At 46.1% G+C, this 57,169-nt stretch carries 57 protein-coding genes (1 of these 57 cut by a window edge); 30 read left to right on the forward strand and 27 right to left on the reverse strand.

Annotated features, from left to right (window positions below):
- Positions 1-172: 172 nt before the first annotated feature.
- From QUB77_RS25315 to QUB77_RS25325, 3 genes are all read right to left on the reverse strand, one after another.
- On the reverse strand, positions 173-367 hold the full coding sequence (locus QUB77_RS25315; RefSeq protein ID WP_333178469.1) for a hypothetical protein: 195 nt from the start codon (positions 365-367) through the stop codon (positions 173-175).
- 151 nt (positions 368-518) lie between these two features.
- Positions 519-713: a hypothetical protein gene (locus QUB77_RS25320; protein WP_236506337.1), complete on the reverse strand. Its 195-nt coding sequence runs from the start codon at positions 711-713 to the stop codon at positions 519-521.
- A 154-nt stretch (positions 714-867) separates the two neighbouring features.
- Positions 868-1,080 (reverse strand): helix-turn-helix domain-containing protein, encoded by a 213-nt coding sequence (locus QUB77_RS25325; RefSeq protein WP_006631307.1) that lies wholly within the window; start codon positions 1,078-1,080, stop codon positions 868-870.
- Between the two features lie 181 nt (positions 1,081-1,261).
- Here QUB77_RS25325 and QUB77_RS25330 point away from each other — a divergent pair, with 181 nt between their 5' ends.
- From QUB77_RS25330 to QUB77_RS25340, 3 genes are read left to right on the forward strand one after another with little or no spacing between them, the layout of a single operon-like run.
- Positions 1,262-1,783 (forward strand): hypothetical protein, encoded by a 522-nt coding sequence (locus QUB77_RS25330; protein WP_333178466.1) that lies wholly within the window; start codon positions 1,262-1,264, stop codon positions 1,781-1,783.
- Positions 1,784-1,830: 47 nt separating this feature from the next.
- Positions 1,831-2,052 (forward strand): type II toxin-antitoxin system HicA family toxin, encoded by a 222-nt coding sequence (locus tag QUB77_RS25335; RefSeq protein WP_333078501.1) that lies wholly within the window; start codon positions 1,831-1,833, stop codon positions 2,050-2,052.
- Complete coding sequence (locus QUB77_RS25340) at positions 2,049-2,267, forward strand: type II toxin-antitoxin system HicB family antitoxin (RefSeq protein WP_333078499.1); 219 nt, start codon at positions 2,049-2,051, stop codon at positions 2,265-2,267. Before QUB77_RS25335 ends, QUB77_RS25340 begins: the two co-directional genes overlap by 4 nt.
- Here QUB77_RS25340 and QUB77_RS25345 read toward each other — a convergent pair.
- The 6 genes from QUB77_RS25345 to QUB77_RS25370 all read right to left on the reverse strand — a co-directional run bounded on the left by QUB77_RS25345 (position 2,264) and on the right by QUB77_RS25370 (position 9,174).
- Complete coding sequence (locus QUB77_RS25345; protein WP_172190588.1) at positions 2,264-2,470, reverse strand: hypothetical protein; 207 nt, start codon at positions 2,468-2,470, stop codon at positions 2,264-2,266. The two genes, QUB77_RS25340 and QUB77_RS25345, sit on opposite strands and share 4 nt — an antisense overlap.
- A gap of 284 nt (positions 2,471-2,754) precedes the next feature.
- Complete coding sequence (locus QUB77_RS25350; RefSeq protein ID WP_333178462.1) at positions 2,755-4,077, reverse strand: CO2 hydration protein; 1,323 nt, start codon at positions 4,075-4,077, stop codon at positions 2,755-2,757.
- A gap of 123 nt (positions 4,078-4,200) precedes the next feature.
- Positions 4,201-4,575: a NirD/YgiW/YdeI family stress tolerance protein gene (locus QUB77_RS25355; RefSeq protein WP_333178459.1), complete on the reverse strand. Its 375-nt coding sequence runs from the start codon at positions 4,573-4,575 to the stop codon at positions 4,201-4,203.
- Positions 4,576-4,844: 269 nt separating this feature from the next.
- Positions 4,845-6,377, reverse strand: coding sequence for an NADH-quinone oxidoreductase subunit M (locus tag QUB77_RS25360; protein WP_333178456.1), 1,533 nt, complete (start codon positions 6,375-6,377; stop codon positions 4,845-4,847).
- Between the two features lie 107 nt (positions 6,378-6,484).
- Positions 6,485-7,204, reverse strand: a complete 720-nt coding sequence (locus QUB77_RS25365) for a carbonic anhydrase (protein ID WP_333178453.1) — start codon at positions 7,202-7,204, stop codon at positions 6,485-6,487.
- A 110-nt stretch (positions 7,205-7,314) separates the two neighbouring features.
- Positions 7,315-9,174: an NAD(P)H-quinone oxidoreductase subunit F gene (locus tag QUB77_RS25370; protein WP_333178450.1), complete on the reverse strand. Its 1,860-nt coding sequence runs from the start codon at positions 9,172-9,174 to the stop codon at positions 7,315-7,317.
- 36 nt (positions 9,175-9,210) lie between these two features.
- Between QUB77_RS25370 and QUB77_RS25375 the strand changes: the two genes are divergently transcribed.
- A complete protein-coding gene (locus tag QUB77_RS25375) occupies positions 9,211-9,339 on the forward strand; it encodes a hypothetical protein (RefSeq protein ID WP_333178447.1) in 129 nt (42 codons plus the stop codon).
- A gap of 244 nt (positions 9,340-9,583) precedes the next feature.
- On the opposite strand, the gene QUB77_RS25380 is transcribed toward QUB77_RS25375, so the two are convergent.
- From QUB77_RS25380 to QUB77_RS25395, 4 genes are all read right to left on the reverse strand, one after another.
- Positions 9,584-10,582: a glycosyltransferase gene (locus tag QUB77_RS25380; RefSeq protein ID WP_333178444.1), complete on the reverse strand. Its 999-nt coding sequence runs from the start codon at positions 10,580-10,582 to the stop codon at positions 9,584-9,586.
- A 94-nt stretch (positions 10,583-10,676) separates the two neighbouring features.
- Positions 10,677-11,384: a L,D-transpeptidase gene (locus tag QUB77_RS25385; RefSeq protein ID WP_333178441.1), complete on the reverse strand. Its 708-nt coding sequence runs from the start codon at positions 11,382-11,384 to the stop codon at positions 10,677-10,679.
- Positions 11,385-11,557: 173 nt separating this feature from the next.
- Entirely contained in the window at positions 11,558-12,673 is a 1,116-nt protein-coding gene (gene mraY, locus QUB77_RS25390; protein ID WP_333178438.1) for a phospho-N-acetylmuramoyl-pentapeptide-transferase, read from the reverse strand.
- A 130-nt stretch (positions 12,674-12,803) separates the two neighbouring features.
- Positions 12,804-13,043 carry a DUF3134 domain-containing protein gene (locus QUB77_RS25395; protein WP_006631296.1) on the reverse strand — a complete coding sequence of 80 codons (240 nt, stop codon included), beginning with the start codon at positions 13,041-13,043 and terminating at the stop codon, positions 12,804-12,806.
- 413 nt (positions 13,044-13,456) lie between these two features.
- On the opposite strand from QUB77_RS25395, the gene QUB77_RS25400 reads away from it, so the two are divergent.
- Positions 13,457-15,133 (forward strand): glycosyltransferase family 4 protein, encoded by a 1,677-nt coding sequence (locus QUB77_RS25400; RefSeq protein ID WP_333178435.1) that lies wholly within the window; start codon positions 13,457-13,459, stop codon positions 15,131-15,133.
- Between the two features lie 158 nt (positions 15,134-15,291).
- Entirely contained in the window at positions 15,292-15,876 is a 585-nt protein-coding gene (locus tag QUB77_RS25405) for a PAP/fibrillin family protein (protein WP_333178432.1), read from the forward strand.
- Between the two features lie 118 nt (positions 15,877-15,994).
- Here QUB77_RS25405 and QUB77_RS25410 read toward each other — a convergent pair whose 3' ends face one another.
- Positions 15,995-16,234 (reverse strand): helix-turn-helix transcriptional regulator, encoded by a 240-nt coding sequence (locus tag QUB77_RS25410; protein WP_332959530.1) that lies wholly within the window; start codon positions 16,232-16,234, stop codon positions 15,995-15,997.
- Between the two features lie 163 nt (positions 16,235-16,397).
- Here QUB77_RS25410 and QUB77_RS25415 point away from each other — a divergent pair, with 163 nt between their 5' ends.
- The 7 genes from QUB77_RS25415 to QUB77_RS25445 all read left to right on the forward strand — a co-directional run bounded on the left by QUB77_RS25415 (position 16,398) and on the right by QUB77_RS25445 (position 25,942).
- Positions 16,398-16,622 (forward strand): hypothetical protein, encoded by a 225-nt coding sequence (locus QUB77_RS25415; RefSeq protein ID WP_333178429.1) that lies wholly within the window; start codon positions 16,398-16,400, stop codon positions 16,620-16,622.
- Positions 16,623-16,934: 312 nt separating this feature from the next.
- Positions 16,935-17,195 carry a type II toxin-antitoxin system ParD family antitoxin gene (locus QUB77_RS25420; protein ID WP_333178426.1) on the forward strand — a complete coding sequence of 87 codons (261 nt, stop codon included), beginning with the start codon at positions 16,935-16,937 and terminating at the stop codon, positions 17,193-17,195.
- A 23-nt stretch (positions 17,196-17,218) separates the two neighbouring features.
- Positions 17,219-17,527: a type II toxin-antitoxin system RelE/ParE family toxin gene (locus tag QUB77_RS25425; RefSeq protein ID WP_333178423.1), complete on the forward strand. Its 309-nt coding sequence runs from the start codon at positions 17,219-17,221 to the stop codon at positions 17,525-17,527.
- 109 nt (positions 17,528-17,636) lie between these two features.
- Positions 17,637-18,452: a PD-(D/E)XK nuclease family protein gene (locus tag QUB77_RS25430; protein ID WP_333178420.1), complete on the forward strand. Its 816-nt coding sequence runs from the start codon at positions 17,637-17,639 to the stop codon at positions 18,450-18,452.
- A 222-nt stretch (positions 18,453-18,674) separates the two neighbouring features.
- On the forward strand, positions 18,675-21,230 hold the full coding sequence (locus tag QUB77_RS25435; RefSeq protein WP_333178417.1) for a DHH family phosphoesterase: 2,556 nt from the start codon (positions 18,675-18,677) through the stop codon (positions 21,228-21,230).
- Between the two features lie 352 nt (positions 21,231-21,582).
- Complete coding sequence (locus QUB77_RS25440) at positions 21,583-23,889, forward strand: serine/threonine phosphatase (protein WP_333178414.1); 2,307 nt, start codon at positions 21,583-21,585, stop codon at positions 23,887-23,889.
- 811 nt (positions 23,890-24,700) lie between these two features.
- Positions 24,701-25,942 (forward strand): protein kinase domain-containing protein, encoded by a 1,242-nt coding sequence (locus QUB77_RS25445; RefSeq protein ID WP_333178410.1) that lies wholly within the window; start codon positions 24,701-24,703, stop codon positions 25,940-25,942.
- A gap of 164 nt (positions 25,943-26,106) precedes the next feature.
- Here the strand turns inward: QUB77_RS25445 and QUB77_RS25450 are convergent, their stop codons facing one another.
- Positions 26,107-26,325: a DUF4327 family protein gene (locus tag QUB77_RS25450; protein WP_193973492.1), complete on the reverse strand. Its 219-nt coding sequence runs from the start codon at positions 26,323-26,325 to the stop codon at positions 26,107-26,109.
- 646 nt (positions 26,326-26,971) lie between these two features.
- Between QUB77_RS25450 and QUB77_RS25455 the strand changes: the two genes are divergently transcribed.
- Positions 26,972-27,952: an aspartate carbamoyltransferase catalytic subunit gene (locus tag QUB77_RS25455; protein WP_333178408.1), complete on the forward strand. Its 981-nt coding sequence runs from the start codon at positions 26,972-26,974 to the stop codon at positions 27,950-27,952.
- Positions 27,953-28,089: 137 nt separating this feature from the next.
- On the opposite strand, the gene QUB77_RS25460 is transcribed toward QUB77_RS25455, so the two are convergent.
- Entirely contained in the window at positions 28,090-28,494 is a 405-nt protein-coding gene (locus QUB77_RS25460; protein WP_333178405.1) for an SH3 domain-containing protein, read from the reverse strand.
- A gap of 637 nt (positions 28,495-29,131) precedes the next feature.
- Here QUB77_RS25460 and QUB77_RS25465 point away from each other — a divergent pair.
- The 3 genes from QUB77_RS25465 to QUB77_RS25475 all read left to right on the forward strand — a co-directional run bounded on the left by QUB77_RS25465 (position 29,132) and on the right by QUB77_RS25475 (position 31,150).
- The gene (locus QUB77_RS25465) at positions 29,132-29,623 is read left to right on the forward strand and encodes a molybdenum cofactor biosynthesis protein MoaE (RefSeq protein ID WP_333178479.1); all 492 of its coding nucleotides are present in this window, start codon (positions 29,132-29,134) and stop codon (positions 29,621-29,623) included.
- A 122-nt stretch (positions 29,624-29,745) separates the two neighbouring features.
- Complete coding sequence (locus tag QUB77_RS25470; protein WP_333127308.1) at positions 29,746-30,405, forward strand: sigma-70 family RNA polymerase sigma factor; 660 nt, start codon at positions 29,746-29,748, stop codon at positions 30,403-30,405.
- Positions 30,406-30,544: 139 nt separating this feature from the next.
- On the forward strand, positions 30,545-31,150 hold the full coding sequence (locus QUB77_RS25475; RefSeq protein ID WP_333178402.1) for a zf-HC2 domain-containing protein: 606 nt from the start codon (positions 30,545-30,547) through the stop codon (positions 31,148-31,150).
- 168 nt (positions 31,151-31,318) lie between these two features.
- Here QUB77_RS25475 and QUB77_RS25480 read toward each other — a convergent pair whose 3' ends face one another.
- Entirely contained in the window at positions 31,319-33,820 is a 2,502-nt protein-coding gene (locus tag QUB77_RS25480) for an NACHT domain-containing NTPase (RefSeq protein ID WP_333178399.1), read from the reverse strand.
- A 421-nt stretch (positions 33,821-34,241) separates the two neighbouring features.
- On the opposite strand from QUB77_RS25480, the gene QUB77_RS25485 reads away from it, so the two are divergent.
- Together QUB77_RS25485 and QUB77_RS25490 are read left to right on the forward strand one after the other, a co-directional pair.
- The gene (locus QUB77_RS25485) at positions 34,242-34,637 is read left to right on the forward strand and encodes an ATP-binding protein (RefSeq protein WP_333178396.1); all 396 of its coding nucleotides are present in this window, start codon (positions 34,242-34,244) and stop codon (positions 34,635-34,637) included.
- Positions 34,638-34,690: 53 nt separating this feature from the next.
- Positions 34,691-35,407, forward strand: a complete 717-nt coding sequence (locus tag QUB77_RS25490; protein WP_333178393.1) for a response regulator transcription factor — start codon at positions 34,691-34,693, stop codon at positions 35,405-35,407.
- A gap of 23 nt (positions 35,408-35,430) precedes the next feature.
- Here the strand turns inward: QUB77_RS25490 and QUB77_RS25495 are convergent, their stop codons facing one another.
- Positions 35,431-35,835 carry a gamma-glutamylcyclotransferase gene (locus tag QUB77_RS25495; RefSeq protein ID WP_333178391.1) on the reverse strand — a complete coding sequence of 135 codons (405 nt, stop codon included), beginning with the start codon at positions 35,833-35,835 and terminating at the stop codon, positions 35,431-35,433.
- 119 nt (positions 35,836-35,954) lie between these two features.
- Between QUB77_RS25495 and QUB77_RS25500 the strand changes: the two genes are divergently transcribed.
- Positions 35,955-36,545 carry a glyoxalase-like domain protein gene (locus QUB77_RS25500; RefSeq protein WP_333178388.1) on the forward strand — a complete coding sequence of 197 codons (591 nt, stop codon included), beginning with the start codon at positions 35,955-35,957 and terminating at the stop codon, positions 36,543-36,545.
- Between the two features lie 129 nt (positions 36,546-36,674).
- Here the strand turns inward: QUB77_RS25500 and QUB77_RS25505 are convergent, their stop codons facing one another.
- The 7 genes from QUB77_RS25505 to QUB77_RS25535 form a co-directional block, all read right to left on the reverse strand.
- Positions 36,675-37,952: a bifunctional sterol desaturase/short chain dehydrogenase gene (locus tag QUB77_RS25505; RefSeq protein ID WP_333178385.1), complete on the reverse strand. Its 1,278-nt coding sequence runs from the start codon at positions 37,950-37,952 to the stop codon at positions 36,675-36,677.
- A 73-nt stretch (positions 37,953-38,025) separates the two neighbouring features.
- Positions 38,026-38,577, reverse strand: a complete 552-nt coding sequence (locus tag QUB77_RS25510) for a restriction endonuclease subunit R (protein WP_445251772.1) — start codon at positions 38,575-38,577, stop codon at positions 38,026-38,028.
- A 180-nt stretch (positions 38,578-38,757) separates the two neighbouring features.
- Positions 38,758-39,654, reverse strand: a complete 897-nt coding sequence (locus tag QUB77_RS25515) for a polysaccharide deacetylase family protein (RefSeq protein WP_333178382.1) — start codon at positions 39,652-39,654, stop codon at positions 38,758-38,760.
- Positions 39,655-39,913: 259 nt separating this feature from the next.
- A complete protein-coding gene (locus QUB77_RS25520; RefSeq protein WP_333178379.1) occupies positions 39,914-41,557 on the reverse strand; it encodes a family 10 glycosylhydrolase in 1,644 nt (547 codons plus the stop codon).
- Positions 41,558-41,915: 358 nt separating this feature from the next.
- The gene (psb27, locus tag QUB77_RS25525; protein WP_333178376.1) at positions 41,916-42,314 is read right to left on the reverse strand and encodes a photosystem II protein Psb27; all 399 of its coding nucleotides are present in this window, start codon (positions 42,312-42,314) and stop codon (positions 41,916-41,918) included.
- Between the two features lie 148 nt (positions 42,315-42,462).
- Entirely contained in the window at positions 42,463-43,737 is a 1,275-nt protein-coding gene (locus QUB77_RS25530; protein ID WP_333178473.1) for a DNA replication/repair protein RecF, read from the reverse strand.
- A gap of 235 nt (positions 43,738-43,972) precedes the next feature.
- Complete coding sequence (locus QUB77_RS25535; RefSeq protein WP_333178373.1) at positions 43,973-46,795, reverse strand: cation-transporting P-type ATPase; 2,823 nt, start codon at positions 46,793-46,795, stop codon at positions 43,973-43,975.
- Positions 46,796-47,208: 413 nt separating this feature from the next.
- On the opposite strand from QUB77_RS25535, the gene QUB77_RS25540 reads away from it, so the two are divergent.
- The 9 genes from QUB77_RS25540 to QUB77_RS25580 all read left to right on the forward strand — a co-directional run bounded on the left by QUB77_RS25540 (position 47,209) and on the right by QUB77_RS25580 (position 55,807).
- Positions 47,209-47,331, forward strand: coding sequence for a hypothetical protein (locus QUB77_RS25540; protein WP_333323583.1), 123 nt, complete (start codon positions 47,209-47,211; stop codon positions 47,329-47,331).
- Positions 47,332-48,164: 833 nt separating this feature from the next.
- Entirely contained in the window at positions 48,165-48,683 is a 519-nt protein-coding gene (locus tag QUB77_RS25545) for a phycocyanin subunit beta (RefSeq protein WP_332948147.1), read from the forward strand.
- 102 nt (positions 48,684-48,785) lie between these two features.
- Positions 48,786-49,274 (forward strand): phycocyanin subunit alpha, encoded by a 489-nt coding sequence (cpcA, locus tag QUB77_RS25550; RefSeq protein ID WP_006631256.1) that lies wholly within the window; start codon positions 48,786-48,788, stop codon positions 49,272-49,274.
- A gap of 148 nt (positions 49,275-49,422) precedes the next feature.
- Positions 49,423-50,238, forward strand: a complete 816-nt coding sequence (locus tag QUB77_RS25555; protein WP_333178371.1) for a phycobilisome linker polypeptide — start codon at positions 49,423-49,425, stop codon at positions 50,236-50,238.
- A gap of 193 nt (positions 50,239-50,431) precedes the next feature.
- Positions 50,432-51,301, forward strand: a complete 870-nt coding sequence (locus tag QUB77_RS25560; RefSeq protein WP_333178368.1) for a phycobilisome linker polypeptide — start codon at positions 50,432-50,434, stop codon at positions 51,299-51,301.
- A gap of 4 nt (positions 51,302-51,305) precedes the next feature.
- The gene (locus QUB77_RS25565; protein ID WP_333178365.1) at positions 51,306-51,668 is read left to right on the forward strand and encodes a phycobilisome linker polypeptide; all 363 of its coding nucleotides are present in this window, start codon (positions 51,306-51,308) and stop codon (positions 51,666-51,668) included.
- 175 nt (positions 51,669-51,843) lie between these two features.
- Positions 51,844-52,683 (forward strand): HEAT repeat domain-containing protein, encoded by an 840-nt coding sequence (locus QUB77_RS25570; protein WP_333178361.1) that lies wholly within the window; start codon positions 51,844-51,846, stop codon positions 52,681-52,683.
- Positions 52,684-53,131: 448 nt separating this feature from the next.
- Positions 53,132-54,982 (forward strand): hypothetical protein, encoded by a 1,851-nt coding sequence (locus QUB77_RS25575; protein ID WP_333178359.1) that lies wholly within the window; start codon positions 53,132-53,134, stop codon positions 54,980-54,982.
- A 198-nt stretch (positions 54,983-55,180) separates the two neighbouring features.
- Positions 55,181-55,807 (forward strand): HEAT repeat domain-containing protein, encoded by a 627-nt coding sequence (locus QUB77_RS25580; protein WP_333178356.1) that lies wholly within the window; start codon positions 55,181-55,183, stop codon positions 55,805-55,807.
- Here the strand turns inward: QUB77_RS25580 and QUB77_RS25585 are convergent.
- Both QUB77_RS25585 and QUB77_RS25590 read right to left on the reverse strand, forming a co-directional pair.
- Positions 55,796-56,089 (reverse strand): DUF2103 domain-containing protein, encoded by a 294-nt coding sequence (locus QUB77_RS25585; RefSeq protein ID WP_333178354.1) that lies wholly within the window; start codon positions 56,087-56,089, stop codon positions 55,796-55,798. The genes QUB77_RS25580 and QUB77_RS25585 overlap by 12 nt on opposite strands.
- A gap of 100 nt (positions 56,090-56,189) precedes the next feature.
- Positions 56,190-56,657 carry a response regulator gene (locus QUB77_RS25590; RefSeq protein WP_333178352.1) on the reverse strand — a complete coding sequence of 156 codons (468 nt, stop codon included), beginning with the start codon at positions 56,655-56,657 and terminating at the stop codon, positions 56,190-56,192.
- A 427-nt stretch (positions 56,658-57,084) separates the two neighbouring features.
- Between QUB77_RS25590 and QUB77_RS25595 the strand changes: the two genes are divergently transcribed.
- Positions 57,085-57,169, forward strand: partial view of an antibiotic biosynthesis monooxygenase gene (locus QUB77_RS25595; RefSeq protein WP_006631248.1) — the 5' portion only. The gene runs 242 nt beyond the window's last position; 85 of the gene's 327 nt are visible here — the first part of the coding sequence; its start codon is at positions 57,085-57,087; the stop codon falls past the right edge of the window.

The following is a 57,169-nucleotide window of genomic DNA, read 5'->3' on the forward strand; positions in this document are numbered from 1 at the left end:
TGTTTTTATTGTAACAGAAAATAATCTCTAGGGGGAATATTAAATAGAATCTTTTTGAGGGATTAGTAATTATTAATTAAACTTGTAGAGGTAGGTTCACTAGAATCCCTTATTTTTTAGCAACGATCGCCCCGAACCTCACTTCACCAAAATGGCGATCGCCCTCAACCCTTCAAATCTCCCCCTTCACCTGCATCTGATGCACCTTGTCAGCCAACTCTTGCAAGCGCTTTTCGTCCAACTCGTCGATCGCCAGCATCCCGACATAGATGATTTCCTTCAGCGTTAGTCGGGTTGCTAGCGCCTTTTTCTGCACAATTTCCTTGATGATGGGGCTCACCCCGATGGCGGTACTGGCTCTAGTCACAAAGGTAAGGGGAGATTAACAACTTTGACTAAATCTTAGCACCTTTAAGCTGAGCTTTTATCTGCGATGCAAAATGCTTAAGCGCGTCTTGACAAGACGAAACAAAACGGCTTATAGTGGAAATGTGGAAAGGCCGATCGACCTTTTCCCCTCAAATCTCGCCGTTGACCTGCATCTGATGCACCTTGTCAGCCAATTCTTGGCGGCTTTCCTTATCGAGTGCATCAATTGCCAGCATTCCCAAGTACACGACTTCCTTCTGAGTTAGTCTTGTCGCTTGGGCTTGTTTTTGAATGACTTCCTTTATCACGGAACTGACCGCGATCGCAGTATTAGTTTTAGCCACGAAGAATAATCAACTATTAATAACTTTCCTTGATGTTATCATCCTCAATCCGATTAACTACAATAATGTTTGACTAACTACAGTTAATCATGCTATAGTGTAAAAAATACAAAAAAGCGATCGCCTCACGTCTGGACAACTAAGGGCGATCGACCTACTCCTCCAAAACCTCAACCAAATCCTCAATCATCACATCAAAAGTCCGAGCTAACTTCCGCAGGCAAGTAAAGTCAACCATTGCCATTTCAGGACGACGAGCATAGCTTCTGACAGTGCTATAAATTACCCCGGAACGATCGGATACTTCCTTAAGCGTCCAGCCCTTCTCCGCCGCTAGTTCCCGAATTTTTAGCCTGACTAAACCCATGCTTGACAGTTGATGCAATTGCGTCGTAAAATTTTATATGTAAAGAGCGATCGCCCCCCGGCCTGGAAAACTAAAGGGCGATCGTCTGTAAAACCTAATCTGGACAGATTATTTCTTTCTCTCAAAAAGTGCATTTGCCATATCCAGAAGTCTACTAACCATATCCAGAGGTCTACTAGCCATGATATCAGAAACTCCGGCAAAATCGCGGGCGATCGCAGAATCGAAAATAATTCACAAATCTCCCATCCTGCATCCGCTGGCGAGATTTGTCACAGAAGAAACAGTCGCACTCCTGTTCAATATCGCAGCAGACGAGATTTACCGCATCGAATGCTGTCGCTACATGGTTTACGTTTACGCCAAAGGCATTAGTCGGTTTGTCAGCTACGCCGATTTTCCCCCTATTTTAGAAGTAAAGCCGCTCGCACCTCAAGATTTTGGCAGATGGTACAAACGCTGGAAAAGCAAGCAAGCACCAGCATTTTGGACGAAATTCTACACTCACAAGTTCAAAAAAGCTGTTTCAGTTGACAGCTTGCTGGAGTGGGGCAAACTGGTAGCTACAGTTAAATCGGCAATTTCTGGGGCGGCGCTGCAACAGCTACGAGATGTCTATGCCCAAGAAAAAGATTTGATGGAGAAATTTTCAAGTGCGATCGCCCCGAGGAGCAACTGCGACAATGGGCAAAGGAAAAATTAAAATAAATGGCTAAGTGAGAAAATGGAGGTAGAAAATGGACAATCACCATGCCTAGAAAAATTCGCGAGTTAAAAGCTCAGATTACCCGTGAGGGCTTTATTTATTTGCCAAAACGCGGAAAAGGCAGCCATGAAAGATGGCAGCACCCTTTGATTGGGAAGACATTAACAATTCCAGGCAAAGACGGAGATGATGTGCCACGCTATTTAGAGAAGCAGTTGGCAATATTGTTAGCCGAACTCGACGAGTTAAAGGAGGAAGATTCATGAACCGATACAGTATGATCGTCCAATGGTCTGACGAGGATCAACTTTTCCTCGTGACAATTCCAGAGTTTGCCGAGCGCGTTGTCATGCCCTGTACCCACGGCCAAACCCGCGAAGAAGCCATCCGACATGGAGAAGAAGTGCTCGAAATGTATCTAGAAGCTTGGCAGGAAGAAGGTGAACCCATCCCCGCACCTAGCATTCTTCAAATCGCCTAGAAAACCTCATCCTCGATTCCCAGCCACCATTCCCCCAGATTCATTAAATCTTTGTGAAGGTCAGTAAGTTCTGTCATATACTCTTCAGCAGAAATCTCCGATCGCCTTTCTTGCAATTTTTTGAGTCGCAGTTGCACCAAAAGCCAAGGTTTGGAAATCCCGTCCTTTGCTTCGATATATTTGGCTAGATCTTTGCTATCCATAGTTATGGGTTATTTGTTATTGGTTAGATCATTTCCGGTTGTATGGGAATGATCTAACCGCAGAGAACGCAGAGAACGCAGAGAAATCAGAGGGGAAAAAGAGAGAGAGGAATAATTATGATGCCAAGTAGCTTAATATTATAGGACTTTTGAAACGGTTTAAAAAAGCTCTAATTTTTCCCAGTCGGTTTCAACCGAATTGAGCTTTGAGCCAGGGGTTGAAACCCCTGGCGGACTAACGGACTGGCGGACTTAGAAGCTAAGATGCCTCCGGCAAACATTTTTTACCTATAATCCGAAGTCTGAATATTCTTCAACTTCGCAGCATATTTCATGCCGTACTCCGGGCGACAGAAGCGATCGATCTGAGACTCAAAGAAAGCCCGATTTGCCTTCAAATGCTTGGGATTCGGGTCATCTAAAGGATACAAAAGAGCAGTCCGCAAAGCTTGAATCACCGCCGAAGTAACGCAGTACATCGATCGCTGGAATGTCACCCCAATTTGATTGAGGATATCATCTTCGCCGCGACAGCGCTGTTTGTAGAAATCCATCAAATAAGGTGGCAGGAAATGCAGCATATCCTGTGCTAGCAAAGTCGGCGGAATCCCCGCCGTACCTACCGGGAATTTGTCTGCATACAAAACTCCGTAGTGGAAGTCTTTTTGGTCGTCAGGAACTTCCTTAGCTTGAGCGTTGTAAGATTTGGTGCCTCGGAACGGCGAAGTGCGATAAAATACAGCTTCCACGTAAGGTAACGCTGCTTCGTAAAGCCAAGTGAAACCTTTAGATTTGGGGATAATTTCGTACTTCTCGCCGTCGATGTAAACGTGGTGGTAAATGGGTCTTCCGGCGATCGCAAATATGCCATTTACTAGGAAATCCATCGCCTGCGGGACTGTGGTAATTTTCCCTTCGTCGTACAAGTCGGAAACTTCAAAAAACACCGGTGCCATTACTTCCCAGAATAAACCGAGATTGCTGTAATAAGACATTTGGCGACACTGTTCTAAAAACATTTCGGGAAATGCTTTGTGAAGTGCCAGCATGAACGGGTCTTTTTTGAAGTAAGCTTTAATTGCTCGATCGGCATTAGCCTTATATTCGTCACTGTCCAAATAAGGATCGAATTGATTGGTTGGGACGTACAAGCCCCGGTGCCACAGCATCGCCCTCATGCACTCTTCGGCAAATTCCATGTTAATGCGATCGTGCCACAAATGGTGGAACAGTCGCGGGAGTTTACCAGTTTCACCCTTCTCCATGAACTCCAAGAGTTCCGGGTGAACGCTGCCAGTCCCGCGCCAAATCCGCAAATCTGCACCGTCACCTGCATAGTGATTTTGTAAATCTAAATACTCTTGGGGTAAAAAGTATTTAAAGAAAGGAAGCGGGTGTAAAAATACTCGTTCGGCGATGTAAAGCAAGTCCCGCCAGTAAAAGTCCATCGGCACCGCGTAAGCTTTCCAAATAGCGATGATTTGCATCAGATTTTCCGGCGTATCTGGAATCATCGCGCCGCCAGCTTCTAGTCTGTGAATTACCTCGGCAAATTCGTGCTTGGAAGGAGGTAGTTTAGTTGCTGGTTTTGTAGGAGTTTGTACCATTTTGATTCACTCTAAAATTACTTCCCAATTTCCTGTAGTATCAGCTAACATTAGCGGTTATATGGCTTTGGTAGTGTCACTTCCCAGGAGATAGCTTAGCTATCTCCTGAGAGATCCTACTACTTATCTGTCGCGCTTTCCAGCCCAAGGAGGAGGGCCTTCTGGAGAGCGGATCTCGATCGTCGTTCCATCGGCCCGCTTAATAGAAAAGGCATCAAATTCACCTTCATCCATCTCGCCGACAACTGTTACCCGTTCGTTTTTGGTTAGATTAACTTGACGCCACCAGCGAGGGCCGGCATCGACAATTACTTGTCCGGTGCCATCATCCAGAATGAAATCATTTCCTACGACACTAAATACTGTGCCTGATATGGTCGTTCCCTTGTTGGAGGAGCGCAACTCTCCGATCCGGTTTTGAGCTTGTACTAAAACGGGATTTATCAGTACGGCAAGAGCCGTAATTGTGGCTAAACTGAAAAATACTTTCTGTTTCACAATGAACTACCTCCTGATGGTTGGTGCGACTTTAGTTGCTAAGGTATGGCAACTGCTAGAGCCGTGCCGGACATTGATGATGGCTGAAACCTTTGATCGGTAAGCATTTTACTTCTGACTCCCCACTCCTGACGAATGTTATAAGTAACCAATGATTAACCAAACGCCGATCGTCCTATCAATAGTATCACACAGAAGGAATGGCGGGATCGCGGCGCGTAGGGCAACAGGAATACCGATAATAAATTTTACCATCGGTGGGTTTTTGATTAATTACTAATGTCGATCGTCTCCGATCTTTCCCGCAGCATAGCCACAATCGGTATTTGGGCATTTCTGTCCGCCGGCAGGGTAGCAACGATCGCATTTGTAGTAGATTCGCTCCACTTGAGCAGCCAAGCAGGTTGAATTCCCAACACAAAAATGATGCCCGCCAAAACCAGCGCCGGCATATTTTCAGCAAACGTAACTGGAGGGTAGTAAGCCGTGGCATTATCCAACTTCCCAAAACAGGTGCGGTTGAGCAGAATCACAAAGTAAACTGCTGTTAAACCCGAAGCTAAAATGCAGATTAAAGTGGGAATTGGAAAGATAGAGAAACTGCCTTGAAATACTAAAAATTCGGCAATAAAACCCACTAAACCGGGAATTCCGGCGCTTGCCATACCGCCCAAAACTAACAGGGAACTAGCCGTGGGTAAACCCCGCATCGGATTCATCAAACCGTTGAGCACATCCAAATCTCGCGTGCCGACTTTGCTTTCGATGATGCCTACTAAATAAAATAGCAAAGCTAAAATTAAGCCGTGGCTTACCATTTGCCCGACAGCGCCGATTAATGCCAGCTTCGTACCCGCGGCGCAGGCAACGAGGATGTAGCCCATATGCCCGATCGAACTATAGGCTACCATGCGTTTGATATCTTTTTGGGCGATCGCGCTCAAAGCACCGTACATCACGCTCACAGTCCCGATAATCGCTAAACCGGGAGCTATAATCGACCAAGTTTCGGGAAACATCTGCAAGCCAAACCGCACTAAACCGTATGTTCCCAACTTCGCCAGAATCCCTCCCAGCAAAATTGCTGTTGCTGGCGAAGCTTCGACGTAAGCATCCGGTAGCCAAGTGTGCAGCGGCACCAAGGGAATTTTAATTCCCAACCCAATTAGCAAAATTGTTAGCAGGATTAACTGCAAATTTCTCGGCAATTCTTGAGTGGTAATCGCACTGTAATCGAAATTTAAAGAACCGCTCAGCCAAGCCACACCCAAAAATGCTGCCAGCACTAAAAGTCCCGAAACTGCCGTGTAGATCAAAAACTTCATGGCAGCGTATTCCCGCTGCTTTCCGCCCCAAATCGCAATCAACAGGTAAAAAGGAATTAATTCTAGTTCGTAAAACAGTACAAACAGCAGCAAATTTTGAGACATCAAAGCTCCCGCCACACCCGCATTGATTAGCAAAATCAAAGCGTAGTAAAGCTGGGGGCGCTCCATCTTTTCGCCCGTACCATAAATGACTAATAGCGTCAGCAAAGCACTTAAAACCAGCAGTGGCAAGGACAAGCCGTCAATGCCCAAGTTGTAGCTCAAACCTAATTGCGGAATCCAAGGCCAATATTCTTGAAATTGCAGTCCCGAATTGGCTGTCTCGAATTGAGTCAAAAGCCAGATATTCAAAAGGAAAACAGCAGCAGCAAAAGCCGAAGCTATTGAACGCATACGCATCCCATTGATATTTCCGGGCAGGAACCCGACTACCGCAGCGCCCAACGCGGGCAACCAGAGCAAGGCACTAAGCATAATGTGTGAAGAGTGAAGAGTAAAGAATCTATTTGGTCGCCTATTGTCTTTGATAAGTTGAGAGTTTATATGTTAAATTTTCCCCCAATTATCAATTCCAAATTCCCTCAAGACTCAGGAATAATAGTGACTGTCCCCGTATCTAAATCGTAGTATCCACCAACAACTTTCAGTTTATTCTCTTGAATTAACTTAGAGATAACTGGAGAGGCTTTCAACCTGTTAGCTTGCAGCATAACATTGGCTTTGACGGCATTTTCTAGACTATCGCCCGGTTGGTTTTTCGAGCTTTCTATAGCCGGCTTAATGGCGTCGATCAAACTGCCAATTTGACCGGGAACTTGAGCTCCTTTAATGGTTGCGTCTACCGCACCGCACCTTTCATGCCCGACTACCATAAGCACTTTTGCTCCCAGTACCAGCGCGCCAAATTCCAGGCTGCCAATTTCTTCTGGGGTAGCAACATTTCCGGCCACGCGACAGACAAATAAATCTCCAAATCCTTGATCGAAGACAAATTCCGAAGGAAAGCGGGAATCTGCACAGCCGAGAATAGCAGCAAAGGGTTTTTGAGATTTGGCAACTTCGGTGATGCGCCCAAAGTCTTGGTGGGGATTTTGGCGTTTTCTGTCAACAAACCGCTTGTTGCCGTCCATTAACTTTTGCAGAGCTGCATCGGGAGTCGAGTCATTTTGAGCAATTGCCGGTTCGGGTGCAGCCAAATCAGCGCCTGCTCCTGCTGCGAGTATTCCTGTACCAATAGCACCTGCGACAAATTTGAGGGAATTGCGCCGGGAAAGATTGAATTGCCTGTGGTTTGAGGTCATGTATGCTGCCTTATTTGAACGAGTTTGAAATCTTTGTTCAAGAATTCATATTTAAAAGATTTTAGATTAAAAATGTCATCTCAATCTAAAATCTTAAATTTTAACTCTATTTACCCACCCACAATCAGCGACAGGCGAGCTAGCAAAGGCCAGCTTACCAGCAGTCCCAAAACCGCAACTCCGAACAGAATTGTCAGGGCATAAAACTGAGTTTGACCGTTAACGTTGTATTTGAGGCTTTGCCCGCCAAAAACCGTTGCAAAACCGATTAAATTAACGAATCCGTCAACAATATTGCGATCGACCCAGGAGATAACTCGAGCAACTAGACCGACTGCAAATATCACTGTCACCCGGTAAAGTTTGGCAGTGTAAAAGTCGTAGGCAAAAAAGTCTTGGAGGGCTTCAGAACCAATTCGCACCGGTTTTTCCCATTTCTCGTTCAGGTAAACAAATGCTCCTGCACCGATGCCGATCGCGGTTGACAAAACTAGCAGTCCAGTGGCGGTATAATTCAAACTTGCCCCAGGCAAGACCTGCCACGTCGCCAGCAAGTGCGGAACGTGCAAAGTAAAGCCCATTAAAACAGTCATCGGCAAGATAAAAGGCCAGTGAACTTCCGGTGAACGTTCGGTCATTTGCTTTGGTTTGCCGCCGAAAACTAAACCGAAGACGCGCACCAAGCCAAAAGCAGTGATGCCATTTACAAACAGCACTATTCCTAACAAGAAAGGGTGAGTTTGCCAAAGCCCGGATGTGAAGTCTTCTAAAGCCCAGAAACAGCCGAAGGGCGGCAGTCCCACCAATCCAGCGCTACCGACAATAAACGATATCGCTGATATTGGCCGCTTTCTCCACAAACCGCCGAGAGATCGGACATCCTGAGTGATGCTGTTCCAAACTACCGAACCGATGCTCATCACCAGCAAACCCATTGCCAAGCTGTAGGCAAATATCAATGTCAGGGCTGTCTGGGCTTGTCCGGTGCCGACGGCGATAAATACTAAGCCCATGTAAGAGCTGACTATATAGGAAAGCGTGCGCTTGATGTCGATTTGGGCGATCGCAATTAATGAAGCACCAACCGCCGTCGCAGCACCTACAATAATAGTTATCTTCAGTCCGATCGGCGACAAAGCAATCACCGGCTGCAATTTAATCAATATCCAAGCACCAGTTTCCACAACTACGGTGTTCCGCAAAATCGTTGCCGGCAGCGGGCCTTCCATCGCCTCATCCAGCCACAGGTGCAAGGGAAACTGAGCGCACTTACCCATCGGGCCGGCAATCAAAGCTAAGCTCAACAGCGTCGCTACAGTGGGGTCAAGCTTTGCAGTCTGGGCCCAAACAGCCAATTCGTCAAAATTCCAAGTTCCAGCCAGCGGCAGAATTGCGACTACTCCCATTAGCAGGAATAAGTCACCCACCCGCTTTGTTAAGAAAGCGTCGCGGGCTCCTGTCACCACCAAAGACTGATTGAACCACAGCCCGACTAGCAGGTAAGTACCCAAAGTCAGAACTTCCAAAATCATGTAGCTGAAGAACAGGGAATTGCACAGTACCAAGCCGCACATCCCCGCTTCAAACAGCCCCATCAGGGAAAAGAACCGAGCCCAGCCCCAGTCCATTTCCATGTAACCAAAAGCATAAATCTGCGCCAGCAAGTTCAGTCCGGTAACCAAAACTGTCGCGCCGACGGTGACTGCAGAGATTTCTACGGGAATGGTTAAGTCTAAACCTGCTACATTCAGCCAGGGAATTAACTGGTGTTGTGTCGGTTGGTTCCAGATAGCTGTGAGGGCGATGACGCCGTGTAGGAAAGCGAAGAAGGTTAATATGGCGTTCACGTAACCGGATGGTCTTGGCCCCGTGCGGCGGGTAACAGCCGGAAACCACAGCATCGACAGAACTCCGCCGATGAGTGGATAGCAAGGTATAAACCAAACGGTCTGGAGTAAGATTTGAGCCATTGGCATTACCTGTAAAGGTTACAAAAATTTAAAATTATGAGAATAATTCCGATCGCGCTGACGACAGCAGTGGAAAGCCAGAAGGCAGAAGTAAAGAAAATTTGGGGGTTTGCCTCTGAGTTGGTTCCCGTCGTCAAACCGAGGGCTTCAGAATCGACTTATTAATTTTATATTAAGTATTGCATTAATTTTTCATATTTCTGATTAAGCATATCTATATTCACCAATAAACTTCACTTATAGGTATTTATAGGCGCAGATTGTATACAAACGAATATGTGTCGATTTCACATCTTGCGCCCTTTTGATGAACAGGCAGGATGCCTGTTCCACAAGAATTCAATTTTTTTTGTGGGGAGTAGGGGTTGGGCCCCAGTGCCCGCCGGTGAAAGGCTTATGTTGTAAAATATTAAAACCGCTCAATGTCCCAAGCTGCTAAAGGAAGTTTGCCTTGGCGCTGTCCGATCGACCTTGCCTTAACATTCAAAAGACCGATCGGCGTATTAAACAAATCTACCAGATCGGCTCGGTCGATCCTCTTCGAGGGCTTCGCTAACGCGCATTTGGCAGCAGCAACTGGAAATTCCTTTAACAGCCACCTAGCCAGCCGGTAAAAATATTCCCCTGTTGTGAATTCTCGCATCAAATCGACACCGTGGAGTTCGTGCAAATATTTATTGGATTCGCCGTACCGATACCATTGACTTTGCAACTGTTTTATTGTAGAACGGTGGCGGTGTCGGACGATCGCATTTTCGGCAAAATACATTTTATAGGATGTTTCCCGCAAAATCCGCCAACACAAGTCAGCATCGCCGCCACTGGTGAGGTAAGGGCGAAATAATCCTATTTGTTGTAAAACTAGCCTCCGTACAGCTAAGTTGGCGGTTTGACCGTAGGGACAAAAAGGGTGAGCGAGAGTATGTTTTTGAGATAAAATATTTTGGCGATCGGCGTGTTGTTCTAAAATAGTTTTACCGGGCAATGCGACTATTTCCCCGGCTGAAAGTGCGATTTCTACATCTAAAAATGGTTTAACTAAATTTTCCAGCCAGTCAGATTCCGGGCGACAGTCTGCATCGGTAAATGCAATGATTTCGCCTGTTGATGCGCGAATTCCTTTATTGCGGGCGGCGTAGGAACTTTGAATCTGATTTTCGGTGAGATGACGAATAATTATTCTATCCAAATTGCCTCCCCCCCTTAGTAAGGGGGGGACTGAGGGGGGGTTCAAGTTTGTAGCTGTTTGGATAATTGCTGAAGTGCGATCGCAACTATTGTTGTCTACTAAGAGATATTCTACACTGTCGATCGGATAAGTTTGCGATCGCAGGCACTCGATCAACTCCGGCAAATCCATCTCGCCGTTGTAAACTGGCACTACCACCGAAACTTCCGGTAAAAACATTTTGTTGTTAATGGGGAAGGAGGCACAACACTGATTATGACACGGATACACGGATTAATGTTTGTACTTCCTCCTAATGACTACTGACTGCTGACTACGGACTAATTTCTACTGCCGTTCCCTTCTGCACAAACCGATACAACTCCTCAACATCTTTATTTTCCAGCGAAACGCAGCCCAAAGTCCAGTTCGATCGATTTTTTATAATATTATGCGAATTAGGAGGAACGCCGTGAATCCCGACTTCGCTGCCTATACTCTCGCCCCACCTAATTGTACCATCTTGCTTAGCTTTTATATGTTTGCGCCAAGATTGTTTGGTTGGATAATCCAGCCACAGAAACTTTGACCAAGTTTCGTGAGGGTACATATCTTTAATACTAAAAACACCTTCCGGCGTCCGCAAATCCCCTGCTTTTAATTTATCACCTGCGGGATTGCCGCCAAATACAACAGGATAAGACTTGATTGGCTTTTTATCAGAATATACAGTCAGTCTGTATTTTGATTTTTCAACCAAGATTGAAATTCTAGTTTTATCTAACTTATCCGGTTCGCCTAAAATTTTTGTTAACGACTTGTCGTAGTTTAATAAATTATCTGCCTGCAATTTGGTATGTAAAGTAGTTAAATCATCAGCCGAACAATTATTTAAGCAGAAAACATCTAAAATGTAGGCGATTGGCACAGCATAACCGAGTCTGACAAGTTTCCAGTAAAAAATTGAGCTAGCAGCCAGCAATATAAGGCTTGCAAATGAAAGAATTATCCAAGTATTGCCCCTTCTTTTTTTGAGTTCCATTGTCTTAACTAGGGATATCACTTCTCAAAATTAACACTTCCGACCCTTAAACAGGCAAGATGCCTGTTCCACAACTGCATTCAGTTCTTGTGGAACAGGCATCTTGCCTGTGTCTTTCAAATAGTAGAAAATATCTCTTACATCCCCTGTGCAATCCGTCACGCAATCCGTTCTCAACTGTTTCCCGTCAACATCAGAATCATTAACACTAACGCCCCGTTAGTTAAATAAAAGATTCCCACAACCTGAGTTTCCAACCAGCCGCACAACTCTAAATGATGGTGCAGTGGAGCCATTCTTAACAGACGCTTGCCGATACCATCAGGCCCTTTTGTAGCTTTGTAATAACCTACTTGAGCAATTACTGACAGCGTTTCTACAAAGAAAATCCCGCTGATAATTAATAATATCCAAAGGCTATTTGTTAATAAAGCTACCGCACCCAACGCACCGCCCAAAGCTAAAGCCCCTGTATCGCCCATAAACACACTGGCTGGATTGCGGTTGTGTGCTAAGAAACCGAAACAACTGCCGCTGATGCAAGCGCAAAATATCATTAATTCGGGCGAAGTAGATGCTACAGATGCACCTAGTCCCAAAAGTGCGATCGCCCCCAAACCGCCCATCAAGCCGTCAACACCATCGGTAAGATTAGTAGCATTGCTTTCGGCAACTAGCACAAAACCAGCCAGTGGCCAGAACAGCAAACCTAATGGCAATACCCAACCGAAAGGCAAAGCAACATTCGTAGAAATTGCAGGTTGATGAAAAATCAGCCACAGACAAAATAGAGCTGCAAAACCTATTTGCAAAGCCAATTTCATCCGAGGTGAAATACCTTTGTTCGACTTACGTCGCAGAATTTGCCAGTCATCGAGCCAGCCAATGAAACCGTAAGCTAAAGTTAAAGCCGATACGGCAACAACATCTGAGTTAAACTTAGACCAAAGTAAAGCGACTGCTACCCCGGCAGGTACAAAAAAGATGCCTCCCATTGTCGGCGTTCCCGCTTTTTTCAAATGAGCTTGCGGGCCGTCTTCGCGAATTATTTGTCCTGCTTTTAGTTGCTGGAGTACGGGCACAACTGCATAGCCCAACCCCGACGCAACTAAAGCACAAACAACTAGCGGCATAAATAGCGATGCAGGTAAATTCAAAAATCTACCCGCTGCTACATCTAAACCGATCGCTAAAAGGCCGAGCCCCAAACCCAGCAGCAGGAATAAATTCTTGCCTGTAAGTTTGAAAGGCAGACTAAAAGGGATTTTCTCATCCAAAAAGTTATCCATAACACTCCTCACCACACACTATTTGAGAATAAGCAATTGACAATGGGGGAATAGGGTGCGATACAGGAGATTGAGAAATCTCTTAGTTTTTCTTCCCTGTTTCCGGTTGATTTCTTCACCCTTCTACCCGTTATTCTTCGCCTACACTCACATCCTCTTCTACTTCCTCTTCTAAATCATCGTAAGGACTGTCGTCAACTGCCATAAGTTCAGAAATTTCTTCTTCGTGGAGATAGTCGGGTTCTTGGACATCCCTTGCTAACAGGCGATTGTTAGATTCCAACCAGTCTAAAAGAGAAGATTGCTGCTTTAATGGAATTACATCCGCAGGCAAGTGGCGAGGTATTTGACGCAGAGATGGGTTGTACATGATTCTCGGTTTTTAAAGACAAAGACGCGATCGAGTAGAGGTAACGTTTTGCCGACGAACTGCTAATTTGATCAAGCACTTGCAAATCGGGCATTGAGCAAGGCTAAAGCATTATACCACAGGCACTGTTTGGTTCCGGATCGGATAAGATGGGAGACCCAAAAGGCGATCGCCCCCCAAGCATGGGCATGAGGATAACACTAAAATCCGCTCTTGCCAATCCTTCTTTAGCCGTAAGCATTGTAATCTAAGACGATCGTCTTTAAGATATCGCGGCCCACGCCGCGATCGTATTCTGCAAGCCTCGCTAACGGCAAGGGGTTGATTCAAAACAGTCTTCTGGTTTTTCATCAAAGCCTGAGCCCGCATGCCCTCTGGCTTCTTCAGTCAACTCTCAAGCAATAAATCTCAGCATGGATATAACGGCAGCGGTTTTATACAACAAAGAGGGCTACCACACCGGAGGCAAAAAACTTCTGGGGCGTCATTCAGCCGGAGAAGGGTTTCTCAAAAGCTTAGTCCAACACGGAACCGCTGAATCTCTCTACTGTTGCGCCGATAGCCAAACCACGTTTAAGGATTTTTGTTCGCACATCCAACCTTGGCTGCAAAAACCTCGGAAAGTTCGCTGGATTCCCACAGAACGACCGGATTTGCTATCTCAACCGGGCACAATTTACCGACCCGATCCTGTCCTGTCGCAGATGGTGTGGGCGCGCAGATTTGTCGATCAGCGGGCCTACAGCGTTTGCGGCGTTACTCACACGATCGGTACACAATACATCATGGAGGCGATCGGCAATTTGATAACCGCACCCATGCAGCCTTGGGACGCCCTGATCTGCACCTCTGGCGCCGTGAAAACAGCAGTAGAAGGAGTTATGACCGAGTGGTCTGAATATTTAGCCCAGCGTAACGGCGGTAAACCGGAAATTTTGGTCAAATTCCCCGTTATTCCCCTAGGAGTCGATTGCAGCGCGTTTCCGCAGGGTGTGGAAGCAGTTAATAGTCGCCGCCAACTGCGGCAAGAACTCGGCATTTCTCCCGAAGATATTGTTGTGTTATTTGTCGGTAGATTGACTTTTTCTGCAAAAGCTCATCCAGTACCCATGTACATCGCCCTAGAACGGGCCGCACAACAGACAAAAGCCAAAATCCACTTAATTCAAGCCGGTTGGATCGAAGATCCGAGAGAAGAACCCGACTTTAAAAATAGCGCGCCAATATTTTGTCCCTCGGTGAATGCTATTTTTTTAGATGGGAGACAGCCGGAAATTAGAATAAATATTTGGTCGGCGGCAGACATTTTCATTTCGCTTTCCGACAACATTCAAGAATCCTTCGGACTGACACCAATAGAAGCTATGGCGAACGGACTGCCGGCCATAGTCTCCGACTGGAACGGATACAAAGAATCTGTACGCCACGAAATAGACGGCTTCCGCATTCCCACACTCATCCCACCCCCCGAATCTTGTTTAGATTTAGCCCTAAATTATCTTGACGGCAGCTTAAATTGGCCCACTTACATGGGTCACACTTCCCTCGCCACAGCAGTTGACATTGATGCTTGCACCTTGGCTTTGTGCCAATTAATTGAAAACCCAGAATTGAGAAAGCGGATGGGGGAAAATGCGAGACAAAGGGCGAGGGAAATTTATGATTGGAAAGTAGTAATTGCTGCTTACGAACAATTGTGGCGGGAATTAGCAGAAATTCGCCAGGGGGCACCGGAGTCAGCACCTTTAAAACCTGGGAAGCCGCCTTATCCCCTAGGCGACGATCCGTTTCGGGTATTGGGTAATTATGCGACTAGAAGTTTAAGCAATGAGATGATGCTGAGTCTGGGTGCGATCGCCACACCAGAACTTTTAAAGCAGGTACAGACAATTAGGTTTACCAGTTTTGGTGAGGATAGGAGAATATCTGTTAGCATTCAGATGGAGATATTGGATACAATTAAGCAGGAAGGTGCGATCGGCGTGGGGGAACTTATCCGACGCTACGTTAAAAACGAGCAAGAATTAGCCGACCTGTATCGGACACTGCTTTATTTAGTGAAATTTGATATCTTAGTGATTAGTTGTTAATACTCTGCGGACTCGGCGATTAAAATCGCTACTACACAAAATTTCCTCCCTCTCGCTTGAGACTGAAGAAAAGAACGGTCTGACTTTGGCCTCACCTGCGATAATTAATCCGTGTATTCGTGTCAAAATCCGTGTCGTGCCTTCCTGCTTAAAACATCATGCTTAGAAAATCTACACTATTAGAGATAATTGCTGGTAAGAATCGAGGTTTACTGGCGACTCCCACCGACAAACAAGCGATTTTAAGTGCGATCGCCCAATTGGAAGATTACAACCCCACACCACGGCCTGTCGAAGCCGCAGAGCTTTTAAATGGTGACTGGCGGTTATTGTACACCACCAGCCGCGACCTGCTGAATCTTGACAGTTTTCCCCTGGTGAAATTGGGTCAAATTTATCAATCTATCCGCGTCAAAGAATCTAAAATTTACAACATTGGCGAACTTTACGGCTTGCCGTATTTGGAAGGAATTGTCAGTGTAGCTGCGAGATTTGAGCCAACTTCCGAACGGCGAGTGCAAGTGAAGTTTGAGCGGTCTATATTAGGTTTGAGCAGGTTGATTGGCTATGAATATCCGGGGAAGTTTATCAATGAGATTGAGTCGGGGAAAAAGTTCGCTGCTGTAGATTTTGGGCTGGATACTGGCGAACAGCAGGGATGGCTGGATATTACTTATTTGGATAAAGATTTGCGGATTGGACGGGGGAATAAAGACAGCGTATTTGTATTGACAAAAGAGTGACTTTGTGATGTGTGATTAAGTGCGATCGTAATTTCATCCGCGTTTATCCGCGTTCATCTGCGGTTAAAAATCAAAAATATATCACTTTTGCCAACAATTCAAGACTTCATCAGTATTCTTACTCCGTCGGTTTTTCCTGTTCTTTTTTTTCCATCGGCATTGACTTTCTGACAGCTAGCACTAACTCCGCTTCGGTACATCGATACAAGTCCCGCATTCGGAATACTTGCCAAACTTCCATTTTTGGCAATGTTCGACCCTTTTCCCAGTTGCGAATTGAAGATTCCGCACATTCTAGTATATGTGCTACGTCTATAATTTTCAGCCCTGCACGTTCTCTTAAGGCTCTCAGATCCATAGCTGACCGAACCTTTTGAGAAAAAAAACGTTAAGTTTTACCGTTAATAGTTGACGGAAATGACTGGTTTGATGTTTAATCATAGTAGTAGAGGCGTTAGTCGATTCCCGCCAAGAGACTTACTAACGCCCTTTCCTGTACTCCTTACGAATACAACACGATTATGACACAAAATGGTTATCAACAGGGATTCGCAGCGAATCCTGGGGCGATCGCGTACCAAAAACGGCTGTACCCTTGGGCGATCGCCAAACTCATGCCCAGTATGCAGCGGGCGATTGTGGGGCGATTTCGCAGTCGATCGGATGCTGACGGACACTTGCTGTGTCTGCGTCAACTCATGCCTCAAACAACGCTTGTCGTAGTCTTTGACTTGCAACCAGACTAAAAGTAGGATTAACCCCCCGTGGTTGCCCCTTTAAGAGTAAGGTAGACACGGGGGGATTACCCATGCAAGTTGTTCACAATTCATACAGGATTGCTATATATATTTAAGTTAGTTACTCATTATCAGATATTTGATTTCCCCAAGCTTCACAGTTATGGTAAATTCTCACAAATCATATAGGCTTGCTATATGATTTGTGAGTAAATTAAGATCGCCCGTTAATCCAAAACAATATAACTGAAGTACGCACGAGCGCAGCTATCCCGTAGGGAAGCGCCTACAATAGAATCAACACTTCTCCTCTCAAGCGCCATGCAAATTGTTTTGTCACCTGAAGTCGAAGCCCTCGTGCAGCGTCAACTCACGACTGGCAAATACAAAAGTGCGATCGAAGTAATCCTCGCAGCCATTCAACTCCTGGAAAAACAAGAAGACATTTATCAAGGACGACTGCAAGAACTTCAACGAGACGCACTGATTGGTCAGCAAGCATCCCAACGCGGTGAAGTTGTAGATGGCGCTACAGCCCTAGCACAAATCCGCGCCAACTTGCGTAGGCGTAGCCAGCCGTAGGCATCGCGCTGCAGTTCCTAAGCATGACTCCACAATTCCGCCTCACTGAACCCGCAATTCAAGACATCGAGCAAATTGTAGACTACATCGCTCGTCAATCGGGACTCGATATAGCCGATCGCTTTTTAAGCAAGATCGACGCAAAATTTGCCAAAATTGCTCAGTTTCCCAACCTGGGACGACAACGAGACGAAATTTTACCCGGTCTACGCAGTCTCCCGATGGGTAACTATCTTATACTCTATATGCCGATCGGACAGGATATAGAAATCTTTCGGGTTGTCAGTGGTTATCGAGATTTATCAGCCCTGTTCACCGATGTTGATGATTGAATTAAATTCATCTGAGAACAAGAGATAGTTTGGGCGCAGAAACTGTTACAAATTTTTCATAATTAGTATCACAAAACCTACCGAAAACGAACAAGATCACACGCAAAAAATGCTCCGACTCTCCCAAACCCAACTCAAAATCCTCGAAGAATGCCCCCGCAAATTCCAACACAGCTACCTAGAACTACTCGCCACCACCGCCTCCCCAGAACACAAAGAAAAACTCACATGGGGAAGCCACTTTCACCTATTAATGCAGCAGCGAGAACTCGGACTTCCCATTGAATTTATCATCCAACAAGACCCCGAACTGGGACGCTGTGTGGCAGCATTTATCAACACCGCACCCGAACTTTTCGCCGAGTCAGAAAATAGCGATCAAATTTTCCGCCAAGCCGAACACCCCCGCACCCTAATTTTCCAAGACTACCTATTCACTGTTATCTATGACTTGCTAATAGCCGAACCAAACGCCGCCCAAATTCTCGACTGGAAAACCTATCCCCGCCCTCAAAAATCAAAATGGATAGCCGAAAGTTGGCAAACTCGCCTCTATTTATACGTTTTAGTAGAAACCAGCGACTATTCCCCCGAACAAGTTTCCATGACATACTGGTTCGTACAATTGCAAGGAGAAGAACCGCCGCAAAAACTCACATTTGATTACAACCAAACACAACACGATCGCACAAAACAAGATTTAACCCACCTATTGCAGCAGCTAACCGACTGGCGACAGCGCTATACCGAAGGCGGCGAATTCTTACCCCAAGTAGAAATTAGTTCCAATTTGTGCGATTCCTGTCAATTCGCCACTCGCTGCAACCGCACACCTGACACCCAAGCTTCCTCACCAAATCTTTCCGCAGAAACTCCCACAGATTGGCTGCCAAATATTGCTATAATCGACGAAATATTTATTTAAAATATATAAAAAAGCCCCCCAATTTTTACTCGTTACTAGGCTCTGCCTGGTAACGCAGATACAGAGGAAGAGCCTCCACTTTTCCCGCTCGTAAGCGAGGCAGAGCGTCTGGAAATGGGTTCCCAGGCATAGCCGGGGAACCAGTGACTCCCTTAAGTTGTATTTAACATACAAAAAAGCCCTCGGATTCATCTGTGGTAAAAATCTAAAAGCTAAAATCGAATGACAGAAACCCCTCAAAACTGGCAAAATCAACCCTTACCCCAACCCCCAGCTTGGCTGATAGAAGCTGTCAGGAACCACGCACCAGAACTCCCCGGAAACTATGCCGCCGCACTTTTGTGGTATAGAGGAATTCAAAACCCCGAACAAATACCCGGTTTCTTAAATCCCAAACTTTACCAGCCAGCAAGTCCCTTTGAATTCGGACTAGAAATGAACTGGGCGATAGAAAGAATCCAGCAAGCACGAAACAGCGGCGAAAAAATAGCAATTTGGGGAGATTTCGACGCCGACGGCATTACCTCAACTTCCGTGCTTTGGGACGGAATGGGAGAATTTTTTGCTCAAAATGACCAACTAATTTATTACATTCCCAACCGCTTAACCGAATCTCATGGACTCAATATCGCGGGAATAGATGCCTTAGCAAAATCTGGAATTAGCTTAATTATTACCTGTGATACCGGAAGTACAAACATCGCTGAAATCGAATATGCGACTAGCTTAAATATCGATACAATTATTACCGACCATCATACATTACCTGACAATCGCCCGCCAGCTACAGCCATTATCAATCCCCGCTACTTTCCCCCAAACCACCAACTATTTAACCTCTCAGGAGTTGGAGTAGCCTACAAATTAGTTGAAGCATTATATCACACATTACCGGATATTCCGCAGCGCCCGCTCACAGATTTATTAGAATTAGTAGCGATCGGCTTAATTGCCGATTTAGTCCAACTTACAGGAGACAGCCGCTACCTAGCACAACTCGGCATCCAACAACTGCAAAAACAAATCGCAAACCCCACCCGCCCAGGAGTTGCAAAATTGCTCGAACTGTGCAAAAGATCGGGCGATCGCCCAACCGACATTTCCTTCGGGCTCGGCCCCCGAATCAACGCCGTCAGCCGCATTCAAGGTGATGCTAGCTTCTGCGTAGAACTCCTCACCAGCCGCGACAAAAAACGCTGCGAAGAACTAGCAAATTTAACCGAAATTGCCAACTCCCGGCGCAAATCTTTACAAAAAGATGTTGCCAAAGATGCCGCCAACAAACTAGCCAAACTCGACCTTTCAACTACTAGCGTCATTGTCCTCAGCGACCCGCAATGGCCCGTAGGTGTATTAGGATTAGTAGCCGGACAAATCGCCCAAGAATACGGTCGTCCCGTGATTTTATTCAGCACAGAAGGAAGCGAAAAAATTAATGAAAATTCCCCAGAAATGCAATTTACCTCCTTCTTAGATTCAGAATCACCAACACTTTCCCCATCCAACATTGCCAGGGGTTCCGCACGTTCCGCCAATCAAATCGACCTTTACCAATTAGTCAAAGACCAAGCGCATTTATTGGACAGATTTGGTGGTCATCCCTTCGCCGCCGGATTGAGTCTCCCAGTTGAAAATATCCCCCTATTTACTGATGCGGTAAATCAGCAACTGCGACAACAATACAGCACCGATAATTTAACAGCAGCCCCCGTTCAAGCCGACCTAAAAATTACTGTCTCCGAATTAGGCAAGGACTTATTTCAAGAACTAAAATTGCTCGAACCGTGCGGTATGGGCAACCCCGTCCCCAAATTGCTAATTGAAAACTGCTGGTTTGACAATCTGTGGAATCAAAAAATTAAGGATTTGAAAGGGCAAAAAGTAGAATATATCAAAACAGAATTTACAATTAGGGATGAATCTACCGATATGGGATTTCCCGGCATTTGGTGGGGACACAATCAAAACGAGGTTCCCCAAAGCCGGTGCGATGTCACCGTTGAACTCGATTTTAATACTTACAAATCGCGGTATGAAGTGCGCCTCGTATCAGTGCAAGAACGCACGGAAGACAACCAAATAAATTCTCAGACTCCAATAGATTGGATTGTAGACTGGCGCAATAGAAATAACGATGAAGAGTTATTAGGCGCTAGCACAAACTTAGAATCTCAAATGCCGATCGACAATCTAGTTTACAATTCCGAAAAGGTCGATCGCGAAAACTCGATCGTCCTCAAAGAATGCCCCGCAAGCTGGGACGAACTGCGGATCTGGTTTCGGCAAGCACAGTACACTCAGAAAAAACTCGCGATCGCCTATACTTTACCTCCACTCGTACCCCCACAGCAAATCTGCCAACAGCTAATCGGCATCGCCAAATACCTCAGCCGCACCAACAAACCCGTCACCAGACAACAACTCCGCCAAAAACTCGGCATCAGCGACACATCGCTGCAACTAGGGTTCAAAACCCTAACATATCTCGGTTTCAAAATCAATTATCGCGATCGAGCTTTCCACATCGCCAGACAACCCGAAACCGCACAGCAGCAAGACGCGCCAGAGGAAATCACCAAACCCTTATTAGATAGCCAATCCATTCAATTCTCAGTGCCAAATTCCCCGATTGCCACCCGTTTTGCAGCGCAATTCCTAGCAGCAGTCTCCGAAGAACAATTCCGGCGGAAATATTTCTGTGAAGTACCCCTGTCCACCATTGTGTCGATCGCGCGAGAAACCGTTTTCCAAGAAGATTCTCCAGCAATTCCCTTCTAACTGAGATATTGCACCATTGTTAAGAACGGACTCTCCGGCCCGTTCCACTCATAAGATAACTTTGCTTATGGGTTACACACGCTGTTACCACTGGTTGGGCTGGCTTTTGGAGCCCTGAAGCGAGAGAAATTTTTGTGGGTCTGGCTTAAGAGGTCTATTCCTGACACGGCGGCAACATCTCAGTTCTAAGAAATATCTTAGTTCTGAATTCATCCCGATAAAATAAGGCATAGGGCAATGCGAGTTATCCGTTGCGAGTCAGGCCCAAAACTCATAACTCCTAACTCACAGCCCAAAACCCAACACTCCCCACCGCTTTCACTCGATCGCCCATCTCCAATTTAAAACCCCTATGCTTCTGTGTCCCCGGTGCCAATTTGAAAATCCCAATCCAAACAAGTTTTGTCAACAATGCGGAAATTCCCTAATTTACAAACCTTGCCACGAATGCGGTGCCCAAGTCGCTTTTAGCGCCGCATTATGTCAGAATTGCGGCGTCGCAACAGGTCAAGTGTGGCGGGCGATTATCTGCGGTCGATCGAATTTTCCAGCAGTCGAGCCACAGGAGTCAACCCTACCCCCAGCCGAGTTTGGGCAAAAACCAGACATAGTTCCAGAAACCGCATCGCCCCAAAACTCTCCTGAACCAATCACAGACGCCATTAAAACAGAAATTACCACCCCAGTCGAACCCCCAACAGCAGTCGAACCAACTTCTCCACAGACCGAAGTCGCCGAATTCAGCAGCCCAGAAATAGACGCTGTGGTAGCCGTGGGGGCGATCGCACCAGCATCCTTTCAAACAACAGAAAAAAGCTCTACTACAGCACCAGAGCGCGAAATAACCCCATCTGAACAGAATTTTACAACCGCCCCACAGCCTAAACAAATCCCGGAAGCAACCGAGAACCCCGACAGCCCAAACATAGCTGACACCTCCCCTCCATCTCCAGAATTCCCCATCCCCAATTCAGAATATTTAATCCCTTCCCAGCCAGCGGGAGCTTATTTAGACACTCAGCAGCGCTACCAACTCCTAGAAACCGTGCCGCCGAGAAAACGCTCAGACACAGTAGCAGTAACAGTATTGGACTGTCAGCCGCTGGAAATGTCACCCCTCAAAGCCATGCTAGCAGCCAACTCTGCCAGCGTCGCCAGACGAACATCCCCCTATACCGCAGCAATTAAAGGCGGAGAAAATTCAACCAATTCCGCCTTAGCAGAGCTTTGCCAAGGCATAGCTGAACCTTATCTGGCACTGCGGTGGCAATTCTCTCAAAACCTGCCAGTCATTCACGATAGCTGGTCAGACAACGAACAAGCAGTGCTGCTGCTAGAAGACTGCTCCCAATGGCCGCTGCTGGTAGAACGGTGGAGTCAACCGGAAACTTCCACCCAGCAAATTTTATACTGGCTGCACGAAATGACAGAACTCTGGGCTGCCCTAGAACCCTGGCGCTGTCGGCAAAGCTTGTTGGAACTGACAAATTTGCGAGTCAACCCCGACTCTTCCTTTTCCTTGGCTTCTTTGCGGCTGCAATACCTCTATCCCGAACCCGCCGGCTCAAACCTGCAACTGGTAGATTTGGGGCAACTGTGGCAGGTGATATTTAGCCAGTCCGATCATCATCGCACTCAGTTTGGCGCCTTGATCGAACTGCTGCAACAAATGTATAGAGGCGAGATTAACACAATCGAAGAATTGCGATCGCGCCTAGAAACAGTTCCCCTCGAACTTCAACCCCCACCTTCACCAAGCTCAACCCCGACGCGGCGGCCTTTCCGCGGCTCCGACGAGTCGCCCCCCGACGTTGGCGAAGTATTAACCCAGCCCATGCCACTCCAGATTTACAGCTTAGAAGACGCAGGCCTCACCGATGTTGGCCGCACGCGCGACCACAACGAAGACTTCTTCAGCATCTGGACTCAGCTAAACAAACTCGAAAGTTCCTTCGGTCGCATTTTTCAAACCAAAGGGCTTTACATTCTCTGCGACGGCATGGGCGGACACGACAGCGGAGAAGTAGCCAGTCAACTAGCGGCTGAAACTCTCAGAGAATTCTTTCAAACCCGTTGGGAAAATCAACTACCTCCGGCAGACACCATCCGCGAGGGAGTCCTGCTAGCCAACAAAGCCATCTTTGAAATCAATCAAAAAGACGGACGCTCCGGCAGCGCCCGCATGGGTACAACTCTAGTCGCAGTCTTAGTTCAAGACACCCAATTCGCCGTTGCCCACGTCGGCGACAGCCGCCTCTACCGACTGAGAAAGGGACAAACCCTAGAAAAAATCACCTCCGACCACGAAGTAGGTCAGCGCGAAATTAAGCGCGGGGTTGACCCGGAAACTGCTTATGCCCGTCCCGACGCCTATCAACTAACTCAAGCCCTCGGCCCGCGAGACAGTAATTTTCTCAAGCCTGACGTGCAGTTTTTAGACTTGTGCGAAGATACCTTATTAATTTTGGCTTCCGACGGCCTGACAGATAATGATTTGTTGGAAACTCACTGGCAGAACACTCTTGAACCCCTATTCAATGCCCAAGCTGATCTCGACCAGGGAGTTGCCCAGTTGATTGAACTGGGTAACAAACGCAACGGTCACGACAATATCACGGCAATTATCATTCGCGCGCAGGTAGGCGCATTTCGATTTTAGAATTTGGATGCTGCCAACTTTTTCAAAGGTGGCACATTTCCCCTGTGACGACCGGGGCTAAACCTGCAATTGTTGGAGAGAAAAAAACAGCTTCTGCCGTTTCCGGGCAAGGCTTTACTGCTCGCTCTGTTTTCTAGGTATCCGCTGTTAAAACCGCTTCGGTTTGAGTGTTCAAAAAATGATTACAGACCCATACGATTGCATAAAAGCTGTGAAGTACCAACCATTTATCCGTAGCTTTAATTTTGAGATTGTGTTCCGGGAATCTACCGGAAAAAGTGGCTTGATAGTAAGTGGATTCATCATAGTTGAAAGAGCTTTTACTTACAAAAATAGTTAGTATAATGAAAAAAAATTAACTAAAATGAAGTGATTCAGCAGGCGGGCTGATGCAAAATCTGTTTTATACTCGATCGCTATCGTGGCAAGGTGGGCATAGGTGGGAAGTGTCCGCCCTACATATATGTGGGGCTGACATCACAATCTGCTGCTACATAAAATTTACGTAAAAGTTTAGCGATTGTTTACTTAGTTTTTGTTGTTGCAATTGTTAAATCGATCGACTGTGTTTTAAGGAGCGATCGACCCCTCACAAATTTTATGAATAATTGTTCCCAAAAAACTATTTATAAATTCATGGTTTATGGAATATTCAATCACAATCAGGATATTATAAAGGTTTAGTGAAACTCACCTGTGAAGCTCATAATTAATTTTTAATTTCTAATTTTTCAAAGCCCTACGCCCCTAATCTGTAAATTTCCGCCAACTCTCACTGCCACATCAGGGAGTTCAACCACATCAATCGAAAATGCTGCTGACTCTTTTAGATCCAGACAAACAGACCCCCCTGCAACAGTGGAGTTTCGAGAGCGAATCCATTATTCGCATCGGCCGCTCTCCTGAAAATCACGTTGTGATCCCCAATGCTCTAGTGTCACGGCAGCATCTGGAATTGCAAAGAGTTAATAGCGGGAGATCCAGCCAGTGGTACTTAGTCAATTCCGGGACAAATGGCACTTTGGTGAACGGTATTCTCATGTCTCAGGGTTGGATATCCGACGGTGCCCTGATCCAGTTGGCGCGGGGCGGCCCAATTCTGCATTTCCAAGTGGTTACTATTGAAGTCGGTGGCAAGATTGAGGCGAACCCCACCGTCAATCTCGTGGCACCGAGGTGTACCCACGCGGGAAACCCGCCGGGGAATTTATTCTGCATCCACTGCGGCGAACCGATTAAAGTCGATCGCACGGTGCGCCACTACCAAGTGCTGAGAACTTTGGGCCAAGGCGGTATGGGAACAACGACTTTAGCCTGGGATCGAGATAAAGGGAAAGCTCAACAACCCGGAAGTTCCCCCGCAGCTTCTCTGGTAGTCCTCAAGGAAATGAATGCTGATATGGCTCAAATAGTCAAAGCTCAAGAACTGTTTGAACGTGAAGCTAAAACTCTCAAGGCCCTCCACCATCCGGGAATTCCTCAGTTTTTTGACTTTTTTGTGGAAGGGGGCAAAAAATACTTGGTGATGGAAATGCTCCACGGCGAGGATTTAGAAAAACGCATCTACAACCGCGGGCCTGTTGCTCCGCAACAAGCAATAGAGTGGATGATCCAAACCTGTGAGGTTTTGGACTACATTCACTCTCAAAAACCCCCGATCGTCCACCGGGATATTAAACCTGCTAATTTGCTGGTGCGCCACCGCGACAATGGCATTACAGTGCTGGATTTTGGTGCCGTTAAAGAAATCGGCACTCCTCCAGGGACTCGCATCGGCGTTGAAGGCTACACCGCACCAGAACAAGACCGGGGACAACCTCTCCCTCAGTCGGATTTATATGCTATTGGGCCTACTTTGATTTTTTTGCTGACGGCCCAAAGCCCTCAAAACTTTTACGGGAAAATAGCTGGAGGTTATGGGTTTAAGCTCGAAAATATTCCGACGATCGCCCCCAAACTGCGGGAGACCATTTTGCGAACCACGGCAGCTAAGCCTGGGGATCGCTTTCAAACTGCTCAACAATTAGCTCGAGCTTTAGCAGCTTCCCTTTAATAGAAGTCAAAAGTCACAAGTCACAAATTAAAAGTCACCAGTCATTAGGAAGAGGGCAAAGGGAAGAGGGAAGAGGGAAGAAGCTAGCAACGGAAATTTATGAATGAAAATTTACCCATCGCCTCGAAATTTCTCTCCGACACCCCAGTCCTCCGTCTTCTGTGTTATTCTTCGTCCCAAGCTTCTACAGCTATCAACTCGCTCACGGGGTCTTGCATAGAAAAATCAAACTCTAGCAATTGCTGTTTCCAGTACGGCCATTCGTCGCCGTAGAGCAGAGCAATTTTCCAAATACTGTCTGTCGGTTTGATAATGTCAGACGTGACGAGAGAATGCACCTGACGCTGGAACTTAACCATCGGCTGTATCACCTTCTGGCTCATAATACCTCTTGAATTGTTTAAATCTTGTGTAATTACCACTTCCCAGCGCACACTCTTTATCGCAGTTTCGCCAAGAACAGTCTAGCCAAGATACGTGTAGATTTTAGTCGGGAAGCTACATATTCAACTTGTATCTCAACACTGTTCGTTTTGACAAGGCCCTATAAGCAAGACTGAATAGTCAAGACCGACTTCAAAGAATTAATCATCTTTAAAATGTCCAGCTATATGCTGTCGATCGACAGTGGGAGGTTTGCCGCCTCGATTGTTTCCACATAGTGGTAGATGCAAGGGCTGCGTTCGGCTTGTTCTTGACAAGGATGAGTTTGCGTAGGAGAAACTGCAACTACTGCTCTTTCGCTGCTACAGCGTAATTTCCGCTTTCCTGCGGGTAAACCACACCTGTTTCACCTTCGACGCTGGGTTCGCTGTGAGAGTGGGATGTGAACTACATAAACTGATTATAGCTCTACTCACCGCAAAAGCGATCAAAAATTGTTGGATACTGTTGATCGCCAGCCCTAAATGTCGATCGAACATTCAAAGGCGACAGCAGGGCGGGGGTACAAGGAAGTCCCAAACCCATCGTCCGTCCTGATTGAGTCAATCTAAAATCTAAAATCTAAAATCTAAAATCTAAAATTGTATGACTTGGACAAGGCGACACATTCTCACTCTGGCTGATTTTACCTCGGACGAATACGATACGGTGCTGCAAACAGCAGCCAGTTTTCGGGAGGTGCTCGGCCGCCGCACGAAGAAAGTGCCGGCCCTGCAGGGTCAAGTGGTCGCGAATTTGTTTTTTGAACCTTCTACCCGGACTCGCAATAGTTTTGAGTTGGCTGCGAAGCGGCTGTCGGCGGATACGCTAAATTTTACGCCGGGAAGTTCTTCTCTAACGAAGGGGGAGACTATTCTGGATACGGCTAAGACTTATCTGGCAATGGGAACGGATTTGATGGTAATCCGGCACGAACAAGCTGGAGTTCCCAGCACGATTGCTTCGGAAATGGATCGCTTGGGTTCGAGAGTCAGCGTTCTGAATGCTGGAGACGGCCAGCACGAACACCCATCGCAAGGTTTGCTAGACTTATTTACTATTTGTGCTTTGTTAGATACCGAACGTCCGCGGCTGGAACTTTTAGCGGGCAAAAAAATTGCTGTGGTGGGGGATATTTTGCATTCGCGGGTGGCTAGGTCTAATATTTGGAGTTTAACAGCTTCTGGGGCAGAGGTTCATTTGGCCGGGCCGCCGACTTTGCTACCGCTGTTGTTTGCTGAGTGTGGCGATGGTAGGGAAGGCAAGTTATTTTTGCATTGGCAGCTTGAACCTGCTTTGGCCGATGCTGATTTTGTGATGACTTTGCGGCTGCAAAAGGAACGGATGAGCAACCATTTGCTGCCGAGTTTACGAGAGTACCATTCTTTGTACGGGATTACGCGCGATCGGCTGAAACTCTGCAAGCCGGATGTGAAGGTGTTGCACCCTGGCCCGGTTAACCGTGGCGTGGAAATTAGTTCGGATTTGATGGACGATGCCCAGTTTAGCCTGATTTCTCAGCAAGTTACCAGCGGCGTGGCGGTGCGGATGGCATTACTTTATCTAATCGGCGGTGGTAAAGTTTAGGCTGTTAGTTGTTAGTCATGAATTTCGGATATTCCATGATTTTCAGGCTCGATCGCCTCTTTACAATAATCGTTACCCGGTCATACCGGGTAACGATTAAAACTCTTTCTAGAAATGTAAAGTGTTCTAGTTAAGAGTTAGGAGAGCCAGGACGCAGACACCCAGCCACCACCTTTCAGTTGGGCCCAGCCGTGTTTGTAACGACCGGTCAATTTTACGTGGTCTCCATAATATAACTTGCCGATTACATGAGAACAGCTATCGGGGCGGTTGCGGATATTCAGTCGGCCGCCATTCGTGACAACTTTGGCGTAGTTGTGATGGCCGTGATGAGCGCGATGGCCACAGTGTTTGCGGTAGCAACCTGCTGCCTGGGCTTCGCCACCGACACTCAGAACAGATAGGGCTACTGCCATACCTGCAACGCCTATCCATGCAGAATTAGGAATTTTCAAGCCCAGTTGGTCTAACGACTTGACTTGGAGTTCGGACTCTGGAGATTCATAAGCAACAAAAGAGTGGCTCAATGCTAGTGCTTCCATAGTTTCCTCGTGATTGTTGTTAACATTTGTTGGTGCAGACTCAGGTCGAAACCTCAATTAACAGCCCAAACCATTAACTTCTGTTTCAGAAAAGGCACAAGAGGGCGTTATGGTCTTGCTGTTGCCGAGTATCCGCCAATTTGCCTGAACCTTGCACAGGTATATCATGTCATTTATGTAGCTTTCCGGAACAAAAAAATAAATAAAGTTTACATCTGCTGCTAAAAATTTTGCCGACGCGGATCAGAAGTTTGGGCAGAATTAAACTTAACTGTGTCATTCAAAAGGGAAGAAAGTAATCGTTTGGGGTTTGAGATTGCTTGTACTGAGTTACGAATGACACTACTTATTGGGTGTGCTTATTTATTGAGTTGCTACAGCAATACTGGCAGTTAATTTTATCGAACAAGTATTTGGCTCGTCCTCAAGTACGGTATGAATTGGGTTGTGGTGAGTCATATTGTAGCCGATCGCACTCGTGCAGAAGTTGGGGGCAATGGCGTCGGGTCCTTGCCCGTGCTACGAGATTGGTCTAAAAATTAGTCTCCCGGTGTCCCCGACAAGAATTCAAGACAAATCCATCGCGACTTGATTTGTGTCAAGATCAATTAACTTCTCCACCACCACTTCTTTGGCAATGAACTCCTTCGCTGCACTTTCGATCGGCACCATTCCTCAACGCCATGAATCAGACAGCTTCGCCATTACGTTAGCGCCGTTGTCTGTAGAGGAAATATACGCTTTGGCAGATGACCCCGCCAACGGAGCCGTGGTAATGATGAGCGGTACAGTCCGCAACCAAACTGACGGTCAAGCTGTAGTTTCCCTAGAATATCAAGCCTACGAACCGATGGCCGTGCGAGTATTCCAGCAAATCGCTACGGAAATCCGCCGCCAGTGGGCCGATGTCAATCGGGTCGTGATTCACCACCGCGTCGGACAGTTGCAGGTGGGGGAAATCAGCGTACTGGTGGCTGTTGGCTGTCCCCACCGCGGGGAGGCCTTTGCAGCTTGTCAGTACGCGATAGATACGCTCAAACACAATGTACCGATTTGGAAAAAGGAACATTGGGCCGACGGTTCTAGCAGTTGGGTTAGTATTGGAGCGTGCGAAGTTGTCGGGCATTAGTAAGCAGTCACCAATCATTGACTGTTTGATGACTCAAGCCGATCGCAGTTTCCGATCGCGGGAACCAATCGGGATCAGCTAGCGTCAAAAAGAGTGGAATGTTCGATGAGCCAATTCCACCGATGAGCGACTTTATTTCCGTGTCCTGGTCTGCGGTTGTGGCGACCGTTCAAAGAGTGCAATTGCCAGCCGAAAAACTCTCTAATTATGACTTGGTGTTGCGTTGTCAGGAAGGAAATCGACCTGAGAGCACTGCCTTTTCAGAACTGTTGAAGCGGTATCAGTCCCACGTAGACAGGGTACTCTATCATTTGGCCCCTGACTGGCAAGACCGAGCAGACTTGGCTCAGGAAGTCTGGATTCGAGTGTACCGCAATATTAACCGCTTGCAAGAGCCTGTTAAATTTCGGGGCTGGCTGAGCCGCATCGCCACTAATTTGTTTTACGATGAGTTGCGGAAGCGCAAGCGGGTGCGAACTCCGCTGTCGCTCGACGTACCCCGTACTCTGGAAGATGGCGAGGTGGATTGGGAAATTCCGGCGGACAGTCCGGGGCCTGATGAAGATTTGACGACTAGAGAATTTTACGACCAGTTGCGGGTGGCGATCGCCGATTTGCCGGAAGTATTCCGCACGACAATTGTTTTAAGAGAAATAGAAGGTTTAGCCTATGAGGAAATAGCCGAAATGACCGGAGTTTCTCTGGGAACTGTCAAGTCGCGAATTGCTAGAGCTCGCCAAAGATTGCAGTTGGAATTGCAAAAATATCTCGATGGTAATTAGCAAAAGTAATTTCAGAGGCGAATTAAGAAGATTTGGTGATGTTTGCTGTCACATCAAAAATTCTCTTTTAAAATATAAATAAGCAGTAATCATTCTAACAGCGAGGGCATCCTTCCCCCAATTAAAGCAATTGTGAAATATGAATTATAACTTTGAATCGGATAAAAATCAGAATCAGCAAGGTATCGGGGATTCACTCGCTGAAACTCAAGCTAACAACAATTATCCCCAGGGGAATGTAACTACTATGATGCGCGATCGCTTTGAATTGCTGAGTGCCTACCTCGACGGCGAAGTGACGGCTGCAGAACGTCGGCAAGTTGAGGACTGGCTGACAAATGACCCCACTACAAAACGTTTGTACTCGCGACTGCTGATGATGCAGCAGAGTTTTCAGGCAATGCCGGTGCCTGCTGCCGAACAATCTGCCGAGGAGTTGGCGACGAAGGTTTTGCAGCGGGTGGAACGCAAGCCCAAACAAACTTGGATTGTAGGTGGAGGTGCGATCGCAGCTTTGTTGATTGCGGTGGTGTCTGGTGTCGGTGGCGGCCGCCAATTGTTTGCTCCCCAGTTTGCTCAATCGCCCGTTCCTGCTGAATCTGACGGTTTGATTATGGCTTTAAACGAGCCTCTGGTGGAGATGGTTAATCCCAACGATTTGATGCTTGAGGTGAATGCACCGATCATGGATATTCCTAAAGTTGATGTAGCAACCCCTCAAAAGTCCTTGCCAAAGGCGCAGTAGGATTTCTGTTTGGAGCATCAATGAAGTTGCTAAGCTCCCTAGAAAATGGGGATTTTTGCTGTTTTTCCCAGTTTTTCAAGGTGGATATATCCTTAGACATTTTCCTGGCTTGGAATGACTTATTGTGGGGCGATCGCATATTGATATCGGAGTAAGTAGCGAGTGGAATTAGAGCGGGCGATCGCACTTGTCACCGATTTTTTGCAGATTTGCGATCGGCAACAGCAATGTCTCCTCAATTTCCTGCCGAACAGCAGGAGATACATTACAACCGCTATTGAGGCAATCTACCAGCAATTTATTAGCATCGTAATACTTCCTCAGCAATAACTTCTGCTGTTCGCTAAATTGCCAATCGTGACCTATATTGCGATACTTAATCATCACATTTATTAATTGCTGAGTCCAATTTCGACCTTTAGCTTCCCACCACTCCCGCTCGCTTTTCCACCACTCCTGTATTCTGTTTGGATATGCTGAAGCATATAGTTCGTCTCTAAGTTGTTGCAGAGATTGCTTTAATTCTGGTTCCAGATTTAAATTGAGAGTAAAGGCGAGGATAGAGACAAGATTGCGACCTGATGCAGCAGCATAAAGATAGGGAATATTAAGGTCAATGGCATAGACCATTGCAACGTCAAGAACAATATCAGTAGCCAAGTCAGAGTGGCGTTCAGTAGCCAAGCCAGAGTCACGTTCATTGTCATAATAAGAAGTAAAGTCCAAGAAAAAAAGTTCAAGGGGTGGTTTAAAGGTATGGTCAATGGCATAACCAAGAATACGGATCAAATTTAGGTCAAAATTCAAGTCCGAACGAGGGTTACTAACGCGATCTACCTCTCGACCCAGATAAAAAGCGCGGATAGCGGATGGTTTATAGGGAGCCTTAATGGAATAAGATTTATTTCTTATCCACACTAGGAACTGCTGCAACTGCTCATCCTCAGCGACCAGCCCATCAACTTGCTGTCTCATTGACAGTAACAAGTCATCAGCTTTTTGCAACATCCCAACTGCTAAGAACAATACTTCTCGCCAACGCTTCTCGGTCAGGTGGCTGACCAGTTTTCCCAAAGCTTGTAGAGTCGAATTATTAACTATTTTTCTAGCAGTGAAATACTCTTGAAATGTTAGATGAGAAAACGAATAAATTCCTCTTGCCCTCTCCACTAATAATCCATGTTGTGCCTCGATCGCCTTCAGGACAACCTCACTATGGATGTCCAACTGAACTGGGTCACTTGTGCCATCGGGTAAGTTAGCCAGATAGTCGGCAATCAATTGCTGAACTGTGTTTTTTTCAAAAAAATAATCGCCACGATCGAAAGTAATAGCTGCCACAAAAGCAAGTAAATGTTGCTTGTGGGAAAAATTCAAATTGCGATAAACTTCATCCCGTTTAATGCCTCTAGTTTCATCCCATTTTCTGAGCAAAATTTCCAGTCCTTCTTCATACAACTTGGCTCTGTTGGATGGAAAATCTGCTTTTGCTTGGAATACTAAACAAGTCAGATTAAGCAAAATTGGCGTTACTGCCAGTTCTCGGATTTGCTGATTTTTTTGCAGTTTCAGCTTCTCTACAAATTGAGATGCTAAAGCTTTCCCTGCCTCCAGATTAGGGGAAAATGCTACAAACCAATTTTTAGCAAAGGCAGCGATTTGCTGGTTATTAAAATCGGCTACCTCAACACAGGTAAAAGCTTCGTCGTGAAATCGGTACTTAGCAGCGGCAATTCGACAGGTAATAATAAACTGATTGTTGTAATACTTTTGGACAAACTGACGAATTTGTCTGACGACTGCATCGCTATCTGATTCTGGCACTTCATCTAAGCCGTCCAATAAAATCAAACCTCTGCCTTGATTGAGTGCGAATTCAGTTTGCGCTCGCGCCTCAACTCCGCAACTGGCAAATTCGTCGATGATATATTCTAATAAGTCAAGATTAGAGATTTCAGCAAAGGTTTTCAGAGAGATAAAAATCGGTATTTTGTTTGCTTCAAATTCTGAGCGATCGCACTGAATGGCAATGTGTTTCAAAAAAGTAGTTTTACCGGAACCAGGTTTGCCGAGTACCATCAATTTAGAGTGAGATTTCACCGCATCCAATCCTGGTACTCGTTTCTGGCGTACTTTACCTAAACCTAAGCGGTTAAAGTTATCCGCATCTGGGTTGAAGCCTTTGAGTAAATCGCTAATTTCTCCCGGCTGCCAACTGGTAATTTCCTCCAAAATGTTGACTTCAACGTAGAGCTTGCTGACATCAACGGGCTGTGCAATATCCAACAGTTGCATTTTGCTGTAAAGCTGTTCGATTTTGCTGTGGCATTTTTGCCGGATCTCTTCGACTACCGAATCAGTGTCTAAATTCGATGGCTGCGTATTTTCTGGTGGAGGACGATCGACAATTTCTTCCCACTTCAACTGCAAAACCGTGCAGAAAGCCTTGAAAGCATTGGCTTTAATAGGTTCTTGTCCTCGTAAGAAACGCCTCCAAGTTGGCAGCGACAGACCATCGGCATAAGGACCTGCCTCTGTCCAAGTTCGATCGGGTTCTAATTTTTGACTAGCTTCTACTAACCATTTGGGGTCTTCTATTGTCGAGCCCCTTTCTCTTCTAGCTTGCTTAATTTTTACTAATCCCTCCTCAGAGGCTTTGAGGGTCGTCATTATATAATTTACTTCTCTAATTGTCAATGTCAATTTTAGATCAGTTTAGCGATCGCAAACTGAGTTTGTCAAGACCCCAGCAACAAAGAGAAAATGATCCTGACAACAACTGCAAGGCATACAGGAAAAGTCAGGCATAAATCAGGCAAAATTAACCCTTCAGAATGCCATTCTGTTGTGTCTCTAAAAATCACCTATTAAATAATGAGAAAGGATAGCAACATGAAAAATAGTATAAATGACCTTCCCTCCCGTGGAATAGGCATAAAACTTATTAGCAAAATTGCCGATAAGCTAAGCTATACACGCACTTCTGACGAGCGAAACCGTCTATTAATTGTGAAATATTTTCATCCAGGTATAATACCACCCCAACCTCCGCCTCAATCTGGTTATTTAAAGCGGGTAGTTGACTTGTGGAATGCCTTTATTTTGGGGTGGCAAAAGCAACGAAATTACCAATTTTATCAAACTTATAACCAGCCAATTAAAACAATTCACCTTCAAGTCAATACTGACATCAAGAGTGTTGTTCAAGTTTTATGGTGGGTCGAGCAGTTTTTTTTTAGAGTATCTACCCATTCCAGAAGCAGTTTTGCAGCAGTGCAAACTTGCTACGATAGAAGGGTTTACAAATGCTGTTCGCCACGCTCATAAAAATCTGCCCTTGGCAACTCCCATCAACCTTGAAATAACCGTATTTAACGAACGCCTAGAAGTCAAAATTTGGGATATGGGAGAGCCTTTTGACCTCCAAGCTAAGTTAATTGAAGAATTACCAGTTATTTGGAGCGAGCTGGGATTTATGCTTGACTAAAGCTGTTCTGTAATCCCAGCTTTAAATTGACAACAAAAAGAAAATTTTTTGTTATGACTACTGATACTACTCCCAAGATTCTCGTCGTGGATGATGACGCTTCCATCCGCACTCTAGTTCATCGTTTTTTAACTCAGAAATATCAAGTAGATTCGGCAGCAGATGGCGAGACGGCTTTAGAATTGTTTGAGAAATTAAAGCCACTGCTAGTAGTTCTCGATTGGAATTTGCCGGATACTACAGGCTATCACCTCTGCCAGGAAATGCAGCGCCGTACTAATGTTTTTGTGATTATGCTAAGCAGCCGCACAGACGAAGCTGATAAACTTAAAGTCCTGTCCGCCGGTGCTGATGATTATATCTGTAAACCCTTTGGTTTGGCAGAGTTGGCAATTCGTATAGAAGTTGTGTTGAGACGGATGAGACCTGTGACTCCATCACGTATTGTATTCGATCAATTCGCGATCGATTCAGCCCGCCGGGAAGCAACACTCAACGGTCGCATTATCAAGTTAACAGCCTTGGAATTTAATATCCTGTATTTTTTGGCCAGTCATTCCGGTCAATCTTGGAGTCGCCAACAGCTAATTGAAAAAATTTGGGGGTGGAACTGCAACGACACAGGAGAAGAGAAAGTTGTTAGCGTACATATCGGTCAGATTCGCAAGAAAATGATTGAAGTTGATGCTAGTGGATCGCAGTTTATTAAAACTATTCGGGGTTACGGTTACAGGTTTGAGCCACCTTCGCCCACCGCAATGGCTATTTAGTAAGCTCATCGGCATTAACCACCTTATTTGGTGAAAAACCGATTTTCCCACGTGCCGTGGGGCAGCCAGATGCCTCCCAGAGAACGAACGCGATCGGGTAACATGAAGTAAGCCCAAGCCGTGCCTAAAGGTTTGAGGTGTCGATCGAAGATTTCGATTTCCTGGCGCTGATATTCGTTTTGTGTCGGTTCCCGCAGCGGATGATAGTCTTCCAGTCGGTCTAAATCGTCCAAAATAGCCGAGTTTGCGAAACAGAGGAGAAAGCCGCAGACTGTACCATCTCCGGCCATCATCGCAGGATAGCCGATCGGCAGCGCAAAAAGTTGACCGCGGGCGATCGCGGGACAAGCATCCACAACTTTTCCTTCGCAGTAGCGCAGGTAGTTGGACTCGCCGGGTTTGAGAGTGCCGTATACAAAGACTTTCATCGGGTAGGGCTTAACCGCTAGTTTTTGCTAACATAGATGGCTAAGCTAATAGTTTAAGTCTCGCGGGCGATCGCGACTGCAATCTTGATAAATTTCGTTGTTTACCTTTCTTATAATTCATGACTCTAGCAGTTAGTTTTATTGCTTTTGGACTTCGGCCTTTGTACTTGAGCTCTTTTTTGCCCCTTGACAGCTTGTTTTCGACTCAAGGGATTATGGTAATGCTGCTGGCGGCCTATGCCGGGGCGATGTGGATGTTTCTCACCAGTGCTCCGAAGGTACACACGGTGATGGTATCCGATCTCGGACAAGCGAGGGAGTTCTATGAAGGTATGCTAAACCTGCCCGTAGCAGAAGTGCCGCTGCACTACTACTACAATTACGAGCAAACTTTGGGGACAACTGGTATCGATCCCCTGTATTTGTCGCCGAATGTCGGGAGGGCAACGAGCTCTCAAACGATGGGGAGTCCCGAGGGTTTGTGGTATCAGTTGATGAAAAATACCCAACTGCACATTATTAGCGGGGCCGGTGCAGGAGAAAAAAATCGCCAGCGTCACGTTTGTTTCGATCGGGAATGTTTGGATCAGCTATTGATGAGGGTACAAACTCGCGGCATTAGTTATAAAATTCGCCGGGAAAAGCCACTGAATTTTTTGGTCAAGGATTATGACGGCCGGGTCATTGAAATGGCTGAGGTTAGTAATTAGATAAGACTCGGCGGTTGAAACCGATCGTACACAAAATTTAGTCTCCGCAGAGAGGGACAAAAGAATCAAAGGGATATTACATCCCAAGTTAGAAACCCGGTGGATCTAAACAACCGGGTTTCTTGTTGATTAATTAATCTTAGATTCAACGCTAGATTTTTCCGATGCCGCCGCTGCTTTAATCTCTGGAATAGCTTTCCGGCTGAAGATTTGGAAATACAGAGAAACAAAAAACTCTTTGACTGGAAAAACGATAAAAGTCAAAGGATTAATTGTCACGATGATATTCCGCGCATCGGCTTTAGCTTGTTTGACAACTTGCTGCGCTACCCAATCTGGCGACATAATGCCGATCGGGTTTAAGTTGCTTTTAAACGGCCCTAAAATCAGTTTGCGAACGATGCAGGGCGCGTCCAGCCGCCGCAGAGTGACTAAATCTCCCAGGGCGCGTTTGCTGAGTTCGTACAGGGGACTGACAGCGGGAATTACTTCTGCTTCGGAAGTGTTGATCCAGACTTCTTTGCAAGCGATGTTTTCGTTAGTGCGGACTGTTAAGAAAAAGAGTTCCATCAGCCGCCACGCGGAAAAAGTGTTAATTTCGTAGGAGTTTGCGATCGCCTCTCCTGTTCTTTCTTTCTGTACGTTAATCCCGTGATTGATGACGAGAATATCAATTTTTTCTAACAATTGAGCTAAATCTGCCTCTTGGCCGGCTTGCCAAGTTACGGTTTTTACAGGCAAAATCTCGCCGTCTAAATTCAAAGTAATTTCCTCATTTCCAGAGGAGAGGGCGATCACTTTTGCACCAGCTTTGTGCAAGTGTTTGAGTAGCAAACGCCCTAAAGTTCCCGATGCACCGGTGACGGCTACAGTTTTGCCTTTGAGAGAAAGTGCTGTACCCATAAGTTTATCTATTAAGGTGAAAGTACCGCAATAGTAAGCATTTTGATTGTCGAAGTGATGCCGCCAGTGATAAGGTTTATTAACTAACCACTTGCCAGGGGGAGTCAGGAAGTCTCCCGGTTGGTGGGTGATGTCGGTTAATTCGTCTGCGCCTTTGATGCCGCACCCGCGGGCGATCGCGCTCAACAAAAAGCCTAAAGTATAAATACAACCCGCTGCTGCGCCCCAGTGATATTCCGGCAGCCCAAAATAAGCTACAACCCACAGCAACAAGCCCAAAACCATCATCGCCGCAGCTTCGGGCACGTCGTGACGCCAGTGTGCTTGCTTGTAAATACTCTCGCTGACGGGGGTCAAATTCGGGCGGAAAACGCGGTGATGCCAAGTGTGCAGCTTTTGCAGGGGTGCCCAATAATGGGACACGACGTGATAAAAGTCTCGTATTATTTCTGCCCAGCAGACAGAAGCTATTGCCACAGCGCCGACTATCGAGTAATTTACCATGCTCGCACCAGTTTGAAATTTGAGATATTAGATATTGTCTGCTTTGAAAGATAACTTAAAATGGCTTTTATTGCTAGTGTGGAAGTTGACTCAGGCGTTTTAAAATCTGCAAAACCCGGTACAATTCATTGCCGGGATTGGAAATAACAAATTCCGCCGATCGGGCATACTGGGGAGTTTCGCCTATGACTAACTTGACAAAATTGAAGTTAGCACCTGTGGCAATCATGCCAAAAGTAGGAGTTTCTGGGTTGGGATCTGCCAGCATATATGTCAGGAGTTGTGCGAGTGCTTCGTCAGTTGAAAACGAAAGTTGTTTGGATTCAATTACTGTCACCCACAAGTTTGCTTTCATAATTAGGATATCTATTCTGCCTTCGTCTTCCTCTTGAATTGCGATCGACTTTTCGGCTTTGACTTTAAAAGGAGACTCATACAGACCGGCAATAAACAACATAGGGCTGATGATTGTTAGCTTGACTGCATTTTTCAATACAGGCGGGTTGTCTACCAAGTTGAAGTATATGTCTTGGACGCGATCGAGCAATGGTTTTTCTGAGTCTGTTACTTCGGGTAAGTTTTCTTGCCATTCTCGGAAAAATTCACTGTTGCGAACTCGCTGCAAGCCGAAGTTATCGATTAGATAGCGGAGGTTGATATCTCTGGATATAAGTTTTTGTATTAATCCTTAATAAAGGGTTTTATGGTTATTAAAAAGTTTAGCATAATTGGATTTTTAACCGCAGATGAACGCAAATGAACGCAGATGAAATTCTGAGTAAGTTAATGATGCCCAGATGTCTGTTCATGGGGATTTTTGATTGGCAATTCGCTGTTTTTGTGCAGCTTGCATTTGCAGCAATTGCGGCACGGTGACAAAACGATATCCCTGCTGTTTGAGTTTGGGAATAATTGCAGATAGCGCCTCGACTGTTTGCTGGCGATTGCCGCCACCGTCGTGCAACAATACGATCGCCCCGGTTGAAGCTTGAGATAGCACGCTACGGGCGATCGCAGCGGCCGGAGGTTGCAGAAAGTCTTTAGGGTCGATCGACCACATCACTACTACATAATTTTTCTTTTTAGCGTAATTTGCCAAACCGTTATTTAAGCGGCCGCCGGGAGGGCGAAACAAGAAACTTTTTGCCCCAGTCGATCGATAAATATGGACGCCAGTATTATCTATTTCATCCGATGCTGTTTTTTCGGTAACATTGTGAGAATAGTGATGCCAAGTATGATTGCCGATCGCATTTCCCGCTTGCACAACTCTTTTCGCAATTTCTGGATACTCCCGCAAATTTGCACCCAAGCAGAAAAAGGTGCCCACAACTTGATGTTTGTGCAAAACTTCTAATATTTTCAAAGTTTCAGGCGTTGGGCCATCGTCAAATGTCAGGGCGATAACTTTTGAGTTGTTAATACTAGCTTTATAAACAATTTGGCTGCGAAATTGCGCGGGCGGTGCGAAGACTAAAGGTTGTTGGGGAGGTTTGGGAGAGGGAGTTGCGGGGGGAGAAGGGGGTGTTTTTAGTTTTCGGGGTTTCAGGAGGTTTGGCGGGGGATTTTCAACGGGTGCGATCGGTATTAACGGATTTGAATTGGCGGTTTTTCTGTTTGACCACAACAGGGAATTTGTGAGGCTCAATCCGATAAGTATAACGGTTTTAATTATCCATTTTTTATTGACTTTTGCACTCATCAGGTCTACTATTTGTTTTGAACAATCTAATTATGCCTGATTGTTCTGCCAGCTTGAAAGTTTGGTAATTTTTTTTTCCCAAGGTTGATAGGACTAAAGCAACACTTAGGCCAAAACCGGGTTTTCTTAGGCAAATCACTCGTGATTCGCTGCTGATTCCCATAGAAAAACCCGGTTTATTGCTCAAAAGTCTACCCTTTCATGCTCTTGCGGCGACCATAAAACAAGGTGATGATACCCTTTGCCTCCAGAAATATATCTACAATCGGCAAGTTTGCCGTGCCCTTTCATCCTCCGGTTCTTGCCACCCAAAAGCAAAATGGCTCACCGCATTAATTTGGGGCGTCGCAGAGCGAATAGCCTGCATTTGAATCTCCAAAGACGGCCGATTTTTCAGAGGTTTTCCCCAATCTCCAGCAATGGCAGGAATAATTTTTGCTCCCGCAGGCGCTAAACTCACTGTCCGCTGCACCTGTGGCACAATGCAGCTTACATCCCCGCAATTTCCGTAAGACATGGCGTGGAATTCTAAAGTAGCCGGAAATGTGTCCCAAGGCTGCAATCTCGAATCATATCCCCCTTGATTTATCGCTTGATTTGCAGTGGGAAAAAACACTGCTCCTACAGGAATTCCCATCCTTTGAGCTGGTTGAATTGCTATCCCCAAAAAATCTAAAATCCCTTGGACTGCGTGAGCAACACTCAGTTTCCACAAATCTTTTTGCAGAATGCCGGTATCGGGAAGCCGCGGTGTCGGTTTTGGTGTGGGAGTTGTAGGGTTTGGCTTGTTAGCGGCGGGAGTTGTTGAGGCAGATCTGGATGCGGCATTCTGCGTTCTTGAAGGTGAAGTTGCTACTGACATCGCCTGCGGAATTCGCCCTTGCCAAAGAGGTTCTCGCTCAGTTGGATACTGTTTGACTACTGCTTGAACATCATTAGTATTGATAAATCCCTTAGTCAAATATCGCTGAATTAAATCTCGCCCTTGCTGATTGCTAGCTCGCTGCAAAAGAACTTGCTGCGATGCTGGGCCGTAAATCCACAAGTCTTGAACTTTGGTAGCAACTGAAGCGGGTCCGATGCCCCTTAGATAGCGAATGTAGTCGAATAACATTCCTTGCGGCTTGCGCTTGACTATTTGATTTACTAACAAAGTATAGTCTTGTCGTGCTTGCGGGTTGTACGGATCGATAAAGGCTTGATTGCCCGGAACTTCTCCGAAGTCCTCGTTAATGGCTGCTTCTTCACTTACTGTTAAACTTGTCTGATTTTTACCGTTGATAGCGAGGGTTTGCTGTCTGTCGGAACGCTGAGAATAGCTATAGCCAAAGTTCATGGTAAATAACCAGGCGTAAACTTTTAAACCTCGCTGTTTGCCTTTGGCGATCGCCTTTTCTAACAAATCGTATTTCTCGTAACCGCGATTTCTCACAACAGAAGGCCAAGCCGTTGGATTGTCGGCTGCTGGGAGAAGCACTTGACCATCGTAAAACACTTCGACATAGACTTGGTTGTAGCCTTTATTCACAACTTTGTCTAATACTCGATCGATTTCTCCGGGCCTGACATCGCAGGGATACAAACGCAGCCAAACTGCTTGGGTTTCCGGCCAAGTTTTTTGGCGGCATTCTGCTATTTCCCGCGCGTGTTTGTTCAAAACATCAAAATATGCTTGCTGGGATTCCCGTTTTCCTGACAGCGCGGCGCGGCGCAAGTCTTCTTTTTGATTTACCTGTTCTTGGGATAATTGGCAATAGGCTGATGTTTGGGCAAAAGCTGGTTGATTTCCGATAAACGGCCAAACAAGCTGGCTGATGAAGCTACTGGTTAAAACAGCAGTTACCGCACTTAAAAAGCGTCGCTGGTGTTGAAAATTCGCGATGCGAGTTGGTGCAATTTTCATGGGAGAATTGAATGGGGTTTTCTGGTTTAAATTGGGTGGCGATCGCATTTTTGCGATCGCGCTCAACAAGCAGCTACAAATTTTCTACTTTTTTCCGTTGACTTAGTTATGGCACAAGTCGATCGCACACTGCAAATTCTATCTGGTGGCTATTTAAATCCAATAAGGGCGATCGGGTAAGATAAGACTGGGCGATTAAACCGTTTTGCAGTATTTTTTCCCTACATGCTGCATAAAAAAGCGCCTGGTACAGTGGGCGCTAAAAGCAGTTGATATTTCTACTAAAAATTGTTAACACTCAAATATCAAGGATGAAAGATGAATTATTAAAATTTATCCTCGATCCTAAATTTTGAGATTAAGCTCCTCTGTTAAGAGCAGCTTCAATCTGCTGAAATTCTGACTCAAGGCGCTTTTTCAATTTTTCAGGAACGGGACGGTTTGGATAGGAACTGTAATGTCCTGCCAAAGAGTTTAATGCCGTCCGCATTGTCGTGAAAGAGGCCAGCTTGGTAAGAGCGGGATCGCGGCGGTATTCAGCAAAAAAATCGTTGATACTTGTGCGAGCCTTGGCTTGAGCGGCTGCTTTTTCCGGCGTGCCCTCTGGCAAAGTGAGCGCTGTTCTCAAGCTGTTCACTAATGCTAATGTGTCTTGGCCATAATCTCCACTCAGAGTGGCCGGAACATTGGTACAGCCCGCTACGCCGATGACAACAACTAATACCAGGGCTAACAGACGGGAAATGTAATGCTTCATAAGGGTTAAGAAAAATGGAAGCGAAAGCTGCAATCAAAATTAACCTTTATCCTATCTCGAATTGAGGTAATAATGCCAATTTTTCAAAATCTTTGCATTGATACCATGAAACAGAAAATTTGTCAATCTAAAATCTAAAATCTAAAATCTAAAATCGATTGATTTGTCCAGCAACGACGGAGAGAATTTGGGTTTGTCGCAGCCACTGAGCATCAAAAGCCCCTAGGTGAGTTGTAGTAATCAGAGTTTGAAATCGTTCTTGAATTGTTTCTAAAAGTTGATTTTGGCGGCTCAGATCGAGTTCTGCAAGTACGTCGTCGAGCAACAGTAAAGGCGCTTCGCCGACGACTTCTTCAATAAGCTGCAATTCGGCTAATTTTAATGCTAATACCAGAGTTCGCTGCTGACCTTGGGATGCGTATTGACGAGCTGGGGTATTGTTAATTGTAAATGTAATGTCGTCGCGGTGGGGGCCGACTAAAGTGGTTCCTTGAAACTGTTCTGCGATCGCCCTTTTTTGAATTTTCTCTAAAAATGCTTGCCGCACTCCTTCGAGATTGTCTTTAGCGATAAATTCTGAACTTACTTCAATATTAGCCTCGTATTTCACATCTAAAACTTCTGCTGAACCGCTAATTGAACGGTGCCAATTTCGAGCTAAAGGCATCAATCGCTCCAAAATTCGATCGCGCCTGCGGATGACGCGAGCTCCCGCTGTCGCCAACTGCGCGTCCCACAAAGCTAATTCTGAACTGGGAATGGGGAATTGGGAGTTGGGAATTGGGAATTGGGAATTGGGAATTGGTAATGGGGAATTGAGGAGGAGAAAGTCATCTTTATTTTCCGGTTCGGGACTTTCGGGTGTCATAAATCGCATTTTGTCAAAACTGTCGGAAAATTCAGCTTTGCGGATTTCTTTAGAACGTTTCAACAGAGCGTTTCTCTGGCGCAAAATTTGGTTGTACTGCTGCAAAATGTGAGCGTAAATCGGTTCTAATTGGATGACTAGGCGATCGATCCAATTGCGCCTTCCTTCGGGGCCGCCGCGCACTAAGTCCAAATCCAAACAAGAAAATTGCACTACATTTAAGACACTCAAAAAGTCTAAATGGCGGCGCAGCGGTTCACCGTTGAGCTTGAGTGTCCGACGCGCCGCAGAGCGAAGAGTTAAAGCTAAGTCGATCGCTCCGGTTTGACGTTCGAGTGTAGCATCAATTTGCCCGATCGGCTTTGAGTCGAGTATTAAATCGCGATCGCGCCCTACCCGGTGGCTTTTTAAGGTAGAAAGCAACTCTACCGCTTCTAACAAGTTAGATTTTCCTTGAGCGTTATTTCCTACTAAAATGGTTTTGGGAGCGTCAAACGCTACCTTTTGATCGAAATAGTTCCGAAACTGCCTTAGATGCAGCGTTTTCAAATACATAATATTGGGAATCGGGAATCGGGAATCGGGAATTCGGAATTCGGAATTGGGAATTGGCAGTAAAGTTATCGTAGGGTGCGCATTGCGCACCTTACCTATGCAATGGCGAATCTGTGGAATTGCACTTTTTGCGGATCGTTGCGCTTGCAATGACTTTATAGTGTTGACAATCTGGTCAAATGCGAGCAGTCTAACGAATAATGAAATATCGCTCAGTCTTCGTCAGCCGTTAACACTATTTTCTAGATTTGTAAAAGCGCAAGAACAGTTTTTCCATTTCGATCCAGACAAACATCAGAGCGCTGAAACCGAAGCAAACTAGCAACTCAAACCCCGTTAAATAATGAGTGCCGAAAAATGCTCTCAGGGGCGGAACGTAAATCAGCATCAATTGCAGAATAGTAGTCACAATTACAGCCCCCCACACAAAAACATTAGTGAAGGGATTTAACTCCATAGTTAGCTGAGTGTTAGACCGAATTGCGATCGCGTGACCCATTTGTGCCAAACAAAGAGTTGTAAACACCATTGTTTTCCAAGCCTCGGGATCTCCCACATGATTAGGGTTGGTGGTATATCCGTAAGCCCAGGACATCATTGCGATCGTCAAAATTGCAAAAATAATCCCGATCCGAATCATGTAAGAACCCAAACCCCGCGCAAAAATACTTTCTCGCGGACTGAAAGGAGGCCTTTTCATCACGTTCGGTTCCCCCGGTTCCACGGCCAAGGCCAAAGCGGGAACGCCGTCTGTTACTAAGTTCATCCACAAAATTTGCAGCGGCGTCAGCGGCACTCCTCCCAAACCCATTAAAGGTGCGGCCGCAATTGTCAAAACTTCGCCGATGTTGCTGCCCAAAATGTATTTAATAAAGCGGCGAATATTGCTATAAACCACTCGCCCTTCTTCAGCGGCAGCGACAATAGTGGCGAAGTTGTCGTCTAGGAGCACCATATCGCTAGCTTCTTTGCTGACATCGGTGCCGGTAATCCCCATGGCGATGCCGATATCGGCTTGTTTCAAGGCGGGGGCGTCGTTAACTCCGTCGCCGGTCATTGCGACAAATTTGCCCCAACTTTGCAAAGCTTGGACTATTCGCAATTTGTGTTCGGGGGAAACGCGGGCGTAAACGCTAACCTGTTCGACTTGCTGTTTGAGTTCTTCTTGGCTGAGCTTTTCTAATTCTTGACCGGTGAGAACTCGATCGCCCTCTGTCGCAATACCTAAATCGTAGGCGATGGCTTTTGCAGTCAATTGGTGGTCTCCTGTAATCATCACCACCCGAATGCCTGCATCGCGGCACTTCCTCACTGCTTCCCGCACTTCCGGGCGCGGGGCGTCCAGCATACTGACGAGTCCCAGCCAAATCATGTCTTGTTCGCTGGTTTCCTCAGAACCTTCGGGCGGCACGTTTTCCCAGAGTTTGTACGCAAACCCGAGGACTCGCAAACCGCCGCTTGCCATGTTGTTGTTTTCGGCGAGGATGCGATCGCGCATTTCCTGGGTTAAAGGTTGTACTCGATCGCCGACTATAATGCCTTTGCAGCGCTCCAAAGTCAACTCTGGAGAACCTTTGGTCAGCATCAAATAATTCGGCTGCTGTCCTTGGACTGCGGGAAATCCCGAATGTCCCGATCTGCCGGGCACTTCGCAAATCACGCTCATCCGCTTGCGTTCCGAAGAAAAAGGAAATTCCGCCGTCCGCGGCAGCAATTGAGACTGTTTTTCCTTATAAATGCCTGCTTTTCCCGCTACACACAGCAGAGCTCCTTCTGTGGGGTCGCCTAAAATCTGCCATTCTTGCTGTTCTTGTTGCAATACGGCGTCGTTGCAAACTGCACAGGCAATTAATAAAGATTCGAGTTCTGGATATTCCTCTAAATTATTAATTTTGGCCGATGTCAGCCGATCGGTAAAATCTCCGATCGGGGCATAGCCAGATCCTGCGACGGCGACAGTGCAGTCGCCCGTAGACACTAGCTGAACTACCATTTTATTTTGAGTCAGAGTACCTGTTTTGTCAGAACAAATGGTAGTTACCGAGCCCAAAGTTTCTACTGCAGGCAGTTTGCGAATCAGGGCGTTTCGCTTCACCATCCGCCTAGTTCCGAGTGCTAGAGTGACTGTCACGACTGCTGCGAGTCCTTCGGGAACCACAGCCACAGCCATGCTCAGAGAAACTTCTAACAACTCTTCCCACCTGCTGGTATCGAACCCGATGCTGCCGTTTTGGAAGGTAATCATGCCGCCGATGACGACAATTGCGACTAAGCTTAGGGCTCCGGAGACTAGAACATTTCCCAACTGGCTCATCCGCTGTTGCAGGGGAGTCGGTTCGCTTTCTACTGACTGAAGCATGGTGGCAATTTTGCCCAGTTCAGTTTGCATTCCGGTGTTGGTGACGATCGCCTTTGCTCGTCCCTGAACAACTTCTGTGCCCTGAAAAATCAGGTTGAGTCGATCGCCCAAGGAAGCATCTGCTGGAAGTTCTAGCTCTGCTTGCTTGGTAACTGCTAAAGCTTCCCCTGTCAAAGCAGATTCTCTGACTTGCAAGTTGGAAGTTTCGATCAAGCGTGCGTCTGCTGCTATTTTTACCCCAGCCTCTAACAGCATTACGTCTCCGGGTACGAGTTCCTTGGCTGCTATTTCCGAAGTTTTGCCGTCCCGCAGGACTCTGACTAGGGGGGAAGCAAGGTTTTTGAGGGCTGCGAGGGCTTTTTCAGCACTTTGCTCTTGGAAAAAGCCGAGAATACCGTTGAGTATGACGATCGCAAAAATGGCGATCGCATCTTTGGGAAAAGTATTCGACCGAATGTCCAAAAAAGCCGAAATCACGGCCACACCCATCAGCATTACCAACATGATGTTGGTGAACTGATCGACAAAAATCGACCACGGACTGCGGCCTCCTGTTTCTTCGAGTTCATTGGGGCCGTATTGCTGCAAGCGTTCTGACACCTGTTGGCTGCTCAAGCCAGCCTCTTTGTTGCTGCTTAGCTGGTTGAGAGTTTTGTCAATTGCTACGGTGTGCCAAGAAGAGGGAGAATTTGAAGACATAAATTACGATCAAGGATGGGGCATAAAGGTGGTTGCGGCCGGACAGCTACAGCCGATCCATCTGGCTGATTACAGTGAGAGAGTTTTAAGTTTTGATCTGTGAATAAAAAACTGTTGAACTTGGGACTGGTTTTGGGCGGCTCGATGCGGTAGAGCAAAAAGCTTTTAACTTCACTGCCTCTGCAGGCCCGATCGCGCCGTTTGTAGGCCTACGGCTGATAGCACCTATCCACCTTACTACTAAAAATTAGCAATTCCTTCGGCTATTACGCAGAAAAGAAGCTGAAAGCAAGAGTGATTTTATTACGGGGATGCAACCGTGCGCCGCAGGTTAAAACTTACCTTAAAACAAACGCAATCAAACGCTCGTATCCGAACTCATCTATTTCCCATTGTTTAATGTTAAAAGACAAATGGCGCTGGGGCGACAGGTCTCGATCGCCTCTGTTGCTTTTCTCAGCATCAACAATGCTCAGCTTGCCACACCGTTCCGTGCCACTAGCCTGTGGGAAGCAGAACATATAACAGATAGATGAAGACAGTTTTTTTGCAACCGCTGTGGTGACAAACAGTAGATAGATGCTCGCTGCGGTCAAGTTCCATGACTCCCCAGACCCAGCATCCCCGCGTTTTGAAAGACCGGGCCCGGTCTTTCAACTTCCAACGGCTGAGTTATGTTGCTAAATGCTGATATTTCCAGCAAAAGCTGAGGCTGTGGCTAGGGGGTTCACAATCTTTTGGGTTTTGCCCGCACCGAATTCTGCGGCCCTCCTGACATGGGGCAGAATTTTTGGTTTTTTTTCTATTCCCCCAGTCTTCTTTTACGAAAACTTTAATTTACTTAACATTTTTTAACAATTTCGATTTTCCAGAGAAAGCCAACAAAGGCGATCGGCCCACTAGATGGGTCGGGGCGCTTCACCCGCGACTGCAGAGGCGATCGAAGCAAACTCTGCGTTTAATTTTGCAAGCCCGCATCTACCGCAGGAATGAGATTAGCCCGGACTTGCCCAGGCAGACATTTACCTTCTTAGAGAGATAACTTTCTGTAATAATTTGTAATAAACAAAGACGGGCGAGCGTTGTATAAAGATTATCAGAGGGTTGAAACGACAGGCCAAAGTTAACAAAAACACTGATTGACAAGGTTTGTCGCATCTCATAAAAGATGTTAAAATTTCTAAGGTTTCTTAAACGTCCGTTACGATGTAACAATAGTGCAGGTAGCGGAAAGGGAGAACTCGATCGGACCAGCAGATTAGCTGGCATCAAATTTCAACCCTTGCAGGCACTCGTAGCCTGAACAAATTTAACTTAACGGTTTTATACCGCAACCAAACTCAATTAACTCAAGTAGGAGAGTTCTTTCATGTTTGACGCATTTACAAAAGTGGTTTCCCAATCTGACGCTCGGGGCGAATTTCTAGCTCAAGGCCAACTCGATGCTCTCAGCAGCATGGTTTCCGACGCCAACAAGCGGATTGACGCAGTAAACCGCATCACCGGCAACGCATCCAGCATCGTAGCCAATGCAGCTCGCACCTTGTTCGCTGAACAGCCACAACTGATCGCTCCTGGTGGCAATGCCTACACCAACCGCCGCATGGCAGCTTGCTTGCGCGATATGGAAATCATCTTGCGCTACGTCACCTATGCAACATTTGCAGGCGACGCCAGCGTTTTGGACGACCGCTGCTTGAACGGTCTGCGTGAAACATACCAAGCTCTGGGAGTTCCCGGTGGCTCTGTTGCAGCCGGCGTGCAAAAAATGAAGGAAGCAGCAATTGCGATCGCTAACGACCCCAACGGTGTTACCCGTGGTGATTGCAGCTCGCTAATGTCTGAAATCGGCAGCTACTTCGACCGCGCAGCTAGTGCAGTCGGCTAAAAATAGCCAAGCGAACCTTTCTTGTAAAGAAGCGAGCATCGCATTTTTGCAAACAATCATTTTTGTACAAAAACAACACAACATTAGGGAGAAACCAGAACAATGAAAACCCCTTTGACTGAAGCAGTAACAGCAGCCGATTCTCAAGGTCGTTTCCTCAGCAGCACTGAACTGCAAGTTGCTTTCGGCCGTTTCCGCCAAGCAGCAGCAGGTTTGGAAGCAGCCAAAGCTTTGACCGCCAACTCTCAGCGCTTGATCGACGGTGCAGCTCAAGCTGTGTACAACAAATTCCCGTACACACAACAAATGCAAGGCCCGAACTACGCTTCTACCCCAACAGGTAAAGCGAAGTGCTCTCGCGACATCGGCTACTACCTGCGGATGGTAACCTACTGCTTAGTTGCAGGCGGCACCGGTCCGATGGACGAGTACCTGATTGCAGGTGTTGACGAAATCAACCGGACATTTGAATTGTCTCCTAGCTGGTACGTTGAAGCCCTCAAGTACATCAAAGGCAACCACGGTCTCAGTGGCGACGCTGCAACTGAAGCTAATTCCTACATCGACTACGCAATCAACGCTCTGAGCTAGATTTGCGTGATGCCCGGGATTGTAAGCTGCTGTTAGCTTAAGTGTTAGCGGTTGTTTACAATTCCGGGCATCTGCGATCCAAGCCTAGTTTTGCAAATACTTTTTTAAGCAGTTTTCAATTTTTAAAGCAAAAAAGGAAGAAGCAAAGATGGCGGGATTAGGTGCAGCAGAACGGTTGGGAATAAAAGCATTTGAAGAAGCGGGACGGGTAGAACTGCGCCCCCACTGGACGCAAGAGGATGCGAAAGCAGTAATTCGCGCTGCTTACAGCCAAGTTTTCGGCAACGAGTATTTAATGTCGAGCGAACGACTTACCAGTGCTGAATCTCTGCTGCTGCAAGGGCAGATTTCAGTGAAAGATTTTGTGCGGTCAATTGCACATTCCGAAAGCTATCGGAAAAAGTTTTTTTATCCGAACTCGCAAACGCGGTTAATTGAGCTTAATTATAAGCATTTGTTGGGCCGCGCTCCTTACGACGAGTCGGAAATTGCTTTCCACGTTGATTTGTACAATGCAGAAGGCTACGAAGCTGAAATCAATTCTTACATTGACTCAGTTGAGTATCAAGAAAATTTTGGCGAAAGTGTAGTGCCTTACTATCGCGGTTTCGCGACTCAAAGAGGTCAAAAAACCGTCGGTTTTAACCGGATGTTTCAACTGTACCGGGGTTTTGCTTCTAGCGATCGATCGCAAAACCAAACCCAAGCCCGGCTGACTTGGGAAGTAGCGAGAAATATGGCTTCGCCGATATACACGGCCTCCACCGGAAAAGCCCTTGGCGGCACCTCCGGCGGTTCTCGCGACCAACTCTACCGAGTCACCGCAATGCAAGGTTCCGCTAATTTTTTGCCTCAAGTGCGGCGGACTACTACCGAATATCTCGTGCCTTACGAGCAACTTTCGAGCCGTTTGCAGCAAATCAACAAACGTGGCGGCAAAGTGGTAAGTATTACCACAGCTTAAAGTTTGTAAAGACGGTTTTTTTGGAAACGTCTTTAGCAAATTAGGACTAAGGCTAAAAAATTCTTCAATTTTATATGTATAGGTAAGGTGTGCAGTGCACACCCTACTTTGAGGCATATTATCCTTAGTCCTAAAAATTTCAAGTGCAACCAAGCATTAAACTTTTGTCATTAATAATTTAGGAGAAAATCTGGTGGCGATTACAACAGCAGCGTCCAGACTAGGAACATCAGCATTGAGCGATGCGCCGAAGGTAGAATTGCGCCCGAACTACACCAAAGACGACGTTGAAACTGTGATTCGTGCGGTTTACCGTCAGGTGTTGGGCAACGACTATTTAATGAAATCCGAGCGACTTACGAGTTCCGAGTCTTTGCTGCGGGACGGCAGTTTGAGTGTACGAGAATTTGTACGCGCTGTAGCTAAGTCAGAACTGTACAAAACCAAGTTTTTCTACAACAGTTTCCAAACTCGGACGATCGAGCTAAACTACAAACACTTGCTCGGTCGCGCTACCTACGACGAATCTGAAGTAATTGAGCACTTAGATTTGTACCAAACAAAAGGCTACGACGCTGATATTGATTCTTACATCGATTCAGTAGAGTATCAAGAAAACTTCGGCGAAAGTATCGTTCCCTACTACCGCGGCTTTAACACCCAGCGGGGCCAAAAAACCGTCGGTTTTACCCGGATGTTCCGGCTGTATCGCGGCTATGCAAACAGCGATACATCTCAACTAGAAGGCAATAACTCTCGCTTAGCTGTCGAACTCGGCACTAACACCGCCACGGCTGTAATTGGGCCTTCTGGCGGTAACGAAGGTTGGGCATATCGACCTTCTGCCAGAAACGTAACTCCCACCAGCACTTTCGGGGGCGCTGCAGCTTACGGCAAAGAAGGGCGGCTGGTGCGCGTGGAAGTTTCCGGCATTCGCACGGGCGGCTATCCCAGCGTGCGCCGCAGCAGCAAGGCTTTCATCGTACCTGTTGAGGAGTTGTCCTCGCAAATGCAGAAATTTCAACGCATGGGCGCGAAAATCGCCAGCATTACTCCAATTTAGTCAGTTGGCAGTTGGCAGTTGGCAGTTACTAGCTTTTAGTCAATGGTCAACAGTCAACAGTCAACAGTCAGAATTACCAATTACCAAGAAGCTTATGTTGGGTCAAATTGTAGCTGGAAAAAGTGGCAATACAGCTTCGGCCGGTCGCTGCTTTCGGTATGAAGTTGTCGGCTTGCGCCAAAGCGATGAAACAAATAATGTGGATTATTCGATTCGATCGAGCGCGAGTACATTTATCAACGTGCCTTACAATCGGATGAATCAAGAAATGCAGCGGATTACTCGCATGGGCGGGAAAATTGTCAGCATTCATCCTTTAAACGCGGGTGCAGAATCATCCCATGAATCATCGGGTGATCACCAATAGTTTGGTTGCAGGGGCGATTAAAATCGCTCCTTGTCAAGCTAGAAGGGGCGATGAAAATCGCTTCTTGTCAAACCAAGTCCGCCTGCGCGGAATAAGAGTTAATGCAACCCGCGCAGGCGGGTTTTGTCTGTTTAGGAGCGATTTCAATCGCCGAATAACTAATAACTAATAACTAATGACTATGGATTATTACGAATCTGACTCACCGCCGGCGGGTGTAGCTGAGGGCGAGTCTTTAACTGTGGAACAGGCGATCGCAAATTTGCACTCCCAAGATTACAGTCTGCGGTATTATGCTGCTTGGTGGATTGGTAGATTTAGAGTCAAGGAACCGGCAGCTATTGCAGCTTTAATTGCCGCATTAGAAGAAGAGTCAGAACAAACAAAAATCGGCGACTATTCCCTATTGCGAAATGCGGCGCGGGCTCTGGGTAAATTGGGCGACAAGCAAGCCTTACGGGCACTGATTCATTGTTTGGAATGCGCTGATTATTACGTCCGAGAAGCGGCGGCTCAAGCTCTAGAAATGTTGGGCGATATCGATTCTATTGCGCCACTAATGAAGCTATTGGATGGGGGCGTAGCTGTGGCCGTGCGAGTGCCAGGAAAATCGCACCTCGTGCAACCCTACGACTCGGTAATTGAAGCTTTGGGAACGCTGAAAGCGACAGAAGCAATACCGCTAATTTCACCTTTTTTAGAGCATTCTGTGGAGCGGGTGCAGTACGCTGCGGCGCGGGCGATGTATCAGTTAACTGGTGAGCGGGTTTACGGAGAGCGGTTGGTAACTGCTTTGAATGGTGATAATTTGCAGTTGAGACGATCGGCTTTGATGGACTTGGGGGCGATCGGCTATTTGCCGGGAGCCCAAGCTATTTCTGAAACTTTAGCAGAAAATAGCCTGAAATTGATTGCGCTCAAAGGAGTTTTGGAGCATCACCTCAATCAACAAGAATCACTATCTTTGTCAGATGAAGCTATCCAAGTTATGAATTTAATGGATAGTTTGCTTTAAAAAAAATTAGTTCCTAACTAAAATAGGATTGCTGTAGCGATGCTCAATTTTCTCGCGTAAATTCAGGAAACAGCACATTTCAGGAAACAGCAGTGCTGTTTCCCTACCGCCTATCTATATTTCAGTACATTCAGGAAACAGCAGTGCTGTTTCCCTACCGCCTATCTGTATTTCAGGCAGTAGAGAACTATTTTATCGGTTTTATCCGGGTGAATCTATGGCCGATTATTTGATGGAATAAGAAACGAGGCTTTAGGTACTAATTTTTATAAATTTCAGTGAAAATACTGAGGTTTGTAGCTGTACTTGGTGAAAGCTAGCCTGTTAAAATAATATTACCATCTGGATGAGTTTTCAGTTAAAAAAGTTTGGGTTTTGACTGCGGGCGATCGCGGAATGCTGGGAGATGGTTGTGTAGCAGCTAGAAGTATAAATCGGGGGATTCATCATGAACAACGATCCTTTTGAAGTCCAGGTGCAACATTTTGCAGCGCTTAAGTCCAAGTATCAAGCAACAAAATATGAAGATTCATCTCCTGGTAGTCTTCTGTATCTCATCCTGCGAAAAGCTGATTTAGAATGTGCAATTACCGGCTTCGAGTGGGATTGGTTACTAAACCAAGAGCTTTTGGAAACAATAAAAGCTATCGAGCAAGAGCCACTACATAAGGCTGAAGAACGAAGAAAACTAGATGCTAATTTTTCTCAACTCAAGTCTAAATTTAAAGTAACCAGAGGGCTAAGCATATCCAGTCCTTTGTATCCTATCCTTTGGAAACTTGACTCAGGAAATCAGCTAACTGACTTAGAAGTTAAATATCTGCAAGGACAGGGGCTTACTGAAATAGTTGCTATCGTTGAAGAGATGGCGCGATTTGCTGCACTAAAGGCTAAGTACCAAGCAACTGAATATCCAGATTGTTCACTTGATAGCCCCTTGTATCAAATTCTCAAGCAACTCGATGCACGACAAATATTAAGTGATGTAGAGGCTAACTGGCTGTTCAACAACCAACTGGTTGATACTCTAGAAATTTTTTGGCAACAAAAAGCTGTACGGGAAGCTGAATTTGCCCAACTCAAGGATAAGTACAAAGCTAGTGAATACCCAGAAACATCTGTCTCTAATCCGCTCTATCAAATCCTGAAAAAGCTGAAGTGGGATATACAGTTGAGCGAGTCAGAACTTAACTGGCTGGAAGAGCATCAACTGAGCGAAACGCTTAGCATGGTTTTGGAGATTGAACAAACACGGCACTTTGCTAAACTTAAGGTTAAGTATAAAGCTACTACTTATGAGGATTCATCCCTCTCTAGCCATCTGTATAAAGTTCTCAAAAAAATTGATTTAGAAAGTCAGCTAGGTGAGCATGATATTAACTTTCTGAAAAAGCGTAAACTGACCGAGACAATTACTCTTGCACTGGACAAATATGCTGCTAGTCTCAAGTCCAAAATCCAATCGGGAGAGCATTTAAGTGAGGCTGATATTGATTGGCTCAAACAGAATGGACGTGAAGATGTAATTACTTTTGCCCAAGAAAAGGAATTTGCTGCTCTGAAGTCTAAGTATGATGTGTCGAACTATAAAGATCGGGCACCTTCTAGTCCGTTGTACGCAATTCTGCAAAAACTGGATAAAGGAGAGCGACTGGAACCAACAGATGTTGCTTGGCTTGAGGAGAATAAAATTGAAGCATCTCAACCCAGCTATAGCTATTATGGGTGGCACGAAGAACGCCGATATCAAGGGCAGAGACTGTTCTCTGGCAAGATTTTTACAGCTTACCACCAAATCGAAGCACTTTTTTATGAACAGGAGTACAAACATACTGGAAATAAATGGAAGTTGCCTAATGCCAGCAGTCATTGGCGCAAGGCTGAGCAACCGAGAAGTGCATTGAAGCTGACAGAAAATCTGGACTTCGACAAAATTAAAGAAAATAAGCTCAAGTCAGCTTTGCTAACAACTAGGGGCGGTGCTTTTCGAGATATTAATAAACTAGATGATACGGAAAGATGTGCCCTAAAAGCTATTGAGTATCAGCCTCAGAGTCATCATCCTTACACTTTGATGGGAGCTATTTGTTTTGAGCGGAGTCAATTTTCAGAGGGTGAGCGTTGGTTTAACGAGGCAATTAAACGCGGTGCTTCACCCAGAGATCAGGATGCGGAAATGAAGCGGGTTGTCAAAAATGCTAAAAATGGGAAGCGTCGGGAAGTTGTCGAATATCTGCTGAAAAAAGATCCGCAGCGGTATGCTTGGGCTAAGTTTTATCGGAACCGCCAAGACGGTTAGGGTGCACAGTGCAAGACATCCTAGGGCGGGTATGGAGTCGAGTTTTTTGCCGATTCGACTCTTTAACCAAGACTGTCCTACTTTGAGCTGGGGAAGCTTTCCAAGTCGATCGCCGCGCCTTACCCACGCTGCAAAAAGTTCGATCGCGCGATCGACCCAACCTACAATTACAATAGTCACGGTAAAGCTTACAAATAAATGGCATTAGAACTAATTCAGGCTGTCGAACAAGCAGATTCTTCCGAAGGCTTGTTAAACTCCGTCAAAGCACTGGCTGCAGCTTCCTCAAAAGAAGCAATTCCTACCTTAATTACAGTGCTCGGTTACAACAACCCAGGCGCCGCTGTTGCCGCCGTTGATGGGCTAATTCAACTTGGAGAACCTGCGGTGCAGCCGCTTCTAGAACAGCTTGACGGCTACAATTACGGGGCGAGAGCTTGGGCTGTTCGGGCTTTGGCGGGAATTGGCGACCCCAGGGGTTTGGAGATTTTGCTCGATGCAGCGGCGAATGACTTTGCTTTGAGCGTGCGGCGGGCGGCGGCGAGGGGTTTGGGGACGATTTGTTGGGAACTGATGCCGACAGAACAAATTGCAGATGCTCAACTTCGCGCTGTGAAAACGCTACTGCAAGCGTCCCGCGATCCAGAATGGGTGGTTCGCTACGCAGCAGCGGGGGGTTTGCAAGCTTTGGCGGGTGCTGCGACTGTTAAACCGGATTGGTTAGCCGAAGTTTCGGCCAGACTTGAGGAAATCACCCAAAGCGATGAAACTACTTCAGTTAGGGCTCGGGCTTTGCTTGCTAAGGAAAAATTTTCACTTGGGTAGGGTTTGGGCGATCGTCTCTTCCAAGTCCCCTTGAGTGAGAGTCGTTAATATAAAGACTTCTTGTACGGTTTTGCCCTGTCTGGCGATGATTTTAAATCCCCCGCGGATGGGTACTGACACTCTTAATGTCATGCGGGGGATGTGTCCTTTAACTTTGTTGATGACGCCCGGAGTGACTGTTTGAATGCCCATTTTTTGGGTGAGGCGCTCTAAAATTGGTATCAAACCGGGAAGGTGGGTAGAGTGATTCCAAACTAGGCGGCCTTTGGGTTGTGCGTTCATAAATATTTAACCAAATTCAACATACCCAGTCTAAGCCACCCCTGGCTGGAACCAATTTGAAATTCCCTCAAATTATTTATCAATAACGTTACTGTGCGTGTCATTGCCAGCAAACCGAGACAATCTCAAACCGAGATTTTTGATTCCTGGCGCGCAAGCTAAGATTTGATGGCGCACAATTGTCCTGTACTGTTTGATGTTGTGGGTTGCTAACTGTGGGTTTTTCTAGTTGAGCGGCGATCGCCCGGAGCATGTCTGCGAGGCTGCAAGGTTTCTTGAGATAGCCGTCTGCTTTGAGTTCCAGGGCTTTTTCCATTTCGGAGGCTGTCATAAAAATAAACGGAATGTTGGCGGTTGCAGGGTGCGATCGCACGGCAGCAAATACTTCAAAACCGTCGAGTTCCGGCATCATGACATCAGACAAAATTAAATCGGGAATTTGTGCAGCTAACTGGATACCAACTTTTCCATTCTCGGCGCATATAACTTCAAAACCGCGCGATTCCAGAAGTTCTAATACCGTTTCTCGAATTAAGTGATCGTCTTCAATTACTAATATTTTTTTCATTTGTTTGAGCTCGCTCTTTACTTTGTTTTTAGGGCTGTGTTATAATTGTTACAGGTGAGTTTTAAATAATTCAATAGGGTTATTGCAAAAAACCGCTTTTGACTCGCACTTTTTACAGCTTTGTGTATGCTCGCAGTTATACACAAGACTTGAGTTATCAGCAGCTTTACCTTACTTACTAGCGCTAGAAGCCGCTCCGGCGTACCTAGGATTGTGAACGTATAAAATCAGCTCTTCAATAGTTTATTTAATAAAGATTCCAGCCGTTTGACTCAAAAAGTTTCTATTTGAATGGCGATCGCAGTAACGTGTAATTAATAAATCGGCCTCGGAGCTAAGCGCGAAACTCCAACCTGTGAAGTTCACAAATTTCCGGCGATCGGGTAAAATATAACTTGCTGTATCGCGATTAAGTGAGGAAAAAGATATGTCAGAATTTCTAGACTTTCTCAGACATCAGTTTGCCTATGTTGCCATTGGCGAATTTAAACCCGGAAAATTTGAAGCGGCCG

It is taken from the genome of Microcoleus sp. AT9b-C3, from assembly GCF_036705485.1.
Taxonomy (GTDB): domain Bacteria; phylum Cyanobacteriota; class Cyanobacteriia; order Cyanobacteriales; family Microcoleaceae; genus Microcoleus.

Coding starts and splice junctions, on each gene's coding strand:
- QUB77_RS25460 (WP_333178405.1), bottom strand. CDS start 28,494: ATGGAAGCACTAGCATTGAGCCACTCTTTTGTTGCTTATGAATCTCCA.
- QUB77_RS25345 (WP_172190588.1), bottom strand. CDS start 2,470: ATGGATAGCAAAGATCTAGCCAAATATATCGAAGCAAAGGACGGGATT.
- QUB77_RS25395 (WP_006631296.1), bottom strand. CDS start 13,043: ATGTACAACCCATCTCTGCGTCAAATACCTCGCCACTTGCCTGCGGAT.
- mraY (WP_333178438.1), bottom strand. CDS start 12,673: ATGGATAACTTTTTGGATGAGAAAATCCCTTTTAGTCTGCCTTTCAAA.
- QUB77_RS25325 (WP_006631307.1), bottom strand. CDS start 1,080: ATGGGTTTAGTCAGGCTAAAAATTCGGGAACTAGCGGCGGAGAAGGGC.
- QUB77_RS25515 (WP_333178382.1), bottom strand. CDS start 39,654: ATGAGTGCAAAAGTCAATAAAAAATGGATAATTAAAACCGTTATACTT.
- QUB77_RS25370 (WP_333178450.1), bottom strand. CDS start 9,174: ATGGCTCAAATCTTACTCCAGACCGTTTGGTTTATACCTTGCTATCCA.
- QUB77_RS25415 (WP_333178429.1), top strand. CDS start 16,398: ATGACACAAAATGGTTATCAACAGGGATTCGCAGCGAATCCTGGGGCG.
- QUB77_RS25425 (WP_333178423.1), top strand. CDS start 17,219: ATGACTCCACAATTCCGCCTCACTGAACCCGCAATTCAAGACATCGAG.
- QUB77_RS25590 (WP_333178352.1), bottom strand. CDS start 56,657: ATGAAAAAAATATTAGTAATTGAAGACGATCACTTAATTCGAGAAACG.
- QUB77_RS25520 (WP_333178379.1), bottom strand. CDS start 41,557: ATGAAAATTGCACCAACTCGCATCGCGAATTTTCAACACCAGCGACGC.
- QUB77_RS25545 (WP_332948147.1), top strand. CDS start 48,165: ATGTTTGACGCATTTACAAAAGTGGTTTCCCAATCTGACGCTCGGGGC.
- QUB77_RS25385 (WP_333178441.1), bottom strand. CDS start 11,384: ATGGAACTCAAAAAAAGAAGGGGCAATACTTGGATAATTCTTTCATTT.
- QUB77_RS25480 (WP_333178399.1), bottom strand. CDS start 33,820: ATGACGACCCTCAAAGCCTCTGAGGAGGGATTAGTAAAAATTAAGCAA.
- QUB77_RS25405 (WP_333178432.1), top strand. CDS start 15,292: ATGCTTAGAAAATCTACACTATTAGAGATAATTGCTGGTAAGAATCGA.
- QUB77_RS25350 (WP_333178462.1), bottom strand. CDS start 4,077: ATGGTACAAACTCCTACAAAACCAGCAACTAAACTACCTCCTTCCAAG.
- QUB77_RS25575 (WP_333178359.1), top strand. CDS start 53,132: ATGAACAACGATCCTTTTGAAGTCCAGGTGCAACATTTTGCAGCGCTT.
- QUB77_RS25490 (WP_333178393.1), top strand. CDS start 34,691: ATGACTACTGATACTACTCCCAAGATTCTCGTCGTGGATGATGACGCT.
- QUB77_RS25400 (WP_333178435.1), top strand. CDS start 13,457: ATGGATATAACGGCAGCGGTTTTATACAACAAAGAGGGCTACCACACC.
- QUB77_RS25455 (WP_333178408.1), top strand. CDS start 26,972: ATGACTTGGACAAGGCGACACATTCTCACTCTGGCTGATTTTACCTCG.
- QUB77_RS25505 (WP_333178385.1), bottom strand. CDS start 37,952: ATGGTAAATTACTCGATAGTCGGCGCTGTGGCAATAGCTTCTGTCTGC.
- QUB77_RS25430 (WP_333178420.1), top strand. CDS start 17,637: ATGCTCCGACTCTCCCAAACCCAACTCAAAATCCTCGAAGAATGCCCC.
- QUB77_RS25530 (WP_333178473.1), bottom strand. CDS start 43,737: ATGTATTTGAAAACGCTGCATCTAAGGCAGTTTCGGAACTATTTCGAT.
- QUB77_RS25465 (WP_333178479.1), top strand. CDS start 29,132: ATGAACTCCTTCGCTGCACTTTCGATCGGCACCATTCCTCAACGCCAT.
- QUB77_RS25440 (WP_333178414.1), top strand. CDS start 21,583: ATGCTTCTGTGTCCCCGGTGCCAATTTGAAAATCCCAATCCAAACAAG.
- QUB77_RS25410 (WP_332959530.1), bottom strand. CDS start 16,234: ATGGATCTGAGAGCCTTAAGAGAACGTGCAGGGCTGAAAATTATAGAC.
- QUB77_RS25380 (WP_333178444.1), bottom strand. CDS start 10,582: ATGTTTTTACCGGAAGTTTCGGTGGTAGTGCCAGTTTACAACGGCGAG.
- QUB77_RS25435 (WP_333178417.1), top strand. CDS start 18,675: ATGACAGAAACCCCTCAAAACTGGCAAAATCAACCCTTACCCCAACCC.
- QUB77_RS25420 (WP_333178426.1), top strand. CDS start 16,935: ATGCAAATTGTTTTGTCACCTGAAGTCGAAGCCCTCGTGCAGCGTCAA.
- QUB77_RS25340 (WP_333078499.1), top strand. CDS start 2,049: ATGAACCGATACAGTATGATCGTCCAATGGTCTGACGAGGATCAACTT.
- QUB77_RS25570 (WP_333178361.1), top strand. CDS start 51,844: ATGACTATGGATTATTACGAATCTGACTCACCGCCGGCGGGTGTAGCT.
- QUB77_RS25470 (WP_333127308.1), top strand. CDS start 29,746: ATGAGCGACTTTATTTCCGTGTCCTGGTCTGCGGTTGTGGCGACCGTT.
- QUB77_RS25555 (WP_333178371.1), top strand. CDS start 49,423: ATGGCGGGATTAGGTGCAGCAGAACGGTTGGGAATAAAAGCATTTGAA.
- QUB77_RS25535 (WP_333178373.1), bottom strand. CDS start 46,795: ATGTCTTCAAATTCTCCCTCTTCTTGGCACACCGTAGCAATTGACAAA.
- QUB77_RS25335 (WP_333078501.1), top strand. CDS start 1,831: ATGCCTAGAAAAATTCGCGAGTTAAAAGCTCAGATTACCCGTGAGGGC.
- QUB77_RS25485 (WP_333178396.1), top strand. CDS start 34,242: ATGCCTTTATTTTGGGGTGGCAAAAGCAACGAAATTACCAATTTTATC.
- QUB77_RS25585 (WP_333178354.1), bottom strand. CDS start 56,089: ATGAACGCACAACCCAAAGGCCGCCTAGTTTGGAATCACTCTACCCAC.
- QUB77_RS25360 (WP_333178456.1), bottom strand. CDS start 6,377: ATGCTTAGTGCCTTGCTCTGGTTGCCCGCGTTGGGCGCTGCGGTAGTC.
- QUB77_RS25445 (WP_333178410.1), top strand. CDS start 24,701: ATGCTGCTGACTCTTTTAGATCCAGACAAACAGACCCCCCTGCAACAG.
- QUB77_RS25475 (WP_333178402.1), top strand. CDS start 30,545: ATGAATTATAACTTTGAATCGGATAAAAATCAGAATCAGCAAGGTATC.
- QUB77_RS25365 (WP_333178453.1), bottom strand. CDS start 7,204: ATGACCTCAAACCACAGGCAATTCAATCTTTCCCGGCGCAATTCCCTC.
- QUB77_RS25500 (WP_333178388.1), top strand. CDS start 35,955: ATGACTCTAGCAGTTAGTTTTATTGCTTTTGGACTTCGGCCTTTGTAC.
- QUB77_RS25580 (WP_333178356.1), top strand. CDS start 55,181: ATGGCATTAGAACTAATTCAGGCTGTCGAACAAGCAGATTCTTCCGAA.
- psb27 (WP_333178376.1), bottom strand. CDS start 42,314: ATGAAGCATTACATTTCCCGTCTGTTAGCCCTGGTATTAGTTGTTGTC.
- QUB77_RS25540 (WP_333323583.1), top strand. CDS start 47,209: ATGGCGCTGGGGCGACAGGTCTCGATCGCCTCTGTTGCTTTTCTCAGC.
- QUB77_RS25330 (WP_333178466.1), top strand. CDS start 1,262: ATGATATCAGAAACTCCGGCAAAATCGCGGGCGATCGCAGAATCGAAA.
- QUB77_RS25495 (WP_333178391.1), bottom strand. CDS start 35,835: ATGAAAGTCTTTGTATACGGCACTCTCAAACCCGGCGAGTCCAACTAC.
- QUB77_RS25375 (WP_333178447.1), top strand. CDS start 9,211: ATGAGAATAATTCCGATCGCGCTGACGACAGCAGTGGAAAGCCAGAAG.
- cpcA (WP_006631256.1), top strand. CDS start 48,786: ATGAAAACCCCTTTGACTGAAGCAGTAACAGCAGCCGATTCTCAAGGT.
- QUB77_RS25450 (WP_193973492.1), bottom strand. CDS start 26,325: ATGAGCCAGAAGGTGATACAGCCGATGGTTAAGTTCCAGCGTCAGGTG.